The organism is Methylobacterium organophilum (genome assembly GCF_022533465.1).
GTDB classification, from domain to species: Bacteria; Pseudomonadota; Alphaproteobacteria; order Rhizobiales; family Beijerinckiaceae; genus Methylobacterium; species Methylobacterium organophilum.
This window is the reverse complement of sequence record NZ_CP092848.1, coordinates 1,343,356-1,398,614: the sequence shown is the minus strand read 5'-3', so window position 1 is coordinate 1,398,614 and position 55,259 is coordinate 1,343,356. Positions and strand designations below refer to the sequence as shown.

Here is a 55,259-nt window from a genome sequence, read left to right as displayed (position 1 = left end):
TCCTCTACACCCTGGCCCCCGGCAAGATGGCCGGGTGGGTCAGCGCCCCAAGTGCCGAGGCCATGCCCTTCCTGGCGGCCGGGACCCGCGCGCTTCCCGCCTTCGGGCGCCTGACCGGGCGCGGCGGCTCGGCCAATGTCGAGTCGGTGCTGGCGGCCAGGCCCGACCTGATCGTCGATGTCGGCAGCACGGGGCCGACCTATGCCTCCCTGGCCGACCGGGTGCAGGCGCAGACCGGCATCCCCTACATCCTGCTCGACGGCGCCTTCGCAAAAACGCCGGAGGTCTATCGCCGGCTCGGAGCCCTGCTGGGTGAGGAGCCACGCGGCGCGGAGCTGGCCGAAGCGGCCCAGGCGCTCATGGGCGAAGTCGCGGGCAAGGTGGGTCATCTGCCCGCCGAGTCTCGGCCCAGGGTCTACTATGCCCGGGGTCCGAAGGGGCTCGAGACCGGGCTCGCCGGCTCGATCAACGTCGAGATCCTCGGGCTGGCCGGTGCCCGCAACGTCGCGGACGCCGCGGGGCCCGGTGGGCTCGCCACGGTCTCTCCGGAGCAGGTGCTCGCCTGGAACCCGGACGTGATCCTGACCGTCGACGAGGCCGTCGCCAGGATGTTTCGCGAGGATCCGCTCTGGAGCGGCCTGGAAGCGGTGAAGGCGGGCCGGATCTACCGCGCGCCCGCGCTCCCCTTCGGCTGGTTCGACGCGCCGCCGGGCGTGAACCGCCTGATCGGCCTGCGCTGGCTCGCCGGGCGGCTCCATCCCGACCTGTTCCCGCAGCCTGTCGGCGAGGCGGTGCGCGACTTCTACCGCCGCTTCTACCATGTCGAGCTCGATCCGGCGGGGGTCGAGGCGCTGATGGCCGGCGCCGACGGACACCCGTGATGCGCGCCGCCGCCGTGACCCTGCGCCGGGCGGCCGGCATTCCCGCCGCGCTCCTGGCCCTCGCCGCGCTTCTCCTGCTGGCACTCGTCTCCCTCGCCATCGGCCGTTACGGGGTCGCGCTGCCGGACGTGGTGGCGGTGCTCGCCGGCGGACTGACCGGGCAGGACGCCACCGTCGACCCGACCGCCCGCACCGTGGTGCTGCAAGTGCGTCTGCCGCGGGTCGTGGGCGCCGTCGTCGTCGGGGCCGCGCTCTCGGCGGCGGGCGCCACCTATCAGGGCCTGTTCCGCAATCCCCTCGTCTCGCCGGACATCCTGGGCGTCTCGGCCGGGGCGAGCCTGGGAGCGGTGCTCGGCATCTTCCTCGGTCTGCCGGTCGTGGCGATCCAGGCCCTCGCCTTCGCCGGAGGCCTGATGGCGGTCGGGGCGGTCTACGCGGTCGGGGCCGCGGTGCGCCGGCACGATCCGGTCCTGACGCTGGTTCTGGCGGGCGTCGCGGTGGGCGCCTTGCTCGGGGCCGGCATCTCTCTCCTGAAGGTGCTCGCCGATCCCTACAACCAGCTGCCCGCCATCACCTACTGGCTGCTCGGCAGTCTCGCCTCGGTGACGCTGTCCGATCTCGGCGCCATCCTGCCGGCGATCGCCCTCGGCCTTGCGCCCCTCGTCCTGCTGCGCTGGCGGGTCAACCTGATGAGCCTGGGCGACGAGGAGGCCCGGGCCCTCGGCGTCGAGACGCGCTGGCTGCGTCCCCTGCTCGTGGCCGGGGCGACTCTGGTGACCGCGGCGGCGGTCTCGGTGACGGGGGTGATCGGCTGGATCGGGCTGATCGTGCCCCATCTCGCCCGCCTGCTGGTCGGGCCGGATTTCCGCCGGCTGCTGCCGGCCTCCCTGCTGCTCGGAGCCGGCTATCTCACCGCGGTCGATCTCGTCGCCCGCAATGCGGCGCGGATCGAGGTGCCGCTCGGCATCCTCACCGCCCTGATCGGCGCGCCCTTCTTCCTCTGGCTCCTCGCCTCGGGCCGGAGGGGCTGGTCGTGAGGGCTGCCCCATGCTGAGCGTGGAGGGCCTGTCCTTCGGCTATCCCGGCCGCACGGTCGGGCGGGACGTGAGCTTCGCCCTGGACGCGGGAGAGGTGCTCTGCCTGCTCGGGCCGAACGGGGGCGGCAAGACCACTCTGTTCAAGACGGTGCTCGGGCTGCTTCCGGCCCAGGCGGGGCGCGTCAGCCTCGACGGGCAGGACATCGCCCGCTGGTCCCGGGCGCAGGTCGCCCGCGCCCTGGCCTACGTGCCCCAGGCCCATGCGGCCTTCTTTCCCTTCAGCGTCCGCGAGGTCGTGCTGATGGGCCGCGCCAGCCGTCTGGCACCTTTCGCGAGCCCCGGGCCGTCCGACCACGCGGCGGCGGAACAGGCGCTCACGAGCCTCGGCATCGGCCATCTCGCCGGCCGGATCTATACGGAGATCAGCGGGGGCGAGCGGCAGATGGCCCTCATCGCCCGGGCGCTCGCCGGAGAGCCGCGCATCCTAGTGATGGACGAGCCCACCGCGAGCCTCGATTTCGGGAATCAGGCCCGGGTGCTGTTGCAGGTGCGGCGGCTCGCGGCCCGGGGCATCGCGGTGATTCTCTCCACCCACGATCCCGGCCACGCCTTCCTCTGTGCCGACCGGGTTCTCGCCCTGCACGAGGGGCGCATCGCTGCCGCCGGGCCGCCCACGGAGACGGTCACCCCGGAAATCCTGCGCCGGCTCTACGGAGTGGAGGTGACGGTGGCACCGCTCCCGGGGGGCCTGGCCGCCTGCGCGCCGGTCCTGTCCTAGAGACGCACGAGCCGGGGAAGCGCCCCTCCGCGAGGAAGGGCACCGGTGTTCTGTTTTAGTCGACGGCGATCATCACGTCAGAGGCCTTGACCACGGCATAGGCCTCGCCGCCGACGGTGAGCTTGAGGCTGTCCACCGCCTCGTTGGTGATGGCGGAGGTGACGACCTGGCCCGGGCCGACCTCGATCTTCACATGGGCGGTGGTCGCGCCCTTCTCGACCGAGACGATCTTGCCCTTGAGCACGTTGCGCGCGCTGATCTTCACGGATGTTCCTCCTGTGATTGAGCCCCGCGCGGCCCATAGACCGGGGCTCCGCGCGGTGCCAGGAAAACGCCGTTGCTTGAGCATCGCAGCAATCCATCGACCGCACTAGCCAGGCCCGCGCGAGGCCGCTATAAGCCGCGCCTCGAATCTCCGTTTGCAGCACGGTGCCGATGGTGATCCCGCAGGATGCGGGAGCCGCCCAGGCGCCTTTTTTGCCGTAGGATCCTTCCCGTGGCCGTTCCGAAGCGAAAGACCTCCCCCTCCCGCCGCGGCATGCGCCGCTCCGCCGACGCCCTCAAGGCCCCGACCTATGTCGAGGACAAGGACTCGGGCGAGCTGCGCCGTCCGCACCACATCGACCTGAAGACCGGCATGTACCGTGGCCGTCAGGTCCTGAAGGTGAAGTCGGCCGAGGCCTGATTCCGCGCTTCCGGCGCGCTCGTCACGGGCGCGCCGCGCCGGTCTCTTCTATCGACCCGATCGTCCGCCGGCCGCCCGCGCGTAATGCGTGGCTGCGGCCTTCTGGCGTTCCAGGCGCGATGGAAACGGGGCCGGCTCGCTGTTGACGAGGAGCTGGGCCAGGAAGCTCGCCCGCGGCCGTGGACCGACGAGGCGTACACCGCCCTGGTCCGGGCCTGCTTGGCCGGACACGAGGGCGCGGCCTTGGCCGGTCACCCGATCGTCGTCGTCGTTCCCGCCACGCAAAGCCGGCCACTCCTTCGGCGCCCGCCCTCATGAAATGAGCAAGACACCGCTAGCGGCAACGGTTTTTTAACGCCTCCGTTCCGGCAGCCCGGGGGCACACCCCGCGCGCATATCCATCCAAGCCCTTGATCGGTCTCGTGTTCCGACCCGAATCGATGGGCGGTCCGGCGAGAGGCGATCGCGCAACCGGGTAGTCTTTACGGAGTGGTCGCCGATCCGCGCCGACCCGTTATTTCTTGGCGAGGGCCTCAAGACGGGCCTGCATCTCGGCCATCTGCCGCTTCAGGTCGTCCAGATCGCCACCGGGTGCCGGCGCCTGCGCCGCGGGGGCGTTGGGGGCGGGGGCCTGGCCGAAGCCGCCCGTGAACATCTTCATCGCATCGCCGAAGAAGCTCATATTGGCCCGGACCTGCTCCTGCAGCGCCTGCTGGAAGGCCGCGGGCCCGAAGCTCTGCGCCATCTTCTCGCGCAGCCCGTCCTGGTCCTTGGCGAAATTCGCCATGGAGAATTCGAGGAAGCTCGGCACCATGGTGCGCATGCTGTCGCCGTAGAAGCGGATCAGCTGCCGCAGGAAGGCGACGGGCAGCAGGTTGTCCTCGCCGGCCTTGTTCTCCTGCTCGAAGATGATCTGGGTGAGCACCGCGCGGGTGATGTCGTCCCCCGAGCGCGCATCGTACACGACGAAATCCTCGCCGCTCTGCACCATGCCGGCCAGATCCTCGAGCGTGACGTAGGTCGAGGTGCCCGTGTGATAGAGGCGACGGTTCGCGTATTTCTTGATGACGGTCTGATGCCCCTTGCCGTTCTCGGCCATCCCCGCGGCACCTCCCGCTCCGTTGACGATCGCGCGCAAAGCCTTCTCGCTCCGCTTCCGCCGTGGTCCCGCAACCGCGGAACCCTCCCGTGACGGCCGACCTTAAGGCACTCTCGCGGTGGCGAAAACAGCAATTTTCCAAGCGATCCGCAGAATAATGCAGTGCAGGCGGGTTCGGCTGCTTTGGATCGGCCCGCCTCCACCCTCGGCACGCTTGACTTCACAGGTCTCAGGGCTTTCTTCCGATGAACGGCAGGCCGCGCGCAACGACGATCCAACAAGGTCGCGCCGCCGGATGAGGAGAACGTCACGATGGCAGCCAGCGAAGATATCGTCATTGTCGGAGCCGCGCGCACGCCGGTGGGTTCGTTCGCAGGCGCCTTCGGCAGCGTGCCCGCCCACGAGCTCGGTGCGGTGGCGATCAAGGCGGCGCTGGAGCGCGCCGGCGTCTCCCCCGACGAGGTGGACGAGGTGATTTTCGGTCAGGTGCTCACCGCGGGCGCCGGCCAGAACCCGGCCCGCCAGGCGGCGATCAAGGCCGGCATCCCGGAGAAGGCCACCGCCTGGGGCCTCAACCAGGTCTGCGGCTCGGGCCTGCGCACCGTCGCCGTCGGCATGCAACAGATCGCCAACGGCGATGCGAACATCATCGTGGCCGGCGGCCAGGAATCGATGTCGCTCTCGCCCCACTGCCAGTATCTGCGCGGCGGCCAGAAGATGGGCGACATCAAGCTCATCGACACGATGATCAAGGACGGCCTCTGGGACGCCTTCAACGGCTACCACATGGGCCAGACCGCCGAGAACGTGGCCCAGGCCTTCCAGCTCACCCGCGAGCAGCAGGACGCCTTCGCGACCCGCTCGCAGAACAAGGCCGAGGCCGCCCGCAAGGAGGGCCGCTTCAAGGAGGAGATCGTCCCCGTCACCGTGCCGGGCAAGAAGGGCGACACCGTCGTCGACACCGACGAGTACATCCGCGACGGCGCCACGATCGAGGCGATGGCCAAGCTGAAGCCCGCCTTCGCCAAGGACGGCACGGTCACCGCCGCCAACGCCTCCGGCCTCAATGACGGCGCCGCCGCCATCGTGCTGATGTCGGCCTCCGAGGCCGAGAAGCGGGGCCTCAAGCCGCTCGCCCGGATCGTGTCCTGGGCGACCGCGGGCGTCGATCCGAAGGTGATGGGCACGGGCCCGATCCCGGCCTCGCGCAAGGCGCTGGACAAGGCCGGCTGGAAGCCCTCCGACCTCGACCTGATCGAGGCCAACGAGGCCTTCGCCGCCCAGGCCCTCGCCGTGAACAAGGACATGGGCTGGGACGACGAGAAGGTGAACGTCAATGGCGGCGCCATCGCCATCGGCCACCCGATCGGCGCGTCCGGCGCCCGCGTCCTCGTCACCCTGCTGCACGAGCTGAAGCGCCGCGACGCCAAGAAGGGCCTCGCCACGCTCTGCATCGGCGGCGGCATGGGCGTCGCGATGTGCGTCGAGCGCGTCTGAGGCGCGCCTCCGGGGAAGGGGCCGCCCTTCCCCGGCCGTTCCTCAAACGGTTTTTTGGCAAAAGCGCTTGAAGCTCCGCAAAATTTAAATGCGATGCGGAGCGCGGCGCCCCCGGCTAAACCGGTCGTCCACGGGGCGGCACGGCCGCCCGCCCGCGTCCGCCTTGCCCGAAAGACCGGTGACAGGACGGCTTTCCTGTGAGCCGCCCGCCTAGCCGGTGTTTCGGAAAGCACAGTAAAAACAAACTCTAACGAGAGCACGGAGGAAACCATGGCTCAGGAACGCGTCGCCCTCGTCACGGGCGGGACGCGCGGCATCGGCGCCGCGATCTCCAAGAGGCTGAAGGACAAGGGCTACAAGGTCGCCGCGAATTACGGCGGCAACGACGAGGCGGCCAACGCCTTCAAGGCCGAGACCGGCATCCCGGTCTTCAAGTTCGACGTGGGCGATCTCGCGAGCTGCGAGGCCGGCATCAAGGCCATCGAGGCCGAGCTCGGCCCGATCGACATCCTGGTCAACAACGCCGGCATCACCCGCGACGGCGCCTTCCACAAGATGAGCTTCGACAAGTGGCAGGCGGTCCTCAAGACCAACCTCGACTCGATGTTCACCTGCACCCGGCCGCTGATCGAGGGCATGCGCTCCCGCAATTTCGGCCGCATCATCATCATCTCGTCGATCAACGGCCAGAAGGGCCAAGCCGGCCAGACCAACTACTCGGCCGCCAAGGCAGGCGTGATCGGCTTCGCCAAGGCGCTGGCTCAGGAGAGCGCCGCGAAGGGCATCACCGTGAACGTGATCGCCCCCGGCTACATCGCCACCGACATGGTGATGGCGGTGCCGGAGGACATCCGCAACAAGATCATCGCGACGATTCCCACGGGCCGCCTCGGCGAGGCCAACGAGATCGCGCAGGCCGTGGAATACCTGGCGAGCGACGAGGCCGGCTTCGTCACCGGCTCGACGCTGACCATCAACGGCGGCCAGCACTTCGTCTGATCCGGCCGTTCGGCTGAGACGGGCCGGGGCGATCCTGTCGCCCCGGCCTTTCTGGTAGGTTGGGCCCTAGCCCCGCGGCGTCGGCCGCCAGTCCGGCGGCGCCATCTCGAAGCCGGCGAAGTCGAAGCCCGGCGACACCGTGCAGCCGACGAGCGTCCAGGCGCCGAGGCTGGTGGCCGTCTGCCAATGGCCGGCCGGCACCACGAGCTGGGGGCGCTGGCCCCGGGCGAGGTCCGGGCCGAGATGGTGGGCCGAGGCGTCGTGGCCGTTCGGGCTCAGGGTGATCACCATCGGCGCGCCGGCATACCAGTGCCAGATCTCCGCGGCGTCGACCCGGTGCCAGGCCGAGACCTCGCCGATCCCGAGCAGATAATAGATCGCCGTGCCGACGGAGCGGCCGTCGATCGCCCGCGGATCGCGGAAGGTCTCGCGGTAATGGCCGCCCTCGGGATGCGGCTGCAAACCGAGGCTGGCGATGATCTCCTCGGCGCTCGTCCCCGTCGCAGCCATCGCTCTCCTCCTCTCCACGGCGTCACGCAACGCCCTGACGCCACCGCGGCGCGGCAAGAATCCCGCGAGCGGCGCTCACGGCCTGGGCAGATTGATGTCCGGCAGGGCGCCCTGGGGCAGGGTGCCCTGGGGCAAGGCCCCCTGCGGCAGCTTGGGGCCGGGCCAGGCGGCGGGCTTGGCGGCGGGCTTGGCGGCCTTCGGCTTGGCCGCCGCCGCCTTGCCGGCGCCGGGATCGGCCGGGGCCCCGGCCTCCGCCATCGGGTCGGGCCGGCGCCTGGGCGGCGGCAGTGCCTTGGCGGCGGGCGCGTCCTCGCAGGCCTTGAAGGCGAGGCGGGCGATCGCGGCGCCGTCCTCGGCGACGAGGTTCAGGCTGTCGGGCAGGCTCACCAGAGTCTCGTCCCAGCGGACCGTGCCGCCGAGCACGCCTTCCAGCGTCGCCGGCGAGGCGCCCCGGCGCAAAGCCGTCAGGTCGGGGCCGTAGAGGGTGGCGATCTTCGCCCCGACCACGACCTGGAGCACCCGCGTCTGGTCCGGCGTCAGGGGGCGCAGGGGATTGTCGACGCTGATCAGGCCGCTGCGGCTCACCCAGAGATCGAGATTCCTGGCCCCCTCGTAATGCACGGCCTTGCCCGGGTCGCAGGCGACGGGCGGCGCGGCGAAGGGAGTCGCGGAGGGCGGCGGCGCCTCCGCCTTCGCCGCGGCGGGGGAGGCCGCGTTCTCGGGCTTCGCCTCCGTCCGGCCCTGCGCTTCCGCAGCGGGCGCGGGCGTGTCCACGGGCTTCTTTTCCGCAGGCCTGGGCTTGGGTTTCGGCTTGGGCCGGGGCGGTTTGGCGGCGGGGGCGGCCTGTTCGGCGGGCGGGGGCGGCATCTCCGCATCCTGCGCCGCGGCGTCGAGGCTCAAGGCCGCAAGCCCCGCGAGACCCGCCAGAGCGGGGAAGGTCGCTCTCATCGGTTTCGTCGGTCCTCTCGTTCCGTCCGCTCCCCCTCCGCGCGATGATCCTCCAGCGCCCGCCGGACCGGCTCCGGATCGATGATCTCCAGATCGAGAATCTCCGCCTGCCGGTCGATCGGGCTCTCCCGCGCCGGCCGGATCGCGTCGATCGCCGCGTCCTCGTCCCGGGCGTCGAGGGCGAGTCGCTCCTCCTGCGGCAGGCGCAGGGGTTCGCGCTTGGCCCGGCCGTTCATCACGGCGAAGGCCGCGCAGGCGGCCACAAGGGCCGCGCCGGCGAGCAGGAACAGGAGCGTGTCCATCGTCGCCCCGAGCGTTAATGCGATTTCGGGCGCAGGGGAAACGATCCGCGCCAACATTTCTGCCGTAGCCGCCGCTCTCCGCCGAGGCCGCGCAACGGGCGGGACACCGAGGAACGGTCCTTGCGTCGGAGGCGCAAGGGTGAAAACACCGCTGCTGCGGCGCAGCACCGGCCGCCGAAGGTGTGAGGAATCGCGATGCCCCTGGAGGACCGCCCCGAGACGCACCGGATCGCCGATGAGGGTGCCGGCGGGTCCACCGTCCCCGATTCGCCCGACGCGCTGGAGAAGGCGCTGCTCGACCTCATCGCCCAGTCGCGCGGCCAGGCGGCGGAGGATCCGTTCCGCAACCCGGTCCTGGCGGTGACGCTCGCCATCACCCGGCGCCTCGACCGGGACGAGATCGGGGAAGAGGATCTCGATACCCTGTTCGTGAGCCTGCGCCGCCACGCCCTCACGGAGCGGGCCGCCCGCCTGCGCGGCTATGTCGGGCTCGACGGGGACACCGCGGAGACGATCGCCGACCTCGCCGAGCGCCTCGTCGCGGCGATCCCGAAGCGCTCGGGCGATTTCGAGACGTTCCGCGACCTCGTCGGGCGCACGGCCTTCGCCGTGGTCTTCACCGCGCATCCCACCTTCGGCATGCCCAAGGCCGTGGCCGAGCTGATCGCCGCAGCGGCCTCGGAGCGGGACGAGGCGGCCCGTGTGCCCCTGATCGAGAAGGCGGCCCAGCGCTCGACCCGGCCCGATGCCCGCATCAGCCTGGACGACGAGTTCGCGCAGGCCTGCCTCGCCGCCAATAACGGCCGCCTCGCCCTGGACGCCTTCAACGGCGCCCTGATCGATGCGGCCCAGAGGCGCTGGCCCGACCGCTGGACCGAGCTGGTGCCCCGGCCCTTCGCCATCGCGAGCTGGGTCGGCTGCGACACCGACGGGCGCACCGATATCGGCTGGTGGGACACCCTGCGCTACCGCCTGATCTCCAAGCGCATGCAGCTGGAGCGCCTGCAGCGCGACCTGCCCGACGTGCCCGCGACCCGCGTGGTGCGCGAGCTGGCCGCCGGGGCGCTGGCCGCGGTCAACCGCCAGCTCGCCGGGGCGCCCCTGCTCGGCACCAAGCCGTCTCTGGAGAACGTCCACCGCTTCGCCCTCGCCCTCATCATCGAGCGCGAGCGCGCCCAGCTCGATGCGGGGCCGATCCTCGCCGGGCTCGCGGCCGCCCTCGGCGCCGCCGAGACCGATGCCGACCGGCGCGCCATCGCGGTGCTGCGCTCGGGCGTGGCCGCCCACGGCCTCTCCAACGCCCTGCCGCATTTCCGGCTGAACGCCAGCCAGATCCACAACGCCGTGCGCCGGGTGATCGACCTCGAGGGCGAGCCGACGGACGCCGCCCAGCGCCGCACCCATCTCTCGGCGATCCACACGCTGCTCAACGACGTGAAGCCCGTGGCGGTGGATTTCGGGGCGCTCGCCGCCGAGCGCGCCTCCGCGGCGCGCCTGATGATGACGATCGCGCAGATCCTCAAGCACGTCGACGGCTCGCACCCGGTCCGCTTCCTGATCGCGGAGACGGAGACCGGCTACACCCTGCTCGCCGCCCTCTGGCTCGCCCGCCACTACGGCATCGCCGACAAGCTCGAGATCACCCCCCTGTTCGAGACGGCGAGCGCCCTGGAGCAGGGCATCCGCGTGCTCGACGACGCCCTGCGCAACCCGCATTGGCGCACGCATCTGAAGCGCCTCGGCCGGCTCTCCGTGCAGTTCGGCTACTCGGATTCCGGTCGCTATGTCGGCCAGCTCGCCGCCACCTTCTGGATCGAGCGCCTGCGCCTGCGCATCACCGAGATGATGGCGCAGAACGACCTGAAGGACGTCGAGCTCGTCATCTTCGACACCCACGGCGAGTCGATCGGCCGGGGCGCCCACCCGACCTCCCTGCGCGACCGCCTCGCCTATCTCGCCCCGGAGGATGCGCGCCGCCGCAACCGGGCGGCGGGGCTGCGGACGCGGCTCGAATCGAGCTTCCAGGGCTCGGACGGCTACCTGATGTTCGGCACCCCGGCGCTGGCCGCGGCCTCCGTCTCGCGCATCGCCGAGCACGTCTTCGCCGACGACCTGCGCGAGGACGACGCCTTCTCCGACTACGTCCTGACGGAGGCGGGCACGAAGGCGGGCAGCGACGAGGATCCGATCTACGCCGAGCCCGACTTCGCCGCCGAGTTCTTCCGCTCCGCCCGGCAGGACATGGAGGCCCTGGTCGAGGATCCGGGCTACGCGGCCCTGCTCGGCACCTTCGGCCCGAGCCTGATCGACCGGACCGGCTCGCGCCCCGTCGCCCGCCAGTCCGATTCCGGCGGGCCGGCCATGATCACCCATCCCCGCCAGATGCGGGCGATCCCCAACAACGCCATCCTGCAGCAGTTGGGCTTCCTCGCGAATTCCCTGCACGGCATGGGCCGGGCCGCGCATCGCGCCCCGGAGACCTTCCGGCACATGCGAGAGGAATCCGTGCGCTTCTCCCGGGCCTTCCGGCTGGTGCAGCACGCCGCGAGCGTCGGCGATCTCGACGTGCTGCGCGCCTATATCGACACGCTCGATCCCGCCGTGTGGCTGGAGCGGGCGCGCCGGACGCAACGCGAGGGACGGCGCGAGGAACTGCTCACCGTGGCGGGCGCCCTCGACCGGCTGAACCTCGCTCCGGATCTGCGCCGCCTGTTCGGGCGGCTGACCCGCGACTGGCTCTACCTGCAGGCGGCCGCGCCCGATCTCGCGACCATGTCGCCGCGCCTGACCCTACTCCACGCGATCCGCCTCGCCCTGATCCACCGGATCTGGTTCCTGGCGGTGCATATCCCGAGCTTCCGGCCCCAGGCCGGCATTACCCGCGAGATGCTGCTGGAGCGCTTCCTGCGGCTCGACATCGACGGCTGCCTGCAGCTTCTCGGCGAGATCTACCCGATCACCCCGGACCCGACCCTGGGCCTGAATTTCGGCGAGCCCCCCGGCCCGCGGGATGTCGGCACCTACGAGGCCGAGCATGCCACCCTGTTCCAGCCGATCCGGGGGATGTTCGAGCGGGTGCGGGAGCTCTCCGGCATCATCCAGCACGAGGTCGGCGCCTTCGGCTGAGGCGCGCGGAGCGGGCGCGGCAGGTGTGGTAAGGCGCCTCGACGCTCCGCCCGCCTGCCCCGGGATTCGACGCCGCGATGAAGCCCCTTCCCCTCCGTCCCGCCCGGGCTCTGGTGCATGCGCCCGCCCGGCTGCGGGCGCTGGTGCGGGGCAACGAGGTCGGGCTCGTCCTGCTCGCCGCCGTGACCGGCTGCCTCGCCGGGCTCGCCGTCGCCGGCATGAGCGCGGCGACGCAGGGCCTGCGCGAAATCCTCTACCGCCTGCCCCACGGCACCCGGCTCAGCGCGGTGAGCGAATTGCCGCTCTGGCTCCATGGCGCGCCCGCCCTCGGCGGGCTGATGCTCGGGCTCCTGGTGATCCTCGCCGGACGGGTGCGCCGGGGCCGGCGCCGGGCGGTGGTCGATCCGATCGAGGCCAATGCCCTGCATGGCGGACGGATGTCGCTGCGCGATTCCGCCTATGTCGCCCTGCAGAACGTCCTCTCCAACGGGTGCGGCGCCTCGGTGGGGCTGGAGGCCGGCTACACCCAGATCGCCGGCGGGATCGCCTCGCGGCTCGGCATCGCCTTCGAATTGCGGCGCTCGGACCTGCGGACGCTGGTCGGCTGCGGCTCGGCCGCGGCGATCGCGGCGGCCTTCGGCTCGCCGCTCACCGGCGCCTTCTACGCCTTCGAGCTGATCATCGGCACCTACACCATCGCGACCCTGACGCCGGTCGTGGTCGCGGCCCTGTGCGGCAGCCTCGTCGCCCGGGCGCTGGTGACGCAAGCCGCCTTCGTGGACGTGAGCGGGCTCGCCGCCACCGCGACCGGGCGCATCACCGCCGCCGACACCCTGCCCTGCCTGGTGCTCGGCCTCGTCTGCGCCCTGCTCGGGATCCTCCTCATGCGCGGGGTCACCCTGGTGGAGCGCGCCTTCGATGCCACCCGCCTGCCCGGGGCGCTGCGGCCGATGCTCGGGGGCGCCTGCGTCGGGGCGCTCGCCTTCGCCACGACGCCGCAGGTGCTCTCCGGCGGGCACGGCGCCCTGCATCTCCACCTGGAGCACGCCGCCGCGCTCTCGGGCGCCGGGGGCCTCGCCGGGCTGCTCGTCGCCAAGGCGGCGGCCTCGGCGATCTCGATCGGCTCCGGCTTCCGCGGCGGGCTGTTCTTCGCCTCGCTGTTCCTGGGGGCGCTCGCCGGCAAGCTCTTCGCGGTTCTCGCCCCGCTGGCATGGCCGGGCTTCGAAGCCTTCGCGTTGACGCCCGTCGCCTATGCCGTTGTCGGCATGAGCGCGCTCGCCGTCGCCATCATCGGCGGCCCGCTCACCATGACCTTCCTCGCCCTCGAAATGACCGGAAGCTTTCCCGTGGCCGGCCTTGTGCTTGCCGCCGTGATCGCATCCTCGCTGACCGTGCGGAAGACCTTCGGGTATTCTTTCGCCACCTGGCGGTTCCACTTGCGCGGCGAGAGCATCCGCTCGGCCCACGATGTCGGCTGGATCCGCAACCTCAGCGTCGGGCGCCTGATGCGCAAGGACATCCGGCCCGTCCCCCTCGATACCCCCCTCTCCGTCTTCCTGCGGGAGCATCCCCTCGGCTCGCCCTCCCGCGTCGTGGTGGTGGACGGGAAGGGGCGCTATGCCGGCATCGTCCTGGTCCCGGAGGCGCATGCCCTCGTCGGCAGCGGGGAGGAGGCGCCGGCCCTGAGCGACGTGGTGCGCTACGCCGACACCTTCCTTGAGCCGCAGATGAACGCCAAGCAGGCCGCGGCCGCCTTCGACCACGCCGAGAGCGAGGCGCTGGCCGTGGTCGAGAGCCGGGACAGCCGCAAGGTCATCGGCCTGCTGACGGAGAGCCACACCCTGAAACGCTACAGCGAGGAACTCGACCGCCAGCGCCGGGCCATGGTCGGGGAGACGGTATAGACATGGGTGGTTGACGCCGGGCTCGGTCCGCGTCACGCGGTGCCGCAAAAATGAGCGGCCCAAGGGAGGTTTCATGTCCGGATCGAACCGCAATTACCGCATCGCGGTGATCCCCGGCGACGGCATCGGCAAGGAGGTCGTACCCGAGGGCGTGCGGGTGCTGGAACAGGCGGCCAAGCGCCACGGCTTCACCCTGAGCCAGGACTGGTTCGATTTCGCCTCCTGCGACTATTACGAGCGGCACGGGCGGATGATGCCCGAGGACTGGAAGGCGCGGATCGGCGGCCATGACGCCATCTTCTTCGGCGCCGTCGGCATGCCGGACCGCGTGCCCGACCACATCTCGCTCTGGGGGTCCCTGATCCAGTTCCGGCGGGAATTCGACCAGTACGTGAACCTGCGCCCCGTGCGCCTGATGCCGGGCGTGCCCTGCCCGCTGGCGGGCCGCAAACCCGGCGACATCGACTTCTGGGTCGTCCGGGAGAACACGGAGGGCGAGTACTCGAATGCCGGCGGCCGGATGTTCGCCGGCACCGAGCGGGAATTCGCCGTGCAGGAGAGCGTCTTCACCCGTCACGGCGTCGACCGGGTGCTGCGCTTCGCCTTCGATCTCGCCCGCTCGCGGCCGAAGAAGCACCTGACCTCGGCCACGAAGTCGAACGGCATCTCGATCACCATGCCGTACTGGGACGAGCGGGTGCGCGAGATCTCGGAAGCCTATCCGGACGTGCAGTGGGACCAGTACCACATCGACATCCTGACCGCGCATTTCGTGCTCAACCCGGACCGGTTCGACGTGGTGGTGGCCTCGAACCTCTTCGGCGACATCCTGTCCGATCTCGGCCCCGCCTGCGCCGGCACGATCGGCATCGCGCCCTCGGGCAACATCAATCCGGAGCGGAAGCACCCCTCCGTGTTCGAGCCGGTGCACGGCTCGGCCCCGGACATCGCGGGCGCCGGGATCGCCAATCCGATCGGGCAGATCTGGTCGGGGGCGATGATGCTGGAGCATCTGGGCGAGCGTGACGCCGCGGCCGAGATCGTCGCCGGCATCGAGCGGGTGCTGGCCGAGGGGACCCTGCGCACCCGCGACCTCGGCGGCAGCGCGGATACCGAAGCCTGCGGAAAGGCGGTCGCGGAGGCGCTGGGCTGAGGCCGAAGACGGGAGGGATCCGCGATGGCGTCGACACCGCCGCCCCTCGGAGGCGTGCTCGAGACCGCCCTCTACGTGGACGACATGGAGCGCGCCCGCGCCTTCTACGAGGACGTGCTCGGGTTGAGACCCATGGTCGCCGACCATCGGCTCGTGGCCTATCCCGTGGGCGCGGCCTGCGTGCTCCTGCTGTTCCGGCGCGGCAGCACGCTCAGTCCGGTGACCCTGCCCGGCGGCGTGCTGCCGCCCCATGACGGGTCCGGACCGCTCCATTTCGCGCTCCGCATCGCCCGCGCCGACCTCGACGCCTGGATCGCGCATCTGACGGCGAGCGGCGTACCGATCGAGAGCCGGATCGATTGGCCGAAGGGCGGTGCGTCCCTCTATCTCCGCGATCCCGACGGGCACCTTGCCGAGCTCGCCACGCCGGGCCTCTGGGCGAATTACTGACGCCGGAGGCCCGTGCCGCGGCGCGGGCCGAAGCCAGGCTCCCAGTATAGCCGGGACAAATATCAATACAGGATAAGAAACCCCCAACAAAACACAATCCCTGGATGCAATCTGGAACGCTTTTCTCCGCTTGATCGTTGCGAGCCCGGTTTCGGCGCCCGTCACGGCGTTCGACGCAATCGCAGTAGGGAGAAACGAACCATGACGAAGCTCCTTCGGGGTACAGCCACGGCGGCCATTCTGGTGCTCGGCGTCGCCACCGCCCTGGCACAGGGTGGCGGTGCGGGGGGCGCGGGTGGCGGGGCCGGTGGTGCCGCTGGCGGTGGGGCCGGCGTGGGCGCCGGTGGCGGAGCCGGTGGGGGCGCAGGCGGTGCGGGCGGTGGCGCCCGCGGTGGCGGCGGCGAGATGGGCGGCGGGGCGGCGGGAGGCGCCGCGGGTGGCGCGGCCGGCGGCGGAGCAGCCGGTCCTCGGGGCGGTGCCGGCGAGGCCGGCCAGCGCGGCGGCGCGGCCGGGCGCGAGGAGGGTGCGGCCGGCCAGCCGGGGGAACGCGGCGGCCGCGAGGGCGCCGACAAGGCAGGCCAGGGCGAGCGCGGACAGCCGAACCGGACCGAGCCGGGTCAGCGCAACGGGCGCGATGCGGCGGGCGAGCGTGGTGGCCGGGAGGGCGCCGGAGAACGGGGCGGCAGGGCCGATGGCAAGACCGAGGGTCGGGGCGAGCGGGGCGCGGCCGGCGAGCGCGGCGGCGGAGCCCGGTCCACGGAGGCGCGCGGCGCTTCCCGGAGCCTGAACACGACGCAGCGCACGGAATTCCGCCAGTCGATCACCCGCACCAACGTGCAGCGGCTCAGCAACGTGAACTTCTCGGTGAATGTCGGCACGGCCATCCCGCGCTCCGTCCACCTGCATCCGCTCCCGCCGGCGATCCTGACCCTGGTGCCGGCCTATCGCGGCTTCCAGTTCATCCTGGTCGGGGACGACATCGTCATCATCGATCCCGATACCTACGAGGTCGTGGACGTGATCCCGGCCTGATCGGCAGGGCTTGCGTCACGGCGGCCGCGGAGCGATCCGCGGCCGTTTCGCGTTCAGCGCCCGCGGTCGAGCAGGCCCGAGACGACGCGGGCGGTGTAGTCCACCATCGGCACGATCCGGGCATAGTTGAGCCGGGTCGGTCCGATCACCCCGACGACGCCCACGATCTTCTGGTCGCCGTCCCGGAAAGGCGCGGCGATCAGCGAGGAGCCGGAGAGCGAGAACAGCTTGTTCTCCGAGCCGATGAAGATGCGCACGCCGTCCCCCTCCTCGGCGCGGGAGAGGAGCTCGATCACGTCCTTCTGCGTCTCGAGATCGTTGAACAGCAGGCGGATGCGTTCGAGATCCTCGACCGCCCGCAGATCTTCCAGGAGGTTGGCCTGGCCGCGGACGATGAGCTGGCGCGCCTCGGAGGGTCCCACCGTGGTGGCGAGCCCGGCATCGACCAGGCGCTCGGTGATCGCGTCGAGCTCGCGCTTCATTGCCTGGCGGCCCGCCTCGATCTCCGCCCGCAACAGGTCGAGGCTGCGCCCGTTCAGGCGGGCGTTGAGGTAGTTCGAGGCCTCCTGCAGCGCGCTGGCCGGCAGACCCGGCGGCAGGTCGAGCAGGCGGTTCTCGACCGAGCCGTCGACCGAGACCAGCACCACCAGGGCCCGGTGAGGATCGAGCCGCACGAACTCGATATGCTTGAGGCCCGCATTCGCCTTCGTGGTCAGCACCACGCCGGCCCCGCGGGAGATCCCCGAGAGCAGGCTGGAGGCCTCGGTCAGGGCGCTGTCGAAGGTGTGGCGCGAGGCTGCCGCCCGCATCTGCGCCTCGATGCGCCCCTTCTCCTCCTGGCCGACATCGCCGAGCTCCATGATCGCGTCGACGAAGAAGCGCAGGCCGTGCTCCGTGGGCAGCCGGCCGGCGGAGGTGTGGGGCGCGAAGATGAGCCCGGACTGCTCCAGATCCGACATCACGTTGCGGATCGAGGCGGGCGACAGCCCCATCGGCAGGATGCGCGCGAGGTTGCGCGAGCCCACCGGCTCACCCGTGGTGAGGTAGCTCTCGACGATCTGGCGAAAGATCTCCCGCGCCCGGTCGTTCATCTGCGCGAGCGCGTGGCTCTGGAGCGGGGGGAAAGGGGAGGGGAAGGAATCGGACAAGGTGGGAAACGGACAGGCTCTTCAGGGCGGCGGCCGATTGTGTCCGCTCACCGCCCCGCGATCAATCCGGACGCTGCGCCGCTGCGGCAGCGGGGATGATCCGCGTCGCTCGCGCGTCTCACAGAGGTGAGGAACGCCCGGACAGATCCCGCCCGGACCGATCCCGAAGACCGGTCATCGACAGGAGGAAGACCCACCGTGACAGCGACCTTCAGGAAGCTCGCCCCCCGGCTCGTGGCGATCGCGATCGGCCTCGGCGGCATCGGGCTCGCCGCCGCGCCGCGGCCGGCGGCGGCCGCCCCGATCGCCGTGCCCGCCGACGCGCTGGCGCAGGAAGGCCCCGCCCTCGAGATCCAGCACCGGCGCTGGCACCGGCATCATCGCCGTCACCGTCATCTCTGGCACCGCCATCCCCGGCATCATTGGCACCGCCATCGCCATCATCGCCACGGGCAGCGTCCGGTCCACCGCAAGCACTGGCGCTGACGCGACCGCTCCGCCCGACCGGGAGCCGCCATCCGCGAAGGATGGCGGCTCTTTCCGTTTCCGAAGGCCGGGTTGCCGCCCGGGGCGGCAGCGCCTATGAGCCCGGGCTTCGGATTTTGGGACGGAGAACTTCAGGATGCGGCCTTCCAAGCGCGCGCCCGACGAGCTGCGCAAGGTCAGCCTGGAGCGGGCTGTGGCCCGCTACGCGGAGGGGTCCTGCCTCGTCACCTTCGGCGAGACCAAGGTGCTCTGCACCGCCTCCCTGGAGGAGCGCGGGCCGCCGTGGCTGCGCGGCTCCGGCAAGGGCTGGGTGACGGCCGAGTACTCGATGCTGCCCCGCGCCACCCACGAGCGCACCCGCCGCGAGGTGAATTCCGGCAAGCCCTCCGGCCGCACCCAGGAGATTCAGCGCCTGATCGGCCGTTCGCTCCGCGCCGTCACCAATCTGCCGGCGCTCGGCGAGCGCCAGATCACGGTCGATTGCGACGTGATCCAGGCCGATGGCGGCACCCGCACCGCCGCGATCACCGGCGCCTGGGTGGCCCTGCACGATTGCTTCTCCTGGATGCGCACGCGTTCGATCATCTCGGTCGATCCCCTGCGCGACCATGTCGCCGCCGTGTCCTGCGGCATCTACAAGGGCAACCCGGTCCTCGATCTCGAATATGCCGAGGATTCCGCGGCCGAGACCGACGCCAATTTCGTGATGACCGGCAAGGGCGGCATCGTCGAGGTGCAGGGCACGGCCGAGATGGAGCCGTTCTCGGAGGAGCAGTTCCTGGAGCTGCTCCGCCTCGCCCGCGGCGGCATCGAGCAGCTCGTCGCCCTGCAGAAGCAGGCCCTCGCGTGAGCGGCCACCGCCTCCTGTCCGGCAAGGTCGTCATCGCGACCCACAATGCCGGCAAGCTCGTGGAGATGCGCGAATTGCTCGCGCCCTTCGGCGTCGAGGCGGTCTCGGCCGGCGAGCTCGGCCTGCCCGAGCCCGACGAGACCGGCACGATGTTCTCCGAGAACGCGGCGATCAAGGCCCTCGCCGCGGCGGAGGCCTCCGGCCTGCCGGCCTTCGCCGACGATTCCGGCCTCTGCGTCGATGCCCTCGACGGCGCGCCGGGCCTGTTCTCGGCCCGCTGGGCCGGCCCGTCCAAGGACTTTTCCGGCGCGATGGCCCGGATCGAGGCGGAGCTCGTCAAGCGCGGGGCCGAGAGCCGGCGGGCGCATTTCGTCTCCGCCCTCGTGCTCGCCTGGCCCGACGGCCACACCGAGTTGTTCGAGGGCCGGGTCTTCGGCGATCTCGTCCCGCCCCGCGGCAGCCTCGGCTTCGGCTACGACCCGATGTTCAAGCCGGACGGCCTCGACCGGACCTTCGGCGAGATCTCGTCCGAGGAGAAGCACGGGGTCGACTGGCAGAGCGGGGCCGCCCTCTCGCACCGGGCGCGCGCCTTCGTGGCGCTCGCCGCCGCCTGCCTGCGGCGGCCGGGCTGACGCCGGACGCCGGGCATGGTTCAGGAGGCTCCGGATCATCCCACCCGCGATGTCGGGTTCGGGGTCTACCTGCACTGGCCGTTCTGCGCCTCCAAATGCCCCTATTGCGACTTCAACAGCCATGTCCGGCACGCGCCCGTCGATGAGGCGCGCTTCCTCGCCGCCTTCCGGCGCGAGATCGCCCATGTCGCCGGCCTGACGCCGGGGCGGCGGGTCTCCAGCATCTTCCTCGGCGGGGGTACGCCCTCCCTGATGCGCCCGGAGACGGTCGCGGGGCTCCTCGAAGCCGTCTCCGAAGCCTGGGGGTTCGCGCCTGGTATCGAAGTCACGCTGGAGGCCAATCCGACCAGCGTCGAGGCGGGGCGTTTCCGCGGCTACCGCTCCGCAGGCGTCAACCGGGTGTCGCTCGGCGTGCAGGCCCTGAACGACGCCGACCTGAAGGCCCTCGGGCGCCTTCACAGCGTCGCCGAGGCGCTCGAGGCCGTCGAAACGGCCGCAGCACATTTCGAGCGCTTCTCCTTCGATCTCATCTATGCCCGGCCCGGCCAGACGCCGCAGGCCTGGGAGAAGGAACTGCGCGAGGCCATCGCCCGCGCCGCAGAGCATCTCTCCCTCTACCAGCTCACCATCGAGCCGGGCACGCCCTTCTTCGGCCTCGCCAAGGCCGGCAAGCTGGTGCCACCGGACGACGAGGTGGCGCGAGCCCTCTACGACGTCACGCAGGAGGTCTGCGAGGCGGCGGGCCTGCCGGCCTACGAGATTTCGAACCATGCCCGGACCGGCGCCCAGTCGCGCCACAACCTGCTCTACTGGCGCTACGGCGAATATGCCGGCATCGGTCCGGGCGCCCATGGACGCCTCGTCCTGCCGGGAGGCCGCACCGGCACGGTGACGGAGCGGGCGCCGGAAGCCTGGCTGGAGCGGGTCGAGCGCGAGGGCCACGGCATCCGCGAATGGGAGCCGCTTTCCCTGCCCGATCAGGCCGACGAGTTCCTGATGATGGGCCTGCGCCTCGCCGAGGGCATCGACCCCGCCCGCTACGCCGTGCTCAAGGGCAGTCCCCTCGACGAGGGCCGCCTTGCGGATCTTGCGGCGGAGGGGCTGATCGCCCGGCGCGAAGGCGGGCGCATCGCCGCCACGCCCCGGGGGGCACCGGTGTTGAACGCGCTCGTGGCAGCGCTCGCCGCCTGAGGCGCCTTATGGATCCGGCGACTCTCGGCCTCGTCCTCCTCGCCGCCTTCCTTCACGCCGCCTGGAACACGCTTCTGCGCGGGGGGGCCGACCGGCTCTGGTCGATGGCCGTGATGAACCTCGTCATGGGACTGGCCGGGCTGGCCGGACTTCTTGCCTACGGCCTGCCGGCCCCCGCGAGTTGGCCCTGCGCCGTGGCTTCCGGCGCCCTCCACCTCGCCTACAACCTTCTCTTGGTCGCAACCTACCGCACCGGCGATCTCGGGCAGACCTATCCGATCGCCCGCGGATCCTCGCCCGCCATGGTGACGCTGGGCGCCGGCTTCGCCGCGGGGGAGCATCCCGGCCTGCTCGCCACCTGCGGTATCGTGCTCGTCAGCGGCGGCATCCTTTCTCTGGCTCGGGAGCGCGGCGGCCTCGGCCGTGCGACCCTCATGCCGGCGCTGGCGACCGGCGTCGCCATCGGCGGCTACACCCTGGTCGACGGAATCGGCGTACGGCAGGGAGGCGACTGGCGCGCCTATGCCGCGGCGATGTTCGTGTTCCACCTCATCCTGCCATCCTGGCTCGCATTGCGGCGCGGAACGGCCGTGCTGCGCGTGCCTGCCCCCGAGATGATGAAGGCGGCCGGAGGCGGCGTGATCTCTTTCGCCGCCTACGCCGCCGTGGTCTGGGCGATGCAGCGCGGCGCCATGGGTGCCGTCTCGGCCCTGCGGGAGACCAGCGTCGTCTTCGCGGCCCTGCTCGGCCGCATCGTCCTCGGCGAGCGCCTGACGCCCCACCGGATCGCGGCCTGCCTCGTCATCGCGCTCGGAGCAGCGGCAATCGGAAGCGCCTGAAGGCAAAGCCCGAATTCGGGAGAGCGACCCGTCAGCGCTCTGAGCGCGCTCATGCTTTTCAGAGCATGCCAGCCATGTAATCGCCTGATTGTCCCGCGGCGATCATTGCTGTAGCGGAGCGCCGGATAAATAATTTTTGCACGAATCGAAAAATAAAATGATGCCGGAAGAGAAAGTGCACGATCAGGGCGGGCGCATGCAGCATAATTCCCTGCCGATGAACCGGCGGCAGATCATCGGAGGCGCCCTGGCCGGGCTTGCAGCCTCGACCCTGCCGAGTGCTCCGCTCCTCGCTGCCGGCGAGACCACGAAGGTCGATGTCCTCCTGATCGGCGGCGGCATCATGAGCGCCACGCTGGGTGTGTGGCTGCGCGAGCTCGAGCCGGATTGGTCGCTCGCCATGATCGAGCGGCTGGACGGGGTGGCGCTCGAGAGCTCCAACGGCTGGAACAACGCCGGCACGGGCCATTCGGCGCTGGCCGAGCTGAACTACACGCCGGTGGATTCCAAGGGGAAGGTCCGGATCGAGCAGGCGATCAAGATCAACGAGGCCTTCCAGGTCACCCGTCAGTTCCTGGCCTGGCAGGTCCAGCGTGGGGTGCTGAAGAATCCCCACTCCTTCATCAATTCCACGCCCCATATGAGCTTCGTCTGGGGCGACGAGAACATCGCGTATCTGAAGAAGCGTCACGAGGCGCTGCTGGCGAGCCCGCTTTTCGCGAGCATGCAGTACTCGGAGGATCCCGAGCAGCTCAAGAAATGGGTCCCCTTGATGATGGAGGGGCGCGATCCCAAGCAGCGGATCGCCGCGACCTGGACGCCCGTAGGCACCGACTGTGAATGGGGCGAAGTCACCCGTCAGTACGTCAGCGCCCTGCAGAGCCAGCCGAAGTTCGACCTGCGTCTCTCGACCGAGGTCGAGACCATCGAGCGCAATTCCGATGGCACCTGGCGCGTGACCTCCAAGAACCTGAAGGATGGCAGCCGGAAATCGCTGGACGCCAAGTTCGTGTTCATCGGCGCGGGCGGCGGCGCTCTGCACCTGCTGCAGAAGTCGGGCATCCCGGAAGCCGACGACTATGCGGGCTTCCCCGTGGGCGGCTCGTTCCTCGTCACCGAGAACCAGGATGTGGCGCTGCGTCATCTCGCCAAGGCCTATGGCAAGGCCTCGGTCGGCTCGCCCCCGATGTCCGTGCCGCATCTCGACACCCGTGTGATCGGCGGCAAGCGGATGATCCTGTTCGGACCCTTCGCCACCTTCTCGACCAAGTTCCTGAAGGAGGGCTCCTATTTCGACCTGCTCTCCTCCACCACCACCAGCAACGTTTGGCCGATGATGCGCGTGGGCTGGGACGAGTACCCGCTGGTCGAGTATCTCGCCGGGCAGCTGATGCTCTCCGACGAGGATCGCTACCAGGCCCTGCGCGAGTACTTCCCCAACGCGAAAAAGGACGATTGGCGGCTGGTCCAGGCTGGACAGCGCGTCCAGATCATCAAGCGCGATCCGGAGAAGGGAGGGGTGCTCAAGCTCGGCACCGAGGTGGTGAGCGCCAAGGACGGCAGCATCGCCGCCCTGCTCGGGGCCTCGCCGGGGGCCTCGACCGCCGCGCCGATCATGCTGAACGTGCTGGAGAAGGTCTTCGCGCAGAAGGTGGCCAGCCCCGAGTGGCAGGCCAAGATCCGCCAGATCGTGCCGAGCTACGGCACGAAGCTGAACGACGATCCGCAGAAGGCCTACCAAGAGCTCGCCTACACGGCCGAGCACCTGCAGCTGACCCCGCCGCCCCCGCTCGCCGCCGCGCCGGCGCAGCCCGTGGCGAACGGCACCGCCACCAATGCCGAGCCGGGCATCATCAAGCCGGTCCCCGACATGGCGCCCTGACACCGGGTCTCCCGCCGAAGCGATCACCCTTCGGCGGGAGACACCGAGCGATCAGGACCGAAGCCGCGCGCGGATGCGCGCCTCCGGGCAGAGGGAGGCTGACGTGCGGGTCAAGAGTCAGATCGAGGGCGGCCTTGTCTCGCGTTACAGCGGCCGCAGGAACGCCCCTCTCGACGCGGCCATGCCTTCCGGCCTCTCCGCTTTTCCGGAGCGGGGCGAGCGTCCTTAGTGCGCCTCACGCATCAGGCGCTCGGCCACCCGCTTCACCGGGGGCCGGCCGCGCCCGAGCAGCACGGCGAAATGCGAATCCTCCGGATCGCTCTCGAAACGGGTGCGCAGCCAGGCCGCCAGGAACTTCACGTATTCGCCGACGAGCAGCCGGGCCGTCGCCGGTTCGGCCCACCAGCGCCCGACATCGATCCCGTCCGTGACCACGGGGTAGGGGACGAGGGATTCGGTCTCGTCCAGGGCATTGCCGAGCTCCACCAGGGTGCGGGGCATGTGGTAGTTCGAGGTGACGACGGCGATCGTCCCGAAATGATGGCGGCGCATCCAGCGCCGTGTCTCGATGGCGTTGCCGATGGTGTTGCGCGCCCGGTAATCGAGGTCGATGCAGCAGGCGATCAGGTGGCGCTGGCTCGGGTTGAGCCGGGCGATCTCCTCGCGGCTGGTGCGCTCGTTGACGCCGGAGATCAGCAGCCTCCGGCCATGGCCGGAGGCGAGCAGCTCGATCGCATCGCCGATGCGCTGCGCCCCACCGGTCAGGGCGACGATGCCGTCGACGCTCGCATCCTGCGGACGCTCCGCCCGCTCGATCGTTCCGACAAACGCGAGGAAGCCGCCGGCGAACAGGGCCGTCGACAGCGCGGCGGCGGCGGCGAGGACGCGGACCGGGAAACGGGAACGTCCGCTCTTCGGGATGGGCAAGGACAGCCGCAAGGATCCCCGCTTGAGTGCTCCGCCCTGCCGCATCGGCCCGGCGCCAGCCGAACCCTCCTGCCAGGCCCAGCCGAACGCCTCGAAAGGCGTCGGTGCGGCCGGCTTTGCCAGGTTCCGGAACATGGGCCTAAACCTTAGCCTCGATTGCGGTTTTGCCGTGACGAAGCATTTCCTCCCTGAAACGTTGACGAATGGTTAACGGGCTGTGCCCACACCCGCAAGCCGGCTGGCGGGCCAGTGCTTTCAGCTCAGGAACCGGCGCACAGTGACGCGGGAGACGATCCCGGTCACGACCGAGGCGATCACCCCGATCAGGGCGATGACCAGGTAGCCGCGCCAGCCGATCTGGAAGCTGCCGAACAGTGCCTCGATCTCGTCGCCCGCGGCACCCGAGCGCCAGAACCGGGAAAGAAGGCTCGCCAGGAAGAAGGCGAGAAAAGCGAGCCCCGCACCGATGGCGCCCCCGCGCAGGCCGAGCCGGAAGAAGCGGCTCTGGAAGGCCCGGGCAATGTAGTCGTCTCCGGCCCCGACGAAATGCAGCACCTCGACGACCTCGCGGTTGCCGGCCATGGCGCCGCGGGTGGCGAAGATCACCGCAAGGCCGGTCGCCACCAGCACCAGCCCGACGATGCCGACGCCGATGCCGACGAAGGTATGCGCCATGGTCGAGAGGCGCTGCAGCCAGAGGGCATGGTCGTCGAGGCTGGCGACGCCGGGCAGCGCCTCGGTGAGGTTCGCCCGCAGGGCCTTCAGGTCGGGGGAGGGGCTGTCCGACAGCTTCAGGGTGATGAGCCGGGGCACCGGCAGGTCCGACAGGTCGAGGCCGCTGCCGAGCCAGGGCTCGAGCAGGTGCTCGGATTCGGCCTTCGAGAAGACCCGCGTCCCGGCGATTCCGGGGGCGGCCTTCACGATTCCGTCCGCCTTGGCGATGTCGGCCTCGATGTCACGGCCTGGACCCGGGCGCACCTGCACGGTGACCTCCTGGGCCACCGTGCCCTGCCACTGCGCGGCGCTGGAGGCGACGATCTCCGCCGCCCCGGCGCAGAGGGCCGCGAGGAAGGTCAGGATCGCGATGACAGCGGCCAGCGCCCGGCTCGCTGCGGAATCGGTGGGGACCAGGGGCGCATTGCGCCGCAGGGTCGGCGGCAGCGGGCTCTCGGCCGCATCCGACAGGGCGGTCGCGCGGGGCGGATCGGGGATCTGGTTCATACGCCCTCGACCCGCAGACGCCCCTCGCCCAGCACCAGCCGGGGTGCCTCGACGAGATCCATCAGACCGAAATCATGCGTGGCGATCACCACCGAGGTGCCGAGGCGGTTCAGTTCCAGGAAGAGTCGCAGCAGCCGCCGGGCAAGGCTCGGATCGACATTGCCGGTCGGCTCGTCGGCGAGCAACAGCTCGGGCCGGGCGATCAGGGCACGGGCGATGGCCGCGCGCTGCTTCTCGCCGCCCGAGAGCAGGGGCGGCAGCACATGCATGCGCTCGCCGAGCCCGACCCAGCGCAGAAGCTCGACCACCTCCGCCCGATAGCTCGTCTCCGCTCGCCCCTGCACGCGCAGGGGCAGGGCGACGTTCTCGTAGGTGGTGAGATGGTCGAGCAGCCGGAAATCCTGAAAGACCACGCCCATGCGTCGGCGCAGGCCGGTGAGGGCCGCCCCCGAGATGCCGCTCACCTCCGAGCCGAACACGGAGACGAGGCCGCGGGTCGGGCGCACCGAGAGCAGGATCAGGCGCAGGAGCGTGGTCTTGCCCGCCCCCGACGGTCCCGTGAGGAACTGGAAGGAGTGGGGCGCGATCGAGAAGCTCACATCGCTCAGCACCTCGGGCCCGAGCCCGTAGCGCATGCCGACATTCTCGAATCGCACCACCGGCTCCTCCGCCCCGGTGAGCAGGCTGCCCATCTTCGCCCCGCCGGCCAAATCTCCGTGCTCCACCTCAGATTCCGCCGCCTCACGCCCGGTCCGCGACCGGGGATTTCACGCCGGATTAACCGCGATCCGCGAAAAGCGGTGTGAGTTTTTTTCCGGCCCACGGCAACCCGCCGTCAGGCCCCGAGCGGGTCGCCATGCTGATCGTCTGCCCGAGTTGCGCCAGCGAATACCGGATTGACACGGATCGCGTCGGCCCGGCCGGCCGCTCCGTGCGCTGCGCCGCCTGCCGCGAGACCTGGTTCATCGGACCCGACGACGTCGCCGCGGCCCGGGCCGCGGAGATCGCGGAGGAATTCGGCCTCAGTCCCTCCGCAGAGGCTGCGTCGCCGGTCCCCACGGCGCCGGCCGGCTTCGAGGCTCTGCCATCCGAGGACGTCCCGAACGCTCCCGCCGAGGACGCGACCGTCATCGAACAGCCGACGCCGCCCCGGCGTGGACCCCGCAAGCCGGCGGGCCGGACCAAATCATTCCGCAGTCGGAAAGGGAGCACCGCGCTCCTTCCCCGACGGCTCTCGCCGGGCCTCGCCACGGCGCTAGCGATCTGCGCCCTGATGCCGCTCGCAATCCTCGGCCGCAGCACGGTGGTCCGCGCCATGCCGCAAAGTGCGGCGGTGTTCGCGAGGATCGGCCTGCCGGTGAACCTGCGCGGCATCGAGATCCGTGACGTCCACGCCTTCCAGACGCCCGCGCAAGGGGGCGCCCCGGCTCAGCTCGTGATCGAGGGCGACCTCGTCGGCATCGCCCGGCAGCGTGTCGACGTGCCGCCGATCGAGATCGAGATCCACGATGCGAGCGGCGCGCCGCTGCATCGCTGGACCGTCGCGCCGCCCCGTGCGGGGCTGGAGCCGCAGGATTTCGCCCGGTTCCGCGCGACCTTGTCCGACCCGCCCGCCCAGGGTCGCCGGATCGAGGTGCGCTTCGCCGCCGCGGGCGCTTCCGCCGAGCCGGCCGAGACCGCGACCCGAACGTCAGCCCAGCCCCCGGCGCATCACTGATCCCCGTCCTGAACGGCGCTGGCAGAGGCCGGCCCGCATGCTATGAGAGAGCCATGACGACTGCATCCCGCCGTGTCCGTGTGCTCTTCGACGAAGCTGCGATCGCCCGCCGCAACGAGGAGATCGCCGCCGAGATCGTGAAGGCCGCCCCCGAGAACCTACTCGTCGTGGCGGTGCTGAAGGGCAGCTTCATGTTCGCCGCCGATCTGCTGCGCTCGCTCCACCATGCCGGCCTCTCGCCGCAAGTCGAGTTCGTGCACCTGTCGAGCTATCGAACCTCCACCGTATCCTCGGGACAGGTCGAGATCCTGCGCGACGTCCAGAGCGAGGTGCGCGGGCGCGACGTACTGCTCATCGACGACATTCTCGAATCCGGCCGCACCCTGGTCTTCGCGAAGGACCTGCTGATGGCCCGCGGCGCCAAGCGCGTGCTGACCGCAGTGCTCCTGGAGAAGCCGGGCAAGCGTGCCGTGACCATCGACGCGGATTTCGTCGGCTTCGTCTGCCCTGATGTCTTCGTGGTCGGCTACGGCATGGACGCGGCGCACGCGTTCCGCCAGCTGCCCTTCGTCGGACTCGTCGATTACGAGAGCACCGATCCCGATCTGTTCGGCGGCACCTGACCCAGTTGACCCGCAGAGCACGTGGTCCGTTCAAGATCCGGACATATTTCGCGTTTTTCAGAACCCTGCGGCACGATGGAACTTGACACCGCGGCATCGCGCTTGCGTCAGTGAGTCATTGGGCAGAGCAGAGGAGCCGAAGTCCGTTCAGATGGCGCGCATTCTGCTCGTCGACGACGAAGAAACGGTCCGTGGCTTCCTGAAGAGAGGCCTCGAGCTCGACGGTCACGACGTGACGATCGCGGTCGACGGCAGCGATGGCCTCGACCGTCTGATGGAGTCGGAGGGTCGCTTCGACCTGATGCTGACCGATATCCGCATGCCGCTGATGGACGGCATCGCCCTCGCCCTCGCGGCCAAACGCGACTATCCCGATCTCACCATCCTGCTGATGACCGGCTTCGCCGACCAGCGCGAACGCGCCCGCGGTCTCGACGCCATCGTGACCGACGTGCTGACGAAGCCTTTCTCCCTGTCGGACCTGCGCAACACGGTGACCCGGGCGCTGGCGGCCTGACGCCCCTCCTGCGCACACGAACGAGGCCGCCAGCAGTCCTGCCGGCGGCCTCGTTCATGTTCGGATCCTGGCAAGCCGTTAATCGAACAGGGCGTCGATCGCGTCCTGGGCCGTGGCCGGTCCCCCGAGCTGCGGCCCGTTGAGGAGGAGGCTTTCCTGGCGCTCGCGGCGCTGTGCCTCCTCCGGCTCGATATCGTGCGCGTCGCGCGTCCGGACCACCGCAGCGAAGCGTGCCAAGCGGCCTTCGAGAAGGCTCATCGACTCGGCGACCTTGGCGATGCGCTGACCGGTAATGTCCTGGAAGGTGCAGGCTTCGAAGATCGTGAAGATCCGCGCCTCCACCTCGGCGCGGTAATCCTCGCTTTCGGGCAAGGCGAGGATCGCCTCGGCGGCTTCCATGATCGTGTTGGTCGCCCCAGCCGTCGCCGCCACCACCTCCCCGAGTTCGCCATGCACCATCGGCAGGCGGTCCCGGGTCAGTTCGTTCGTCTTCAGCAGCGCGATCGCTTCCCGGAGACTGGCAATGTAGTCGGCAATCTCGATCAGCTCCCGCACGATCGGGGCAGTGCCCTTATCGGGTCCCCGACGCGTCGATGCTTCCGCCGTCATGCCCATCGCCCGGTCTCCCGGCCCTCGATCGTCCCGCTTCTCAGGCGCCGCAGACCGCCTCGATCTTGCTCTTCAGCGTGGCGGCGTTGAACGGCTTGACGATGTAGTTGTTCACGCCGGCCTTCTTGGCAGCGATGACGTTCTCGGTCTTCGACTCGGCGGTCACCATGATGAAGGGGGTGGTGCGCAGGCCCTCGTCGGCGCGGACATGGCGGAGGAGCTCGTAGCCCGTCATGGGCTCCATGTTCCAATCCGAGATCACGAGACCGTACTTGCGATTCTTGAGACGGGCGAGGGCGGCCGTGCCGTCGGAGGCGTCATCGACGTCTTCGAAGCCAAGCTGCTTGAGGAGGTTGCGGATGATGCGAACCATCGTCTGATAATCGTCGACGACGAGGATCGGCATGCCGAGGTCGAGGGCCATGGACGTGCTGCTCCGATAAGAGCCGAGGGTGGCGGCTTCCTTTCGAGCCCCAAAATACGCAGATGCGGATTGCGAAGGGGTTAACTGCGCAGAGGCCCGAGTCGTGCCTCGCTCGCTTGACCGCCGGAACCGATTTCGACAGGGTCCGCCGGCATCCGAACCCTCGAGGGAGCCGAGACGTCCGGCGACGTGCAAGCCGCGCGGGCTCACCGCGCGCGGGTGGATCCCAGAGCGGCCTCGGTGAGGCCGCCCCAGCGGAGACGGGATATTTCGTGAATCGGTTCGCGATCTGTCGTGAGGACGAGGCTGTTCCCACCACGCTCCGGGGTGCCATTGCAGCCATCGGCAATTTCGATGGTGTGCATCTCGGGCACCGGGCCCTGATCGAGGCGGTGCGCGCGGAGGCGGGGGCGCGCCCGGCCGTGGCCCTCACCTTCGAGCCGCATCCCCGCGCCTTCTTCGCTCCCGACCAGCCGATGTTCCGGCTCACCGGACCAGCCGCCAAGGAGATCGTGTTCGCCCGCCTCGGCCTCGACGGGCTGATCGTGCGCCGGTTCGACGCCACCCTCGCCGGCACGGGCGCCCGCGCCTTCGTCGAGGGGCTGCTGAAGGCGGATCTGGGGCTCGCGGGCGTCGTGATCGGGCACGACTTCCATTTCGGGAAAGGACGTGAGGGCACCCCCGAGATGCTGGCGCGGCTCTGCGCGGAATCCGGCCTCGCCTGCCGCATCATCCCGCCCATCGCGCCCGCCCCGGGGCAGCCGCCGGTCTCCTCCAGCGCCATCCGCGCGGCGCTCGGGGCCGGGGACATCGACCGGGCCAACGCCCTGCTCGGCTACCGCTGGTTCGTGCTGGGTGAGGTCCGCCACGGCGACAAGCGCGGGCGCGTGCTGGGCTTCCCGACGGCCAACATCGCCCTCGAATCCTGCGGCCTCGCCCACGGCATCTACGCGGTACGGGCCAGGCTGGCGGATGGGAGCCTGAAAGACGGGGTCGCGAGCTATGGCCGGCGCCCGACCTTCGACGACGGCGCGCCGCTTCTCGAAGTGAACCTGTTCGCGTTCGCGGGCGACCTCTACGGCCAGCGCCTCGGCATCGAGTTCCTGGGCTTCATCCGGGGCGAGGCCCGGTTCGAGAGCGCCCAGGCCCTGATCGACCGCATGCATGTCGACGCGGCCGAGGCCCGGGCGATCATCGCCGGCGACCGATCCCTCTCGATGCTGGAAGCCTAACGGCGGTCGCCTCCGAGGCAGGCCCCGAGGCTCGATCCGTGCGGCTTCCCAAGCGGACGCGGCGGATCAATGACCCGCCGGATGGACCGCGGTCATGGCGAGCTTGCCGGCCGCTTGGCCCAGCCCGTCGCCCAGGGCGCCGCTGAGAGCGTACGACGTGCGCCCGCTGCGCCAGTAGGCAGTGGCACCGTCGCCGGGGCGCGCCACCCCATCGGAGGGCGCGGCGTCCCGGCCGCTCGGCATGGCGAACAGGGCGAGGTCGCCGAGCTGCCCGGCATGGATCGATACTTCCACGCCGGTACCGTGACGCCCGGGAAAGACCTGCACGTCCTGCACCGTCCAGTCGGCGGGCAGCTCCGGCAGATCGAGGCCCGTCGCCGCCTGGAGATCGGCCCGATCGTAGACGCCGGGACGCAGGGCCTGGGAGCGGGCCCGCACCGCGGCGGCCTCGCGCGCCTGCTGCGCCTCCTCGACGAGCACGGGATCGACCGGCGAGGCGAAGGTGTCCGGCACGCCGAAGGTGCCGATCTCGGAATGGGCAAGCCAGCCCGCGCCCACGAGGACGGCGATCGCCGCCGCACGGCGCAGCCGCGCACTGACCCGCTGCCAAGCCAGGGCCCGGTCCATGCGGCGCGCGCCCGACCGCAGCCGGTCCGGGCTCAGGCCGACGGTCGGCGTGAAAGCCTCGCGCAACGCGTCGCGATCCCGCAGATCGGCCATGACCTTGGCCGCGTCCTGGGGATGGCACGCCAGATGCGCCTCCACTTCGAGGCGCCGCATCGCGTCGAGCTCTCCATCGACATAGGCGATGAGATCGGTTTCCGTGACCGGGTCGACCATAAGTCCACTCCGAAGTCCGTCCTTCCCGGATATTTCCGTGTCGCGTCTCAAGGAGTTCGCCTCGGCTCAGTTTCCGACAGCGCGGGCGAGGCCGGCCGTGTCCGCTTCATCCGGGCGCCCGTCCCGCGCGACGAGGCGCAGCTTCGGACGCCCGCTCTCAGGGGGGGCCGCAGGACGCCGCGCACGACCCGCCTCACCCTCCTCGAAGGCGCGCAACGCCGCCCGGCCGCGGCCGAGGCGGGACATCAGCGTGCCGATCGGGATGCCGAGTACAGCCGCCGCATCCGCATAGGCCATGCCTTCGATCGTGACGAGGTGAAGCGCGGCGCGCTGCTCTTCGGGCAATCTCTCGAAGGCCTCCCTGACCTGGGCGAGGCGCACCTGCCCTTCCTGAGCCGGCAGGGCGACCTCGTCGTGCATCTGGACGAGGGCGTCGGCGTGGCGCGCCTCGACGCGCCGGCGGCGCTGCTCGTCAATGAAGACGTTGTGCAGCACCGTCATCATCCAGGTGCGCAGGTTGGTATTGGGCCGCAGGTTGCTGCGGGATTCGAGGGCGCGGACCAACGTGTCGTGCACGAGATCGTCGGCTTTCAACGAGTCGCGTGTCAGGGAGCGCGCATAGCGCCGCAATGGCACGAGCAGGTCGACGATGTCGGGGCTTTTGCTGCGCATCTTTCCACTCATTGATAGGGAAGACGGGCGAGGGCGGCGGAATAATCCCGGCCATCCCCGCGGCCTCGCCACGCACGTGCGCCACCGCACATGGCTGAGGATGCCGCCGGGGAGAAACAACTATTGATACGTAGATTGCAGGTCCAGAGTACACCTGTGGTTGATGTTTTCGTAGCGTTCGGCGAGCCAGGCCTGGGCTGCGGAGCGGCCCTTGTCGCGCAGGCGCTTGAACACCTTCCACCGCGCATCCAGCCTCGAAGACGCCTTGTAATCCTCCAGAGCGTCCGTGCCGTCGATCCGGTGGACCAGAACCGGCCGGTAGCCGCGATTGCCGAGCACCCCCTCCTCGATCAGCCCGTCGAGGAAGTCGATCGCCCGCAATTCGCGCATCAGGTTGGCGTTGAAGGTGATCTCGTTGAGCCGGTCCTGGATCTCCTCCCGCGTCCGCGGGGTCTCGCGGCGCTCCACGGGATTGATCTGCACGAGCAGCACGTCCCGCGTCCGGGCGGCATGCAGCGGGTAGAGCGCCGGATTGCCGAGATAGCCCCCGTCCCAATAGGGCACGCCGTCGATCTCCACCGCCTGGAACACCGTCGGCAGGCAGGCCGAGGCCAGCAGGTGGTCGACGGTCAGGCGCTCCCGCTCGAACACGGCGAGCTTGCCGGTCCAGACATTGGTGGCCGAGACGTAGACATTGGCGGTGTCGGCTTGGCGCAGGCGCTCGAAATCGACGCTCGCGACGAGCGCCTTCCGGAGCGGATTGATGTTGAGCGGATTGGCCACGTAGGGGCTGAAGGAGAAGGCCTTGAGCCAGAACTCGGCCACCGGGTTGCCGTGCCAGAACTTGTAGAGCCCGTTGAACACGCTGCGCTGGGCCGGCCAGAGATCGGCGTCGAGGCTGGCCCGGCGCCAGAAGGCCTCGAGGGCGGCGCGCGCCCCGTCCGGCCCGCCCTCGAGCCAGCCGTCGACCAGCACGACGGCGTTCATGGCCCCGGCGCTCGCGCCGGTCACCGCCTCGAAGGCGAGGCGCCCATCCTCGATCAGGGCGTCGAGCACACCCCAGGTGAAGGCGCCATGCGCCCCGCCGCCCTGCAGGGCCAGGGAGACCGCCTTCTCGGCCCGTGGCCCGGCGAGCCCCGTGAAGCCGTCCCGCGACTCCGTGAAATCCGTGGCCGTGGACGGCACGGCGGTGGCGGGGTTGTGGAGGTCGGGAGCCGATCCTGACTGATCCATGGGTTCGCTCACCCTCGATGTTGCGATGCACTCGTCGTGTTGCCGCGCGGTAACGCCTGGCCGCAGCCGGCGTTTCGGCGCTTCCCGCACGCATATGGGATGCCGCGGACCGGCACCCAGGCTCGACATTCACCGCGAAGTGCGGAAAGGAACGCCGCAAAATCGCCGCCGCGGCGCGCGTTCGGTGCAGACCTGCGCTGCCCGCCGCCCGGCGGACCTCCCCGCCCGGCCGGCAGGGGCCATATGCGAAACGGTCGCGCGCGCAGCGATTATCGGGTATGTCCCGGATCCGCGGACGCTGCCGCCCGACCGGCACCGCGACCGCAAGGCCCTCGAAACCCGGGCCCTCGAAGCCAAGGTTGACCATGGACGCTCCCGACGCCCTCGCGAACCCGATCGCCGGAACCGGCCCCGAGATCGCAGGCCCCGCACCGCGCCACCGCACGGTGGGCGTGCGCGTCGGCGAAGGCGAGGGGGCCGTCACCGTCGGCGGGGGCGCCCCCGTCGTCGTCCAGTCGATGACCAACACCGACACGGCCGATATCGACGCCACGGTCGCCCAGGTCGCCCAGCTCGCCCGCGTCGGCTCGGAGCTGGTGCGCATCACCGTCGACCGCGACGAGGCGGCCGCCGCCGTGCCGAAGATCCGCGAGCGGCTCGACCGCATCGGCGTGCACGTGCCGCTGGTCGGCGACTTCCACTATATCGGCCACAAGCTCCTGTCCGACCATCCGGCCTGCGCCGAGGCACTGGCCAAGTACCGGATCAACCCGGGCAATGTCGGCTTCAAGGAGAAGAAGGACGTCCAGTTCTCGACCATCGTCGAGCAGGCGATCAAGTACGGCAAGACGGTTCGCATCGGCGCGAACTGGGGCTCCCTCGACGGCGAGCTGCTGACGCATCTGATGGACGAGAACGCCAAGTCCCCGCGCCCGATCGATGCCCGCGCGGTGATGCGCGAGGCCATGGTGCAGTCGGCCCTCACCTCCGCCGACCGCGCCGTTGCCCTGGGCCTGCCCAAGGACCGCATCATCCTCTCCGCCAAGGTCTCGGCGGTGCAGGACCTGATCGCCGTCTACCGCGAGGTCGCCCGCCGCTCCGACTACGCCATCCATCTCGGCCTGACCGAGGCCGGCATGGGCTCGAAGGGCATCGTCGCGGCCTCCGCCGCCATCGGCGTGCTGCTGCAGGAAGGCATCGGCGACACGATCCGCTACTCGCTCACCCCCGAGCCCGGCGGCGACCGCACGCTGGAGGTCAAGGCCGCGCAGGAGCTCCTGCAGACCATGGGCTTCCGCACCTTCGTCCCGCTGGTGGCGGCCTGCCCGGGCTGCGGCCGCACCACCTCGACCACCTTCCAGGAGCTGGCCCGCGACATCCAGAATTGGATCACCACCTCCATGCCGGAATGGAAGAAGACCTATCCGGGCGTCGAGGGGCTCAACGTCGCGGTGATGGGCTGCATCGTGAACGGCCCGGGCGAATCGAAGCATGCCGATATCGGCATCTCGCTCCCCGGCACCGGCGAGAGCCCGAGCGCCCCGGTCTTCATCGACGGCAAGAAGGCGATGACCCTGCGCGGCGCCACCCTCGCCAAGGATTTCGAGACCATCGTCATCGACTATATCGAGCGGCGGTTCGGCCAGGGCGCCCGCAACGCCGCGGAGTGACGGGCGGGCCGGGGCTCCCCACGCGTCCCTCGAAAAATCGCGGGACGCCGCCGGGACCGGCCCACGGCCTCTCGACTCCGATCCGGGGATACGGAATCACGAAAGACGCGGGCCGCGCACGAGTCGGAGCGACCGCCCGCCGCCGGCACCGGGATGAGCCGCGAGGCTCCGATCCGATGCCGCCGCCTCAACATCCTCTCGACCTGCGCGGGCGGCCGCCCGCGCGCCCTCGCCCGAGCGCGACATCGACCCCATGACCGAACCCGTCACGCCGAGCCTCCCGGCCGATCAGGCCGCCGCGGCCGAACGCCCGGCACCGGCCCCGTCCTCGGACAATCCCGCCGCCAAGCCCGCCCCCGAGGCGGCCGAGGACGACCACGGCCATGCCAAGGTCGGCCTCTGGTCGCTGGCGCTCGGCTCGGTCGGGGTCGTCTACGGCGATATCGGCACGAGCCCGCTCTACGCCTTCCGCGAGGCCCTGGTCCCCGCGCGCAGCGACGGCATCCTCCTGCCGGAGGAGGTGATCGGCACCGCCTCCCTCATCATCTGGGCGCTGCTCCTGATCGTCACGGTCAAGTACGTCGCCGTCCTCCTGCGCATGGACAACAACGGCGAGGGCGGCATCCTCTCGCTGATGGCGCTCGCCCGGCAGGCGCTGGGCGGCTCGCGCCTCGTCTTCCTGCTCGGCCTGCTCGGCGCCTCGCTGTTCTACGGCGATTCCGTCATCACCCCGGCGATCTCGGTGCTCTCGGCGGTGGAGGGCCTGAAGCTCGTCACCCCCGCCTTCGACGATTACGTGCTGCCGATCACCGTCGCGATCATCGTGGGCCTGTTCCTGGTCCAGAGCCGCGGCACCGCCCGGGTCGCGACCTTCTTCGGGCCGATCATGGCGGTCTGGTTCGTGGCCCTGGCCCTGGCGGCGCTGCCGCATATCCTGGCCAACCCGGCGGTGCTCTGGGCCTTCAATCCCTGGTACGCGGTGCATTACCTCCTCGGCCACGGCACCGGCGCCCTGGTGGCCCTCGGCGCGGTGTTCCTGGCGGTGACGGGGGCGGAGGCGCTCTTCGCCGATCTCGGCCATTTCGGGCGCAAGCCGATCCAGCTCGCCTGGCTCGGCCTCGTCGCGCCGAGCCTGGTGATGAACTATCTCGGCCAGACCGCCCTGGTGCTCGCCAAGCCCGACACCACCGACCCGTTCTACCAGCTGGTGCCGGAATGGGGCCTGCTGCCGATGGTGCTGCTCGCCACCATCGCCACGGTGACCGCCAGCCAGGCGGTGATCACCGGCGCCTTCTCCCTGTCGCGGCAGGCGATCCAGCTCGGCATGCTGCCGCGCATGGAGATCCGCCACACCTCCGCCTCGCATTCGGGCCAGATCTACCTGCCGCGCATCAACATGCTGCTGGCGCTCGGCGTCGTGATCCTGGCCATCACCTTCCGCTCCTCCTCCGCCCTCGCCTCGGCCTACGGCATCGCGGTGACGGGCACGATGCTGCTCACCGCGAGCATGGCCTATGTGGTGCTCTGGCGGGTGTGGAAGCTCTCGCCGCTGGTGGCCGCCGCGGCGCTGATGCCCTTCATCGTGATCGAGTTCCTGTTCCTGCTCTCGAACATGCTGAAGGTGCACGAGGGCGGCTACGTGCCGCTCATGCTCGCCGCCGGCCTGATGCTGATGATGTGGACCTGGGTGCGGGGCGTGGGCATCCTCACCCACAAGGCCCGCAAGACCGACGTGCCCCTGACCGAGCTCGTCGGCATGCTGGAGAAGAGCACCTCCTACCAGCACGTGAAGGGCACCGCCGTCTTCCTGACGAGCGACCCCGACATCGCCCCGGCCGCGCTCCTGCACAACATGAAGCACAACAAGGTGGTGCACGAGAAGAACGTCGTGCTCACCGTCGAGACCGTGGACCGGCCCCGGGCGCCGGAGAGCGAGCGCGTGCGCATCGAGCCGGTCGGCCCGCATTTCTACCGGGTCACGATGAAGTTCGGCTACATGGAGACGCCGAACATCCCGCGCACCCTCACCCTGCTCAAGCGCGAGGGCTTCAAGTTCGACATCATGTCGACCTCGTTCTTCCTGTCGCGCCGCTCGATCCGCCCGGCCGCCCATTCCGGCATGCCGCTCTGGCAGGACCGGATCTTCATCACGCTGGCCAAGAACGCCAACGACGCCACGGACTTCTTCCAGATCCCGACCGGGCGCGTCGTGGAGGTGGGCACGCAGGTGACGGTGTAAGACTCAGCCGGTGGCGCGCGTCACACAGGCATGGCTGAAGGCAAGCCGTCCCCGGGTCGATCGCGCCGGGATCGAGGCGACGCCGGAAGCCGACATCCGTCGTCATGCCATCGAGGACGGGCAGGCCCCGGATGCGGATCGCATCCGCCGTCGCCGGGTACCGGCGCCCCGGCAAGGTCCAACCGCGCAAGCCCGGAGAGCCGGAACCGCCTCGCAGAGGCGCCTCAGTGGCGGCGCGGCTCGCTCGACGGGTTGAGACGCTCGGCGTTGCGCCGCGTCACGAGGAGGGCGCGCGCGACGCCATTGAGCAGCGTCGCCGTGAGCTTGGCGCGCTCAGTGTGGATCAGCTTCTCGCGCTCGGGAGGAACTGATCCGGCATTTGCCCCTATCGCTCCTTGTCGTAGCGGAAGGCGTGGGCCACGCGGGGCATGCCGATGCCGTCGTAGTAGCGCTCGACGCCCGGGGCGGCGGTGAGCAGCAGGCTCGCCTCGGGGCCGGCGGCCCGGCGCGTCGCCGCGATCAGGCCCTGGCCGATGCCGCGGCCCTGCATGTCCCGGGACACGGCGAGATCGGAGAGATAGGCGCAGAAGGCGAAATCCGTGAGCGTGCGGGCCACGCCGACGAGCCGCCCGTCGAGCCGGGCGGTGACGATCAGGTCGGCCTGGGCCAGCATCCGTCCGAGCCGCTCCAGATCGTTGGCGGGGCGGCGGGGGGCGAGGCCGGATTCGACGAGGACCGCCTGGAAGGCGGCCGCGCCGAGATCCGGCTCGACGGCGTAGACGACGTCCATCGCCTCAGGCCTCGGCGGCGAAGCGGCCGTGGCAGTGCTTGTACTTCTTGCCCGAGCCGCAGGGGCAGGGCTCGTTGCGGCCGACCTTGCCCCAGGTGGTCTCGTCGTCGGGCTTGCGCTCCAGCACCGCCGTGTCGGCGGAGAGCTCGCGCGCCGCATAGCCATAGGCGGGGCCGGCCCCGCCATCGCTGCCCGTGCCGGCGAAGTCCATCTCGTTGCGGCCGGTGGCCGGGTCGCGATGCTCCTCGAACATCTGCGGGGCCGGCCCGCCAAGCTCCACCGGCTGGAAGCCGCCCTGGGCCGCCTCCGGCTCCTGGTACATGATCTCGATGCGCGAGAGCTGGCCGGTCACCTGCTCGCGCAGGGCCGCCACCAGGCCGTTGAAGAGGTCGAAGGCCTCGGACTTGTACTCGTTGAGCGGGTCCCGCTGGGCGAAGCCGCGCCAGCCGATCACCTGGCGCAGGTGGTCGAGGGTGACGAGGTGCTCGCGCCAGAGATGGTCGAGGGTCTGCAGCAGCACCTGCTTCTCGACATAGGTCATCACCTCGGGCGTGTTCTTCTCGACGCGCTCCGCATAGGCCGCGTCGGCGGCCTTGCGCAGGCGCTCGCGCATCTCCTCGTCGGCGATGCCCTCTTCCTTGGCCCATTCGTCGACCGGCAGGTCGAGATTCAGCACCTCGGCGATGCGGGCTTTCAGGCCCTCGGTGTCCCACTGCTCGGCATAGGCGTTCTCGGGGATGTGCAGGGTGACGAGGTCGTCGACCACGCCCTCGCGCATCTCGTCCACGGTCTCGCGGACGCTCTCCTGGGCCATGAAGTCGCGGCGCTGCTCGAACACGACCTTGCGCTGGTCGTTCATGACGTTGTCGTACTTGAGCACGTTCTTGCGCATGTCGAAGTTGCGCGCCTCGACCTTCTGCTGCGCCTTCTCGATGGCCTTGTTGATCCAGGGATGGATGATCGCCTCGCCCTGCTCCAGGCCGAGGCGCTGCAGCATCCCGTCCATGCGGTCGGACCCGAAGATGCGCATCAGGTCGTCCTTGAGGGACAGGTAGAACTTCGAGCGGCCGGGATCGCCCTGGCGGCCGGAGCGGCCGCGCAGCTGGTTGTCGATGCGCCGCGATTCGTGGCGCTCGGTGCCGATGATGTAGAGGCCGCCGGGCAGGTCCTTCTTGCGGCCGGCCTCGGGATCGGCCTTCTCGCCGGAGGCGAGCACCTTGGCCCGGTTCTCGGCGATCTCGGCCTTCAGCGCCTCGATCGCCGCCGCGCGCTCGGGACCCTCGGGGAGATGGCCGAGCTCCTTCTCGATGCGCATCTCCAGGTTGCCGCCGAGCTTGATGTCGGTGCCGCGGCCGGCCATGTTGGTGGCGATGGTGATGGCGCCCGGCACGCCGGCCTCGGCCACGATATAGGCCTCCTGCTCGTGGAAGCGGGCGTTGAGCACGGCGAAGCGCTTGGTCACCCGGTTCTCGCGGGCGGCCTTGTAGACGTCGGTCAGCGCGTTCGGGTCGGAATAGTCGAGCGCGGTGTAGCCGGCCTTGCGCAGGAGGTCGGCGAGCAATTCCGACTTCTCGATCGAGCCGGTGCCGACCAGGATCGGCTGAAGGCGGCGATGCGCCTTGTCGATCTCCTTGATGATCGCCTCGTACTTCTCCTCGACCGTCCGGTAGACCTCGTCGTCCTCGTCGACGCGCTCGACCTCCTTGTTGGTCGGGATCTCGACCACCTCGAGCTTGTAGATCTCGGCGAACTCGTCGGCCTCCGTCGAGGCGGTGCCGGTCATGCCGGCGAGCTTCTTGTAGAGGCGGAAGTAGTTCTGGAAGGTGATCGAGGCGAGCGTCTGGTTCTCGGGCTGGATCGTGACCCGCTCCTTGGCCTCCAGGGCCTGGTGCAGGCCCTCCGAGTAGCGCCGGCCCTGCATCATGCGGCCGGTGAACTCGTCGATGATCACCACCTCGTCGTTCTTGACGATGTAGTCCTTGTCGAGCGTGAACAGGGTGTGGGCGCGCAAAGCCTGGTTCACGTGGTGGACGAGGCTGACGTTGTGGGCGTCGTAGAGGTCGCCCTCCTTGAGGAGGCCGGCCTCGCGCAGGGCCTCCTCGATGAACTCGTTGCCGGCCTCGGTGAGCGAGACCGTGCGCTGCTTCTCGTCGAGGTCGTAATGCTCGCGGGCGAGCCGCGGCATGATCGCGTCGACGGCGACGTAGAGCTCGGAGCGGTCGTCGACGGGGCCGGAGATGATGAGCGGCGTGCGCGCCTCGTCGATCAGGATCGAGTCGACCTCGTCCACGATCGCGAAATTGTGCCCGCGCTGCGCCATCTGCGACAGCTCGTACTTCATGTTGTCGCGCAGGTAGTCGAAGCCGAACTCGTTGTTGGTGCCGTAGGTGATGTCGCAGGCATAGGCCTCGCGGCGCTGGTCGTCGTCGAGCCCGTGCACGATGGTGCCGACGGTGAGCCCCAGGAAGCGGTAGACCCGGCCCATCCACTCGGCGTCGCGGGAGGCGAGGTAGTCGTTGACGGTGACGACGTGGACGCCCTTGCCCTCCAGAGCGTTGAGATAGACCGGCAGCGTCGCGACCAGGGTCTTGCCCTCGCCGGTCTTCATCTCGGAGATGCCGCTCTCGTGCAGCACCATGCCGCCGATCAGCTGCACGTCGAAATGCCGCTGGCCGAGCACGCGCTTGGCTGCCTCGCGCACGGTGGCGAAGGCCGGCACCAGGATGTCGTCGAGGCTCTTGCCGGCGGCGAGCTCGGCCTTCAGCATCGCGGTGCGGGCGCGCAGGGCCTCGTCGGAGAGCGCCTCGATCTCGGGTTCGAGGGCGTTGATCGCGGCGACCCGCGGACGGTAGCCCTTGACCCGACGGTCGTTGGACGAGCCGAAAATCTTCTTGGCGAGGGCACCGAGCATCGTGAACCTGCGGTCGTGAAAGTCGTCGCGCGGCGGCACGGGAGAGCCGCCAGCCTGCATTGAGCCGGGCTTATAGAGGTAAAGTGCGGGGGGTGCATCCGAAAGAGCCGGCCCTTGCACGAAGGTTGGGCACGCCGGACACGCCCCCGGGACCACCGCGGCGGCTCTGAACATCTCACGGCCGAGGAAGGGGTCCGGCGCCGGGCCGCGGTTCGGCCGCGCATAGCCGGGGCAGGCTGCCAAGCCACTGTCCCGAAGGCGCTTTCCCGCCGAGGCGGCGCCGGCCGCCGGTCAGTTGACGAGGCAGAAGCCCGTGCCCGACCCGGCGAGGCGCCCGGCCGCACACCACGACCCGCTATTTTTCGTCACGCGCGGCGACGGCGCGGGGGCCGGGGGAGAGGCGGGGACAACCGCGGAATCCGACAGGCTCCCGCGCAGGCTGTCCCCCGCCTCGGCCCCGGCGGTCCAGACCCGTCTCGATCCGCCCTCGGCCCGGACGGCCTCGCCCCGGGGCGTGCCGGCCCAGCTCCGTCCGATCCCGAGGCCGAAGCGGCGGCCGCGCGCTTCGGCCTCGCCGACCGTTCCGATGAGGACGAGCGCCGCCGCAGCGGCTGCCAGAGCGCTCCGCATGGTCGATTCCCTCTCTTGCCTCCGCGATGCGGCGACCATGCCGGCGGGTCGTTAAGGAGGTGTCGAAACGATCGCTCGGATTGCCCCGCGCGGCGCGATCTCCGCGAGGCCGCGCTCCGCCCTCAGGCGATCGTGTGGACGGCCGCGCGCTCCGAGGCTTGCCTTTGCCACGCGCCCACGCCACCTGTGGCCCGCACTGCGCGGCTTTCGAGCCGCTTCCCGAACGGCCGAGCCGGACGAAGACGCCGGATGCGTGCCGACGATCCCGAGGACGCCCGATGACGATGCACTTCCTTCCCCGGCAGGCCGGCGCGCTCGCCCTGGCTCTTGCCGTCGCCGCGACGGGCCAAGTGATGACGGGGCAGGGCGCGCGGGCGGAGACGCCGGCCGCCTCCGACACGGTGGTGGCGACCGTGAACGGCAAGCCGATCACGCAGGGCGACCTCGCCATCGCCGGGGAAGACCCGGCCCTGTCGCTGCCGGGGGTCGACGAGGCCGGCAAGAAGAACCTGCTGGTGGATTACCTGGTCGACCTCAAGGTCGGCGCGCAGGCGGCGGACGCCGCCAAGGTCGGCGACACGCCGGAATTCAAGCGCAAGCTCGCCTATTTCCGCGACAAGCTGCTGCTCGACGAATATCTGGAGCGGGAATCCAAGAAGGCGGTGACGCCCGAGGCGGCCAAGGCCCTCTACGACCAGACGGTCAAGGCGATGAAGCCGGAAGAGGAGGCCCATGCCCGCCACATCCTCGTCGACAACGAGGAGGAGGCCAAGAAGATCGCCGCGCGCATCAAGGGCGGCGAGGATTTCGCCAAGGTCGCCGGCGAGGTCTCGAAGGATCCGGGCTCCAAGACCGAGGGCGGCGATCTCGGCTGGTTCACCAAGGACCGCATGGTCGCCCCCTTCGCCGAGGCCGCCTTCAAGCTCTCTCCCGGCCAGGTCTCGGACCCGGTGAAGACCCAGTTCGGCTGGCATGTGATCAAGCTCGAGGAGAAGCGCACCAAGCCGGTGCCGAGCTTCGACGAGATGAAGGAGCAGATCGACCAGTACCTCGCCCGCAAGGCCCAGCAGGACATGATCCTGAAGCTGCGGGAGCAGGCCAAGATCGAGCGCAAGGACGGCGGCGGCGCCACCGCGCCCAAGACGGACGACAAGGTGCCGGCCGCCGGGGACAAGAAATAGGCCGAGGCGCCCGCACCCCGACCGCCCGGACTTCCATCGGATCGCTTCGGTCCTGGCGCATCCCCTCGCCCCGCGCGTCGGGAGGGGGGCGGCCGACCGAAGCGGTCTTCGCGAAAGCCGCGGCAGATCCGCAAGCTCTCGGGATCTATCGAACGTTACAAAAACATGCCGCCGAGCCGCCTGCCAGGCACCTTGCTGTTCGTGACGGACATTCACGGCGAGCCTTCGGAATGCGGCTTTCCGCCGGATGACAGCATCGATCGCTGCATTTTTCTGCGCCTGGCCGATCTGTGCGGCCGTCCGACGCTGAGCGGCGAGGCGCTGCACGCGCATCTCGTCCAGGAAAACGGCCTCGGCGCCGCGATCGACACCCTATGCGGGTTTGGTGGGGATCGGCTCTACGGCCTGGGATTCAGCGCCGGGGGCACGGTCCTCTGGCGCGCGGTCGCGAAGGGCCTGAGGCTCCATGCCCTCGTCTGCGTCTCGTCCACGCGCCTGCGCTACGAAACCTCGCCTCTGCCCATCCCGACCCAGATGTTCTGGGGCAGCCACGACCCGCATCGACCGGACGAAGCGTGGAACGCGGCCGTTCCCACGCGGTCCAGGACCTATCCCGGCCGGGACCACGCCTTCTACCGGGAGGATTGGCCGGATGCGGATTCGGCCCTGCGCAGGGATGTCGCGGAAGCCTTTGCGTCAGGCCCGCACGGCCTCGCGGGGACGGCGTGAGAGCCGCGACCGGGTGCGGGATCACCCCTCGGCCGCTTCCCCCAGCGTGTCCTCGATATAGAGCCGCTCCAGCAGCACCTTGATCACCGCCAGCATCGGCAGCGCCAGGGCGATGCCCCAGAGGCCGAACAGCACGCCGAGCAGGAGCTGGCCGGCGAAGATGGTGGCCGGGGGGATGTCGAGCGCCCGCTTCTGGATGAAGGGGGTGAGCACGTAGCTCTCGAGCGTCTGCACGGCGAGGTAGACGCCGAGCGCCCCCAGCGTCGCCGTGAAGCCCGAGGCGAGGCTCGCCAGGATGATGACGACGCCGGCCACCAGCGGGCCGACGGTCGGCACGAAGGCGAGCAGGCCCGCCTGCAGCCCGAGAATGAGCGCGCCGCCAACGCCGAGGAAGGCGAGGCCCGCCCAGGTGCAGAGGAAGATCACCGTCATGGTGACGAGCTGGCCGAACAGCCAGTGCCGCAGGGTCTCCCCGGCCGCGTCGAGCACCTCGCCGCCGCGCTTGCGCCGGTCCGGCGGCAGGAAATGCAGGGCGCCGTCGCGGTAGCTGGCGGGGTCCGCCGCCACCGCCGCGCCGAGGAAGGCGATCACCAGGAGGTTGCCCAGGGCGTTGAACAGCCCGAGCACCACCGCCGCGGCCGGGCCGAGGACGTTGCCCGCATCCGACAGGAAGGAGCCCGGGCTCTTGAGCACGCCGGAGGCGAGGCCGGCGAGGCCGCCCTGCTGCGGGCCGCCCTTGCCGTCGTCCCCGCGGGTGCGCCCGCTGCCCTCGCCCTCGGGCGCCTGGAGCAGCTCGATGTCGATGCCGCGGTCCTTCAGCCAGTCGCGCACCGTGGTGGATTGCTGCTGGATCGTGGTGCCGAGCTCCCGCGCCTGCTGGGCCACCGTGGCCCCGCCATAGGCGGAGAGCCCGGCGAGGAAGAGGACGAGGCCGAGGCTCGCCAGCGCCAGCCGCACCGCCCGGGGCAGGGGGAGCAGCCGGCCGAGCCCGCGGGTCAGCCCATCGAGGAAGACCCCGAGCAGGATGCCGGCGAAGATCAGGAGCAGCGTCGCCGAGGCCATCCAGGCGAGGGCCAGCAGCGCGGTGAAGGCGACGACGGCGATGCCGGAAACCGTGAGCGAGCGCCGGCGCGGTTCCCCGCCCGGAGCCTGGCCTGCCGCCGGCCCGCTCACGCGGGGTCTCCCGACCAGGCCTGCGCCGCCGCGTCGTCGGCCTGGGTCGCCTCGACCCAGCCGCCGGTGCTCCCGTCGACGAGATGCTCGCGCTTCCAGAACGGCGCGCGGGTCTTAAGGTAGTCCATCAGGAAGCTCGCTCCTTCGAACGCGGCGCGGCGATGGGCGGAGGCGGTGAGCACGAGCACGATGCCCTCGCCGGGGCGGACGAGGCCGTGCCGGTGGATGACCCGCGCCGCCTGCAGCGGCCAGCGCGCGACCGCCTCATCGACGACCCGGCCGATCTCGGCCTCGGCCATGCCCGGGTAATGCTCGAGCTCGAGGGCGGCGAGCCGCCCCTCCTCGTCCCGGCACAGGCCGGTGAAGGTCACCACCGCCCCGGCGCGGCCGGACAGGGCCCGTTCCAGGGCGGCGATCTCGGCGGCAACGTCGAAGGGTTCGGCGCGGATGGCGGTGCTGACCAAAGACTCGCGGCTCGACATGACGGGACCTCGGGACTCGGCTTAGACTCGGCGCGCCTGTGCCTATATGCGTTCCCGACGCGACGGCGCTACCCGGCGCCCTCGAGAGGTTTTCGCCCCGTGACGCCCGACCTGATCCTGCCCCATGAGGGGGTGAGCCCCACTTTCGCCTCCCGGCCCGTCTGGTGCGGGCGGGGCAGCACCGTGATCGGCGCCGCGACGCTCGGGATCCAGGCCTGGCTCGGCGACGACAGCGTGATCCGCGCGGACGGGGAGGCGGTGACGATCGGCGACCGCTTCTGGCTCGGCAACCGTTCCACCGTGCACATCGCCACGGACACCCACGGCACCGTGGTCGGCGACCGCGTCACGGTCGGCCGCAACGCCGTGGTCCATGCCTGCACCGTCGGTTCCGACGTGGTGATCGAGGACGACGTGGTCATCCTCGACGGCTCCACCGTCGCGGACGGCGTCCTGATCGAGGCAGGCGCCACCGTGTTTCCCCGCTCCGCCCTGGAGGCGGGCTTCGTCTATGCCGGCAGCCCGGCCAAGCGGCAGCGGCCGATTTCGGCCGAGGACCTTGCCGAGCGGGCCGAGCGCCTGCGCGAGGCCACCGCCTCGGCGCCGAGCGCGGCGGAGGGGCTGGAGGTCGAGGTCGAGGAATCGGTCTTCGTCGCCCGCACCGCGCGGCTGCGCGGGCGCATCGCCCTCGGCGCCGGCTCGACCATCCTGTTCTCCTGCGAACTCAGCGCCGAGGTCGGGCCGATCGTGATCGGCGCGGACACCAACGTGCAGGACAACACCGTCATCCGCACCCGCGGCGAGGGCGTGGTGATCGGGCGCGACACCACGATCGGGCACAACGTGCGCATGGCCGATTGCCGGATCGGCTCGCGCAGCCTGATCGGCATCGGCTGCGTGCTCGCCCCCGGCACGGTGGTGGCCGACGACACCATGCTCGCGGGCGGCGCCACCACCGATCCCGGCCAAGTGCTGGAGAGCGGCCATCTCTGGGGCGGCCGCCCGGCGCGCATCCTCGCCCCCCTCGACGAGGGCAAGCGCACGATGATCGCCCGGATCGTCGAGGGCTACTGCGCCCATGGGCGGGAATACCGCAAGGCGCAGGAAGACCTGGCCTGACCGCGGGGCGCGGCGTCAGGCGCCCGGCTCCTTCTCCGGCAGGCCGGTGGGCAGCCCGTCCATGCTGCGCCGGTTCTTCTCCCGGCGATAGGCCGCGAGGCCCTCCTCGCCCTGGCTGCGCGCCCAGTTCGTCAGGCCCGGCCGCTCCCCGGCGAAGTCGAACCGCGGCACGCCGTAGCCGCAGGAGGTCTGCACGAGGTCGACGGCGAGGCGCACTATCTGCCGGGCGCCCGGCGGCTCCTGCCCGGCGAAGGCCCCGGCGAGCAGGTCGCGATAGGCGCCACTGCCCCGGGCCAGCACCTCGCCCCGCCCGTAGAGACGCAGGATCATCGGCGCGCCCTCGAAGGCGCAGAACATCAGGGTCAGCCGCCCATCCGCCAGCAGATGGGCCGCGGTCTCGTTGCCGCTGCCGGTCAGGTCGAGATAGGCCACCGCGTTCGGCCCCAGCACCCGGAACGCCTCGGTGCCCCGCGGCGACAGGTTCACCCGCGCCCCCGCCGCCGCGGAGGCGGCGAAGAAGACGTGCTGGCGCGCGATGAAGTCGGTCAGGCGCGCATCGAGGGCGGGGAACTGCTTGGCCATGGGTGTTTCCGGCGTCGCCTCCCGGAAGCTTAGGCGCCCCGGGCCCGGCACGCTAATCGGCGGCGATGTCCGGCTCCTCCGGCCCGAGGAAGCGCCCCACGAGCAGGCGGGCGAGGTCGCGGGGAGGCTCGGGGGCGAGCAGGCGGAGCTTGTTCGAGGTCGAGAGGGAGGCGAGCCCGTGCAGGCCGGCCCAGAGGGTCGCCACCGCCCGGCGGCGCTCGACCGCGTCGTGGACCAGGGGCGCCAGCGCCTGGTCGACGAGGCCCACCGTGTCGGCGAGGGCCTGCGCGTACCAGTCGGGGAAGGGCTGGTCCGGGGCGGCGATGTGCTCGAACAAGAGGCTCCAGACGCGGGGATCGTCGGCCACGAAGACGAGATAGGCGTCGGCCAGAGCCAGGGCGTTCGCCCGGGCCGGCCGGGCCGGATCGCGCGCGGCTTCGAGGGCGCCGCGCAGGCGGGCCAGGGTGCGGGCATTGACCCGCAGCACCACCTGATCGAGGTCGCCCACCGCGTTGTAGATCGAGTTCGGCGCGTAGCCGATCGCCGCGGCGAGCCGGCGCATGCCGAGCGCCCGGAAGCCCTCGTGGCGCACCAGGCTTTCGGCGGCCTGGGCGACGACCGCGATGAAACCCTCCCGGTCGTACTCGTTGCGGGGCCCCGCGCCCCGCCGCGCCGGTGCCGCGCGCTTCGCCATGCTCATCCACTCCCGTGCGCCGCCGCACGCGCCCACGGCGTAGATTGCACGCCGTGCAAAATCAAGCTTGCGCAGAGGAAGGGCGCGGCTAATTTGAACGTCGTGCAAATATCCGGGAGGGAACCTTGGCCGTGCCCAAGGCGCTTCCGGATTTGACGCTAAACCGATCGGCGGGCAGTCATGCCCCAGCCGGGAGTGTCTGCCATGTTCCGAACGCTCATGACCACGCGCCGCTTCGCGCCGCTGTTCTGGTGCCAGTTCTTCTCGGCCTTCAACGACAACTTCCTCAAGAACGCCCTCGCGCTCCTGATCCTGTTCCGGGTCGGGCAGGGCGGCGAGCCCGGCCAAGGCGGCATCCTGGTGACGCTGGCAAGCGCGGTCTTCGTCGGCCCGTTCTTCATCCTGTCGGGGCTCGGGGGCGAGCTCGCCGACCGCTACGACAAGGCGGTCCTGGCCAAGCGCCTGAAATTCGCGGAGATCTTCGCGGCCCTGCTCTCGGTGCTGGGCTTCTGGCTGCAATCCGTGCCGCTGCTCTTCGCGGCTTTGGGCCTGTTCGGAATCATCGCGGCACTGTTCGGCCCGATCAAATACGGCATCCTGCCCGACCACCTGAAGCGCGAGGAGCTGACCGCGGGCAACGCCCTGGTCGAGGCCGCGACCTTCCTGGCGATCCTGCTCGGCACCATCACCGCCGGCCTCGCCATGGCGGCGGGCGGGCATGCCCTCGGCCTCGGGGCCGGCCTGATGGGCATGGCGGTCCTGTGCTGGCTCGCCGCCCGGGCCATCCCGAAGACGGGGGAGGGCGCGCCCGACCTCAAGGTCGATCCCAACATCGCCCGCTCGACCGTCGCCCTGCTGCGCGACCTCCGGGCCGATACGCGGCTCTGGCGCGGCTCGGTGATCGTGAGCTGGTTCTGGCTCGTCGGCATCGTGGTGCTGTCGCTGCTGCCGGTGCTGGTGCGCTCCGCGCTGAACGGCAGCGAGATCGTCGCCACCACCCTGCTCGCGGTGTTCTCGGTCGGCATCGCCGTCGGCTCGGGGCTCGCCTCCTGGCTCGCGAGCGGGCGCATCGTGCTGCTGCCGACGCCGGTCGGCGCGGTGCTGATGGGCCTGTTCGGCCTCGACCTCGCCTGGACCATCGCCCATCTGCCCCCGCCCGCCGGCACGCCCATCGGCGCCTGGGACTTCCTCGGCAGCGCCACGGGCCTGCGCATCGCCCTCGACTTCGCGGGCCTCGCCATTTCCGGCGGCCTCTACGTGGTGCCCTCCTTCGCCGCGGTGCAGGCCTGGACGCCGAAGGAGAAGCGCGCCCGCGTCATCGGCGCGGTCAACGTGATGACGGCGGCCTTCATGGTCGGCGGCACCCTGGCGCTGGCCGTCCTGCAGGCCCTCGGCCTCACCATGGCGCAGCTGCTCGCCCTGGTCGCCGTGCTCAACCTCGTGACCGGCGCGATCATCCTGAAGACGCTGCCGACGAGCCCCTTCCGCGACTTCCTCTCGATCCTGTTCCGCGCCTTCTACCGCCTGGAGGTGAAGGGCCTGGAGAACGTCGACAAGGCCGGCCCCAACGCCATCGTCGCCCTCAACCACGTCTCCTTCCTCGATGCGCCCCTGGCCCTCTCGCTCCTCGACAAGGAGCCGGTCTTCGCCATCGATCACGGCATCGCCCAGCGCTGGTGGGTGAAGCCCTTCCTGCGCGTCACCAAGGCGATGCCGCTCGACCCGACGCGGCCGCTCGCCACCCGCACCCTCATCAACGCGGTCAAGAGCGGCGAGACGCTGATCATCTTCCCCGAGGGGCGCCTCACCGTCACCGGCAGCCTGATGAAGGTCTATGACGGGGCCGGGCTCATCGCCGACAAGTCCGGCGCCATGGTGGTGCCGGTGAAGATCGACGGGCTGGAAAAGACCGCCTTCTCGCGCCTGTCCCGCGCCCAGGTCCGCCGGCGCTGGTGGCCGAAGGTGACGGTGACCGTGCTGCCGCCGGTGGCCCTCTCGGTCGATCCGGCCCTGAAGGGCAAGACCCGCCGCCGGGCGGCCGGCGCCGCCCTCTACGACGTGATGTCGGATCTCGTCTTCCACACCGCCGCGATCGACCGCAGCGTCTTCTCCGCGCTGATCGGGGCCGGGGCGGATCACGGCTGGCGCCGCAACGCCCTGGAGGATCCGGTCACGGGCAAGCTCAGCTATGCCCGGCTGGTGATGGGCGCCAACATCCTCGGCCGCAAGCTGATGCCGCTCGCCCCCGTGGGGCGGCCGGTGGGACTGATGCTGCCCAACGCCAACGGCGCGGCGGTCGCCTTCTTCGCGCTCTCCAGCGCGGGCCGGGTGCCAGCGATGATCAACTTCTCCGCCGGCCCCGCCAACGTGCTCTCCGCCTGCAGGGCGGCAGAGGTCGACACCGTGATCACCTCCCGCGCCTTCATCGAGAAGGGCCGCCTCGGGCCGCTCGTCGAGGCGATCGGCACGGCGGTGAAGCTCGTCTATCTGGAGGACGTGCGCGCCACCGTCGGCACCGGCGACAAGATCCGCGGGCTCCTGAGCCCGCGCCGGCCCCTGGTGAAGCGGACAGGCGAGGATCCGGCGGCGATCCTGTTCACCTCCGGCTCCGAGGGGACGCCCAAGGGCGTGGTGCTCGCCCACCGCAGCATGCTCGCCAACGTCGCCCAGGTCGCCGCCCGCATCGATTTCGGGACGACCGACAAGGTCTTCAACGTGCTGCCGGTCTTCCACGCCTTCGGGCTCACGGCGGGCCTGGTGCTGCCGCTGGTCTCCGGCGTGCCGGTCTATCTCTATCCCTCGCCGCTGCATTACCGGATCGTGCCGGAGCTGGTTTACGGCTCGAACGCCACCGTCCTGTTCGGCACCGACACCTTCCTCACCGGCTATGCCCGGATGGCCCATGCCTACGACCTGCGCTCCCTGCGCTACGTCGTGGCCGGCGCCGAGGCGGTGAAGGCCGCCACCCGCAAGACCTGGGCGGAAAAGTTCGGCCTGCGCATCCTGGAAGGCTACGGCGTGACCGAGTGCGGGCCGGTGGTGGCCCTCAACACGCCGATGTTCAACCGCTTCGGCACGGTCGGCCGGCTGCTGCCGGGCATGGAGCATCGCCTGGAGCCGGTCCCGGGCATCGAAGAGGGCGGCCGCCTCGCGGTGAAGGGGCCGAACGTGATGCTCGGCTACCTGCGGGCGGAGAATCCCGGCCTGCTGGAGCCGCCCAAGGACGGCTGGCACGACACCGGCGACATCGTCGCGATCGACGCAGAGGGCTTCGTGACGATCAAGGGCCGGGCCAAGCGCTTCGCCAAGATCGCGGGCGAGATGGTGTCGCTGGCCGGCGTCGAGGCGCTCGCCGCGGAGCTCTGGCCCGACGCCCCAAGCGCGGTCGCCGCCGTGCCCGATGCCCGCAAGGGCGAGCGGCTGATCCTGTTCACGGAGGCCAAGGGCGCGACCCGGGCCGGCTACCAGAGCTTCGCCAAGGGCCGCGGCGCCACCGAGATCGCGATTCCGGCGGAAGTGGTGGTGCTCGACAAGCTGCCGATGCTCGGCACCGGCAAGGTCGACCAGGTCAGCGTGACCAAGCTCGCCAAGGAACGCGCCGCGACGGCGGAGGCGGCCTGAGGCAGCACGGCGTCCGGGCGGTCCCGCCCGGACGCCGTGCTGAAGCGGCGCTATGCGCGATCGAGATCGGTCTGCGTGAAATCATCGCCGACAGAGAGGAGGGGGCAGCCCTTCTCCCTGGCCAGGGCGTAGGCGAAGCAGTCGCCGAAGTTCAGCGCAGCCGGATGGACGCCCTTGCCCCAGCGTTCATAGGCTTGGCCCACGCCCACCGCGGTCGCGGCGGTCACACTGACGATCTCGAAGCCGAGGCCGTCGATCAGTCGCTTCATCTCGTCGCCGAGGTTTCGCCGCGCAGCCACGATCAGGGCTTCAGCCATCGTTCCGGACGAGAGGAAGACCCGATCCTCCGCTTCCAGAACGGCAGCGCATCGATCCGCCTCCGCGTCGCCGAGGAGGATCGCCATCAAGGCCGACGTGTCGACCACGATCATGTCGGCAGGCCGTCATCGCCGTAAAGGAAGTCCTGGCTGCGGTCCGCGCTCGGTCCGTCCAGCGCCTTCCCGGCGGCGCTCTGCCTGACGGCGCTGAGAAGGGCCCGGCGCGCGTGGCGATCCGGCAGGGGGATGACCGGAGTCAGACGGACGGCAGGATGCCCATGCCGCGTCAAAATGATCTCCTCACCCGCTTCGGCGCGCCGAACGAGATCGGTCAGTTGTCCTTTCGCATCCGTCACGGAGACCTGCATCGTCCGACCCTGTGCTCCACCCCAAAGGCAGATTTGGACCATTGAATGGTCCGCCGCAAGCGCCTCACGGGAGCGGCCCTGGAAGTCGAACTTAAACCATTCTTGTCCCTATCCTCGGCCCCGCTTCCTCGTCTTGCCGGTCCGTTGCCGATGTCCCTCGACCGCCGCCGCTTCCTCGCCGCCTCCCTCGCGCTCGCCGCCGCCGGTCCGGCCGCCGCGCAGAGCTACGGCCAGTCTTTCAAGGTCGAGAACGACGAGGGCCGGCCGGTCGCCAACATGCGGCTGCCCGGGGAGATCACCGGGCAGATCGAGGAGCTGCGCGGCGTGACCTTCATCGGTCCCCGCGACGCCGAGGTCACCCTCTACGAGTTCTTCGACTACAACTGCCCCTATTGCCGGAAGGCGGCGGCCGATATCGGCGCGCTGGTCGAGAGCGACCCGGCCCTGCGCATCGGCCTCGTCAACAACCCGATCCTGTCGCCGATGTCGGCCCAGGCCGCCAAGGTGGCGCTCGCCGTGCAGAAGAAGCTCGGCTCGGCCGCCGCCTTCAAGGTCTATGCGGAGCTGCTCGGCACGCCGGGCAAGATCGACGGCCTGAAGGCCCTCGAGGTGGCCGCGAAATCCGGCGTGTCGCGGGCCGAGCTCGAGACGATCGGCGACAGCCCGGAGGTCGGCACGGCCCTGCGGGCGCAGATGCATGTCGCGGCCAATCTCGGGCTCTCGGCAACGCCCTCCTACGTGCTCGGCAATGTCGGCATCCTCGGCCATCCGGGCGCGAAGTCGCTGGCCCGGATGATCGCCGCCATGCGCCGCTGCGACCAGATCGCCTGCGGCTGATTTCGGGCTAAGCCCGCGCCAGAGCGTCCTCGATCATCCGCGCGACGGCGAGCGCCCGCCCGTCGTCGCCGAAGCGGGCGATCACCTGCACACCGAGCGGCAGGCCTTCGCCGGGGACGGGGACGTTGACGCAGGGCACGCCCATCAGGGTCCAGAGCCGGTTGAAGCGCGGATCGCCGGTCGTCGCGATGGCGGGCGCCCGCCCGACCGTCGCATAGGTCAGGATGGCGTCATAGGCGCCGAACAGCTCCTTGAGGGCGCGGCGGGCATGGTGGGCGGTGCGCCGTCCCTCGTCGTATTCCGCCGCGGTCAGAGCCTGCGCCCGGTCGAGCACGCCCCGCACTACCGGGGGCAGGGCGTCGCGATGGGTCGCGTATTCCCAGGCCAGCGCCTGGCGCGCCTCGTAATCCTGAACGACTGGGTGCTTGGCCCAGGCGGCGGCGAAAGGCTCCGGCAGGACGAGGTCGGTGACGGTCGCGCCGGCCCGCTCGGCCGCTCGGGCCGCCTGGGCGAGGGCGGCCTCGGCGTCGGGATCGGCCTCGCCCGCGAAATCCTGGCGGCACAGGCCGATCCGCATTGCGCCGGGCGCGCCCGCGCCGAGATCGATCCCCGGCCGGTCGGCGATGAGGGCGAGGGCCCGGGCGATGTCGGCGATGCCGGCGCCGAACAGGCCGACCGTGTCGAGCGCCCAGGAGAAGGTCTTGACGCCCACCGTCGGCAGCAACCGGAAGGAGGGCTTGATCGCCGCGACCCCGCAGAAGCCGGCCGGGCGGATCACCGAGCCGCCGGTCTGGGTGCCCAGCGCCAGGGGCAGCAGGCCCGCGGCCACCGCCGCCGCCGAACCGGAGGAGGAGCCGCCCGGCGTCCGCGCCGCGTCGTGCGGATTCACCGTAGCGCAGGGGTCGAGCCCGGCGAAGGCCGTGGTCGCGGTCTTGGCCAGGGGCACGGCGCCGAGCGTCTTGAGCCGGCTCACGATCGCAGCATCCGCCTTCGGGCGCCAGCCCGCATAGATCGAGGAGCCCATCTCGGTCGCCATGGAGGCGGTGTCGATGATGTCCTTCACGCCGACCGCGATGCCGGCGAGCGGCCCCGTCGACGGGATCACGGGATCGGGGTCGACCCGTAGGATCGCGCGGAGCGCCGGGTCCCGCTCGGCGATCCGCGCCCGGGCCGCAGCGATGGCCGCCTGCGGGGTCAGGGATCCATCGGCGATGCCGCGCTGCAGCTCGATCAGAGAAACCATGAATTTTTCCTATGAGGAAAAAGATGAGGGGTCCAGCGGGGTCGGCCGGCGCGGACCGGGGCCGGGAGAAAGTTTCGCTTTCCTCTTCGCGCCCATCCGAACCGTTCCCCACCCTGTGGACAAGAGGCCGGCGCCCCCGACAGCGTTAGCGGGGTGTTTACGCAACCCCGCGCATCGTCGCGACCATGTTGCGTCGCGTCCTCGTGTTCCTCGGCCTCGCGCTCTTCGGCGCCGGCCTCACCGGCTGCGCCATCAACCGGTTCGAGCAGCGCGAGCCCTGGCGCGATCAGGCCGAGCAGATGTGCCTGTCGCGCAAGCTCGTGCAGCCCACGGCCTATGTCGCCCCCGGCAAGGAGATCGACGGACCCGGCCCCTGCGGCATGCTGCAGCCCTTCCGCATCACCCGGCTCGGCGACGGCACCGTGGCGCTCAAGCAGCGCATGACCCTGGGCTGCCCCGCCGTGGCCGAGACGGAGGCCTGGCTCGCGGACACGATCCAGCCCGCCGCCAACCTCTATTTCGGCCAGCCCGTGGTCGAGATGAATGCCGGCACCTATGCCTGCCGCGGCCGCAACAACCAGGTCGGCGCCAAGCTCTCGGAGCATTCCTTCGGCAACGCCGTCGACGTGATGTCCTTCACCCTGGCCGACGGCCACGTCATCACCGTCAAGGGCGGCTGGCGCGGCACGGAGGCCGAGCAGGCCTTCCTGCGCGAGGTCTTCGTGGGCGCCTGCGCCCGCTTCTCCACGGTGCTCGGGCCGGGCTCGAACGTGTTCCACTACGACCACATCCACGTGGACCTCGCCCGACACGATCCCCGCGGCACCCGCCGGATCTGCAAGCCGCTCCTGAAATTCGAGCCCCAGGTCGGCCCCGATGCCGTCGCCCGCATGCCGGCCACGCCGCGGCCGATGCCCCGCGAGGCCGCCCCGCCCCAGGCCCCGGTCGACGTGGAGGAGGACGATCCCTACGGCCTCCACCCGACCTCCGCCCGCGAGAGCGGCAGCCGCATCGCCCGTGCCCCGGCGGCGCCCTCCGCCTACACCGCCGCGCCGGCGATGCGCCCGGCCCGCCCCCCGGCCCCCCGAATGGCCGCGGCCCCCTACGACGCGGCGCCGGGCTATGCCGAGCCCCTGCCGCTCTCGGCCCCGCTGCCCGCCACCGATCCGATCTACTGACCTCGCGCCTGTGCCCGCCACGCCCCGCTCGCCCGCAAAAGCGAGGGCGGG

At 70.5% G+C, this 55,259-nt stretch carries 53 protein-coding genes (1 of these 53 running past the window's edge); 29 read left to right on the top strand and 24 right to left on the bottom strand.

The genetic code is table 11. The features are described from left to right. The 3 genes in view from MMB17_RS06460 to MMB17_RS06450 are tightly spaced (at most 10 nt apart) and all read left to right on the top strand, a layout consistent with a single transcriptional unit that may run on beyond the window. On the top strand, positions 1 to 881 hold the 3' portion of the coding sequence (locus tag MMB17_RS06460; protein WP_241101488.1) for an iron ABC transporter substrate-binding protein. Its footprint begins 130 nt before the window's first position; only the last 881 of its 1,011 coding nucleotides appear in the window; its start codon lies off the left edge, out of view; the stop codon is at positions 879 to 881. After that, positions 881 to 1,918 (top strand): FecCD family ABC transporter permease, encoded by a 1,038-nt coding sequence (locus MMB17_RS06455; RefSeq protein WP_241101487.1) that lies wholly within the window; start codon positions 881 to 883, stop codon positions 1,916 to 1,918. The genes MMB17_RS06460 and MMB17_RS06455 overlap by 1 nt, the downstream gene beginning before the upstream one ends. A 10-nt stretch (positions 1,919 to 1,928) precedes the next feature. Beyond that, a complete protein-coding gene (locus tag MMB17_RS06450) occupies positions 1,929 to 2,696 on the top strand; it encodes an ABC transporter ATP-binding protein (protein ID WP_241101486.1) in 768 nt (255 codons plus the stop codon). Positions 2,697 to 2,751: 55 nt separating this feature from the next. Here MMB17_RS06450 and MMB17_RS06445 read toward each other — a convergent pair whose 3' ends face one another. Then, positions 2,752 to 2,961: a TOBE domain-containing protein gene (locus MMB17_RS06445; RefSeq protein WP_238309474.1), complete on the bottom strand. Its 210-nt coding sequence runs from the start codon at positions 2,959 to 2,961 to the stop codon at positions 2,752 to 2,754. Positions 2,962 to 3,192: 231 nt separating this feature from the next. Between MMB17_RS06445 and rpmF the strand changes: the two genes are divergently transcribed. Further along, a complete protein-coding gene (gene rpmF / locus MMB17_RS06440) occupies positions 3,193 to 3,381 on the top strand; it encodes a 50S ribosomal protein L32 (protein ID WP_003601373.1) in 189 nt (62 codons plus the stop codon). A gap of 514 nt (positions 3,382 to 3,895) precedes the next feature. Here rpmF and phaR read toward each other — a convergent pair. Continuing rightward, a complete protein-coding gene (phaR, locus tag MMB17_RS06435) occupies positions 3,896 to 4,480 on the bottom strand; it encodes a polyhydroxyalkanoate synthesis repressor PhaR (RefSeq protein WP_238309475.1) in 585 nt (194 codons plus the stop codon). A 312-nt stretch (positions 4,481 to 4,792) separates the two neighbouring features. Between phaR and MMB17_RS06430 the strand changes: the two genes are divergently transcribed. Beyond that, positions 4,793 to 5,977 carry an acetyl-CoA C-acetyltransferase gene (locus MMB17_RS06430; RefSeq protein ID WP_238309476.1) on the top strand — a complete coding sequence of 395 codons (1,185 nt, stop codon included), beginning with the start codon at positions 4,793 to 4,795 and terminating at the stop codon, positions 5,975 to 5,977. Positions 5,978 to 6,247: 270 nt separating this feature from the next. Continuing rightward, a complete protein-coding gene (gene phbB / locus MMB17_RS06425) occupies positions 6,248 to 6,976 on the top strand; it encodes an acetoacetyl-CoA reductase (RefSeq protein WP_238309477.1) in 729 nt (242 codons plus the stop codon). Between the two features lie 66 nt (positions 6,977 to 7,042). On the opposite strand, the gene MMB17_RS06420 is transcribed toward phbB, so the two are convergent. The 3 genes from MMB17_RS06420 to MMB17_RS06410 all read right to left on the bottom strand — a co-directional run bounded on the left by MMB17_RS06420 (position 7,043) and on the right by MMB17_RS06410 (position 8,736). Continuing rightward, positions 7,043 to 7,486: a cupin domain-containing protein gene (locus MMB17_RS06420; protein ID WP_238309478.1), complete on the bottom strand. Its 444-nt coding sequence runs from the start codon at positions 7,484 to 7,486 to the stop codon at positions 7,043 to 7,045. Between the two features lie 75 nt (positions 7,487 to 7,561). Beyond that, on the bottom strand, positions 7,562 to 8,434 hold the full coding sequence (locus MMB17_RS06415; RefSeq protein ID WP_241101485.1) for a hypothetical protein: 873 nt from the start codon (positions 8,432 to 8,434) through the stop codon (positions 7,562 to 7,564). Continuing rightward, entirely contained in the window at positions 8,431 to 8,736 is a 306-nt protein-coding gene (locus MMB17_RS06410) for a hypothetical protein (RefSeq protein WP_241101484.1), read from the bottom strand. Before MMB17_RS06410 ends, MMB17_RS06415 begins: the two co-directional genes overlap by 4 nt. 195 nt (positions 8,737 to 8,931) lie before the next feature. On the opposite strand from MMB17_RS06410, the gene MMB17_RS06405 reads away from it, so the two are divergent. The 5 genes from MMB17_RS06405 to MMB17_RS06385 all read left to right on the top strand — a co-directional run bounded on the left by MMB17_RS06405 (position 8,932) and on the right by MMB17_RS06385 (position 16,401). Further along, complete coding sequence (locus MMB17_RS06405; RefSeq protein WP_241101483.1) at positions 8,932 to 11,862, top strand: phosphoenolpyruvate carboxylase; 2,931 nt, start codon at positions 8,932 to 8,934, stop codon at positions 11,860 to 11,862. 77 nt (positions 11,863 to 11,939) lie between these two features. Continuing rightward, entirely contained in the window at positions 11,940 to 13,766 is a 1,827-nt protein-coding gene (locus MMB17_RS06400) for a chloride channel protein (protein WP_241101482.1), read from the top strand. A 73-nt stretch (positions 13,767 to 13,839) separates the two neighbouring features. After that, positions 13,840 to 14,919 carry a tartrate dehydrogenase gene (locus MMB17_RS06395; protein WP_241101481.1) on the top strand — a complete coding sequence of 360 codons (1,080 nt, stop codon included), beginning with the start codon at positions 13,840 to 13,842 and terminating at the stop codon, positions 14,917 to 14,919. A gap of 24 nt (positions 14,920 to 14,943) precedes the next feature. After that, positions 14,944 to 15,369 carry a VOC family protein gene (locus MMB17_RS06390; protein WP_241101480.1) on the top strand — a complete coding sequence of 142 codons (426 nt, stop codon included), beginning with the start codon at positions 14,944 to 14,946 and terminating at the stop codon, positions 15,367 to 15,369. A gap of 201 nt (positions 15,370 to 15,570) precedes the next feature. Then, positions 15,571 to 16,401, top strand: coding sequence for a DUF1236 domain-containing protein (locus MMB17_RS06385; protein ID WP_241101479.1), 831 nt, complete (start codon positions 15,571 to 15,573; stop codon positions 16,399 to 16,401). Between the two features lie 53 nt (positions 16,402 to 16,454). Here the strand turns inward: MMB17_RS06385 and hrcA are convergent, their stop codons facing one another. Then, on the bottom strand, positions 16,455 to 17,492 hold the full coding sequence (hrcA, locus tag MMB17_RS06380; RefSeq protein WP_241102136.1) for a heat-inducible transcriptional repressor HrcA: 1,038 nt from the start codon (positions 17,490 to 17,492) through the stop codon (positions 16,455 to 16,457). A 255-nt stretch (positions 17,493 to 17,747) separates the two neighbouring features. Here hrcA and MMB17_RS06375 point away from each other — a divergent pair, with 255 nt between their 5' ends. The 6 genes from MMB17_RS06375 (at position 17,748) to mqo (ending at position 23,429) form a co-directional block, all read left to right on the top strand. Beyond that, a complete protein-coding gene (locus MMB17_RS06375) occupies positions 17,748 to 18,035 on the top strand; it encodes a hypothetical protein (RefSeq protein ID WP_241101478.1) in 288 nt (95 codons plus the stop codon). A 136-nt stretch (positions 18,036 to 18,171) separates the two neighbouring features. Beyond that, positions 18,172 to 18,885 carry a ribonuclease PH gene (rph, locus tag MMB17_RS06370; RefSeq protein WP_238309487.1) on the top strand — a complete coding sequence of 238 codons (714 nt, stop codon included), beginning with the start codon at positions 18,172 to 18,174 and terminating at the stop codon, positions 18,883 to 18,885. Continuing rightward, entirely contained in the window at positions 18,882 to 19,517 is a 636-nt protein-coding gene (rdgB, locus tag MMB17_RS06365; RefSeq protein ID WP_238309488.1) for an RdgB/HAM1 family non-canonical purine NTP pyrophosphatase, read from the top strand. Before rph ends, rdgB begins: the two co-directional genes overlap by 4 nt. Positions 19,518 to 19,532: 15 nt before the next feature. Further along, entirely contained in the window at positions 19,533 to 20,708 is a 1,176-nt protein-coding gene (hemW, locus tag MMB17_RS06360) for a radical SAM family heme chaperone HemW (protein WP_241101477.1), read from the top strand. 8 nt (positions 20,709 to 20,716) lie between these two features. After that, positions 20,717 to 21,547 carry a DMT family transporter gene (locus tag MMB17_RS06355; RefSeq protein WP_241101476.1) on the top strand — a complete coding sequence of 277 codons (831 nt, stop codon included), beginning with the start codon at positions 20,717 to 20,719 and terminating at the stop codon, positions 21,545 to 21,547. Between the two features lie 196 nt (positions 21,548 to 21,743). Then, positions 21,744 to 23,429, top strand: a complete 1,686-nt coding sequence (gene mqo / locus MMB17_RS06350) for a malate dehydrogenase (quinone) (protein ID WP_420847342.1) — start codon at positions 21,744 to 21,746, stop codon at positions 23,427 to 23,429. 225 nt (positions 23,430 to 23,654) lie between these two features. Here mqo and MMB17_RS06345 read toward each other — a convergent pair whose 3' ends face one another. The 3 genes from MMB17_RS06345 to ftsE form a co-directional block, all read right to left on the bottom strand. Further along, positions 23,655 to 24,356, bottom strand: coding sequence for a YdcF family protein (locus MMB17_RS06345; protein ID WP_241101474.1), 702 nt, complete (start codon positions 24,354 to 24,356; stop codon positions 23,655 to 23,657). Positions 24,357 to 24,611: 255 nt separating this feature from the next. After that, a complete protein-coding gene (locus MMB17_RS06340; RefSeq protein WP_241101473.1) occupies positions 24,612 to 25,577 on the bottom strand; it encodes a cell division protein FtsX in 966 nt (321 codons plus the stop codon). Further along, positions 25,574 to 26,269, bottom strand: a complete 696-nt coding sequence (ftsE, locus tag MMB17_RS06335) for a cell division ATP-binding protein FtsE (RefSeq protein ID WP_238309646.1) — start codon at positions 26,267 to 26,269, stop codon at positions 25,574 to 25,576. Before ftsE ends, MMB17_RS06340 begins: the two co-directional genes overlap by 4 nt. Positions 26,270 to 26,433: 164 nt before the next feature. Here ftsE and MMB17_RS06330 point away from each other — a divergent pair, with 164 nt between their 5' ends. The 3 genes from MMB17_RS06330 to MMB17_RS06320 all read left to right on the top strand — a co-directional run bounded on the left by MMB17_RS06330 (position 26,434) and on the right by MMB17_RS06320 (position 28,434). Then, on the top strand, positions 26,434 to 27,294 hold the full coding sequence (locus MMB17_RS06330; protein ID WP_241102135.1) for a zinc-ribbon domain-containing protein: 861 nt from the start codon (positions 26,434 to 26,436) through the stop codon (positions 27,292 to 27,294). A gap of 53 nt (positions 27,295 to 27,347) precedes the next feature. After that, positions 27,348 to 27,917, top strand: a complete 570-nt coding sequence (hpt, locus tag MMB17_RS06325; protein WP_238309494.1) for a hypoxanthine phosphoribosyltransferase — start codon at positions 27,348 to 27,350, stop codon at positions 27,915 to 27,917. A gap of 151 nt (positions 27,918 to 28,068) precedes the next feature. Then, positions 28,069 to 28,434: a response regulator gene (locus tag MMB17_RS06320; protein ID WP_238309495.1), complete on the top strand. Its 366-nt coding sequence runs from the start codon at positions 28,069 to 28,071 to the stop codon at positions 28,432 to 28,434. Between the two features lie 78 nt (positions 28,435 to 28,512). Here the strand turns inward: MMB17_RS06320 and MMB17_RS06315 are convergent, their stop codons facing one another. Both MMB17_RS06315 and MMB17_RS06310 read right to left on the bottom strand, forming a co-directional pair. After that, complete coding sequence (locus MMB17_RS06315; RefSeq protein WP_241101472.1) at positions 28,513 to 29,049, bottom strand: chemotaxis protein; 537 nt, start codon at positions 29,047 to 29,049, stop codon at positions 28,513 to 28,515. A gap of 34 nt (positions 29,050 to 29,083) precedes the next feature. Beyond that, the gene (locus MMB17_RS06310) at positions 29,084 to 29,467 is read right to left on the bottom strand and encodes a response regulator (RefSeq protein ID WP_238309497.1); all 384 of its coding nucleotides are present in this window, start codon (positions 29,465 to 29,467) and stop codon (positions 29,084 to 29,086) included. Between the two features lie 272 nt (positions 29,468 to 29,739). Here MMB17_RS06310 and MMB17_RS06305 point away from each other — a divergent pair, with 272 nt between their 5' ends. Beyond that, the gene (locus tag MMB17_RS06305; protein WP_241101471.1) at positions 29,740 to 30,699 is read left to right on the top strand and encodes a bifunctional riboflavin kinase/FAD synthetase; all 960 of its coding nucleotides are present in this window, start codon (positions 29,740 to 29,742) and stop codon (positions 30,697 to 30,699) included. Positions 30,700 to 30,765: 66 nt separating this feature from the next. Here the strand turns inward: MMB17_RS06305 and MMB17_RS06300 are convergent, their stop codons facing one another. From MMB17_RS06300 to MMB17_RS06290, 3 genes are all read right to left on the bottom strand, one after another. Then, positions 30,766 to 31,539 carry an anti-sigma factor family protein gene (locus MMB17_RS06300; RefSeq protein WP_241101470.1) on the bottom strand — a complete coding sequence of 258 codons (774 nt, stop codon included), beginning with the start codon at positions 31,537 to 31,539 and terminating at the stop codon, positions 30,766 to 30,768. Positions 31,540 to 31,605: 66 nt separating this feature from the next. Beyond that, entirely contained in the window at positions 31,606 to 32,211 is a 606-nt protein-coding gene (locus tag MMB17_RS06295) for a sigma-70 family RNA polymerase sigma factor (RefSeq protein WP_238309500.1), read from the bottom strand. A gap of 120 nt (positions 32,212 to 32,331) precedes the next feature. Continuing rightward, positions 32,332 to 33,444, bottom strand: a complete 1,113-nt coding sequence (locus tag MMB17_RS06290; RefSeq protein ID WP_238309501.1) for a patatin-like phospholipase family protein — start codon at positions 33,442 to 33,444, stop codon at positions 32,332 to 32,334. Between the two features lie 365 nt (positions 33,445 to 33,809). On the opposite strand from MMB17_RS06290, the gene ispG reads away from it, so the two are divergent. Together ispG and MMB17_RS06280 are read left to right on the top strand one after the other, a co-directional pair. After that, positions 33,810 to 35,114, top strand: a complete 1,305-nt coding sequence (ispG, locus tag MMB17_RS06285) for a flavodoxin-dependent (E)-4-hydroxy-3-methylbut-2-enyl-diphosphate synthase (protein ID WP_241101469.1) — start codon at positions 33,810 to 33,812, stop codon at positions 35,112 to 35,114. 253 nt (positions 35,115 to 35,367) lie between these two features. Next, positions 35,368 to 37,353 carry a potassium transporter Kup gene (locus tag MMB17_RS06280; RefSeq protein WP_238309503.1) on the top strand — a complete coding sequence of 662 codons (1,986 nt, stop codon included), beginning with the start codon at positions 35,368 to 35,370 and terminating at the stop codon, positions 37,351 to 37,353. A gap of 385 nt (positions 37,354 to 37,738) precedes the next feature. Here MMB17_RS06280 and MMB17_RS06275 read toward each other — a convergent pair whose 3' ends face one another. The 3 genes from MMB17_RS06275 to MMB17_RS06265 form a co-directional block, all read right to left on the bottom strand. After that, positions 37,739 to 38,143, bottom strand: coding sequence for a GNAT family N-acetyltransferase (locus MMB17_RS06275; RefSeq protein ID WP_241101468.1), 405 nt, complete (start codon positions 38,141 to 38,143; stop codon positions 37,739 to 37,741). A 4-nt stretch (positions 38,144 to 38,147) separates the two neighbouring features. After that, positions 38,148 to 41,054, bottom strand: coding sequence for a preprotein translocase subunit SecA (gene secA, locus MMB17_RS06270; RefSeq protein WP_241101467.1), 2,907 nt, complete (start codon positions 41,052 to 41,054; stop codon positions 38,148 to 38,150). A gap of 291 nt (positions 41,055 to 41,345) precedes the next feature. Continuing rightward, on the bottom strand, positions 41,346 to 41,684 hold the full coding sequence (locus tag MMB17_RS06265) for a hypothetical protein (RefSeq protein WP_241101466.1): 339 nt from the start codon (positions 41,682 to 41,684) through the stop codon (positions 41,346 to 41,348). Between the two features lie 278 nt (positions 41,685 to 41,962). Here MMB17_RS06265 and MMB17_RS06260 point away from each other — a divergent pair, with 278 nt between their 5' ends. Both MMB17_RS06260 and MMB17_RS06255 read left to right on the top strand, forming a co-directional pair. Further along, entirely contained in the window at positions 41,963 to 42,865 is a 903-nt protein-coding gene (locus MMB17_RS06260; protein ID WP_241101465.1) for a peptidylprolyl isomerase, read from the top strand. A 165-nt stretch (positions 42,866 to 43,030) separates the two neighbouring features. Next, positions 43,031 to 43,594 (top strand): dienelactone hydrolase family protein, encoded by a 564-nt coding sequence (locus MMB17_RS06255; RefSeq protein ID WP_241101464.1) that lies wholly within the window; start codon positions 43,031 to 43,033, stop codon positions 43,592 to 43,594. Between the two features lie 21 nt (positions 43,595 to 43,615). Here the strand turns inward: MMB17_RS06255 and MMB17_RS06250 are convergent, their stop codons facing one another. Further along, positions 43,616 to 44,767 (bottom strand): AI-2E family transporter, encoded by a 1,152-nt coding sequence (locus MMB17_RS06250; RefSeq protein WP_420847341.1) that lies wholly within the window; start codon positions 44,765 to 44,767, stop codon positions 43,616 to 43,618. After that, positions 44,764 to 45,249, bottom strand: a complete 486-nt coding sequence (locus MMB17_RS06245) for a molybdenum cofactor biosynthesis protein MoaE (protein ID WP_238309509.1) — start codon at positions 45,247 to 45,249, stop codon at positions 44,764 to 44,766. Before MMB17_RS06245 ends, MMB17_RS06250 begins: the two co-directional genes overlap by 4 nt. A 99-nt stretch (positions 45,250 to 45,348) precedes the next feature. Between MMB17_RS06245 and MMB17_RS06240 the strand changes: the two genes are divergently transcribed. Then, entirely contained in the window at positions 45,349 to 46,368 is a 1,020-nt protein-coding gene (locus MMB17_RS06240; protein WP_241101463.1) for a gamma carbonic anhydrase family protein, read from the top strand. 15 nt (positions 46,369 to 46,383) lie between these two features. On the opposite strand, the gene MMB17_RS06235 is transcribed toward MMB17_RS06240, so the two are convergent. Further along, the gene (locus MMB17_RS06235) at positions 46,384 to 46,950 is read right to left on the bottom strand and encodes a pyridoxamine 5'-phosphate oxidase family protein (protein ID WP_241101462.1); all 567 of its coding nucleotides are present in this window, start codon (positions 46,948 to 46,950) and stop codon (positions 46,384 to 46,386) included. Between the two features lie 52 nt (positions 46,951 to 47,002). After that, complete coding sequence (locus tag MMB17_RS06230; protein ID WP_241101461.1) at positions 47,003 to 47,644, bottom strand: TetR/AcrR family transcriptional regulator; 642 nt, start codon at positions 47,642 to 47,644, stop codon at positions 47,003 to 47,005. Positions 47,645 to 47,848: 204 nt separating this feature from the next. Here MMB17_RS06230 and MMB17_RS06225 point away from each other — a divergent pair, with 204 nt between their 5' ends. Then, on the top strand, positions 47,849 to 51,265 hold the full coding sequence (locus tag MMB17_RS06225; RefSeq protein ID WP_241101460.1) for an acyl-[ACP]--phospholipid O-acyltransferase: 3,417 nt from the start codon (positions 47,849 to 47,851) through the stop codon (positions 51,263 to 51,265). A 50-nt stretch (positions 51,266 to 51,315) separates the two neighbouring features. On the opposite strand, the gene MMB17_RS06220 is transcribed toward MMB17_RS06225, so the two are convergent. Further along, on the bottom strand, positions 51,316 to 51,696 hold the full coding sequence (locus tag MMB17_RS06220; RefSeq protein ID WP_241101459.1) for a type II toxin-antitoxin system VapC family toxin: 381 nt from the start codon (positions 51,694 to 51,696) through the stop codon (positions 51,316 to 51,318). After that, complete coding sequence (locus tag MMB17_RS06215) at positions 51,693 to 51,950, bottom strand: type II toxin-antitoxin system Phd/YefM family antitoxin (protein ID WP_238309515.1); 258 nt, start codon at positions 51,948 to 51,950, stop codon at positions 51,693 to 51,695. Before MMB17_RS06215 ends, MMB17_RS06220 begins: the two co-directional genes overlap by 4 nt. 150 nt (positions 51,951 to 52,100) lie before the next feature. Between MMB17_RS06215 and MMB17_RS06210 the strand changes: the two genes are divergently transcribed. Next, positions 52,101 to 52,787 carry a DsbA family protein gene (locus MMB17_RS06210; RefSeq protein WP_238309516.1) on the top strand — a complete coding sequence of 229 codons (687 nt, stop codon included), beginning with the start codon at positions 52,101 to 52,103 and terminating at the stop codon, positions 52,785 to 52,787. Between the two features lie 7 nt (positions 52,788 to 52,794). On the opposite strand, the gene MMB17_RS06205 is transcribed toward MMB17_RS06210, so the two are convergent. Then, on the bottom strand, positions 52,795 to 54,030 hold the full coding sequence (locus tag MMB17_RS06205) for an amidase (RefSeq protein ID WP_241101458.1): 1,236 nt from the start codon (positions 54,028 to 54,030) through the stop codon (positions 52,795 to 52,797). Positions 54,031 to 54,215: 185 nt separating this feature from the next. Between MMB17_RS06205 and MMB17_RS06200 the strand changes: the two genes are divergently transcribed. Beyond that, a complete protein-coding gene (locus tag MMB17_RS06200; RefSeq protein ID WP_241101457.1) occupies positions 54,216 to 55,208 on the top strand; it encodes an extensin-like domain-containing protein in 993 nt (330 codons plus the stop codon). The last annotated feature ends 51 nt before the right edge of the window (positions 55,209 to 55,259 follow it).

Coding starts and splice junctions, on each gene's coding strand:
- MMB17_RS06455 (WP_241101487.1), top strand. CDS start 881: ATGCGCGCCGCCGCCGTGACCCTGCGCCGGGCGGCCGGCATTCCCGCC.
- MMB17_RS06450 (WP_241101486.1), top strand. CDS start 1,929: ATGCTGAGCGTGGAGGGCCTGTCCTTCGGCTATCCCGGCCGCACGGTC.
- phaR (WP_238309475.1), bottom strand. CDS start 4,480: ATGGCCGAGAACGGCAAGGGGCATCAGACCGTCATCAAGAAATACGCG.
- MMB17_RS06430 (WP_238309476.1), top strand. CDS start 4,793: ATGGCAGCCAGCGAAGATATCGTCATTGTCGGAGCCGCGCGCACGCCG.
- phbB (WP_238309477.1), top strand. CDS start 6,248: ATGGCTCAGGAACGCGTCGCCCTCGTCACGGGCGGGACGCGCGGCATC.
- MMB17_RS06420 (WP_238309478.1), bottom strand. CDS start 7,486: ATGGCTGCGACGGGGACGAGCGCCGAGGAGATCATCGCCAGCCTCGGT.
- MMB17_RS06415 (WP_241101485.1), bottom strand. CDS start 8,434: ATGAGAGCGACCTTCCCCGCTCTGGCGGGTCTCGCGGGGCTTGCGGCC.
- MMB17_RS06410 (WP_241101484.1), bottom strand. CDS start 8,736: ATGGACACGCTCCTGTTCCTGCTCGCCGGCGCGGCCCTTGTGGCCGCC.
- MMB17_RS06405 (WP_241101483.1), top strand. CDS start 8,932: ATGCCCCTGGAGGACCGCCCCGAGACGCACCGGATCGCCGATGAGGGT.
- MMB17_RS06400 (WP_241101482.1), top strand. CDS start 11,940: ATGAAGCCCCTTCCCCTCCGTCCCGCCCGGGCTCTGGTGCATGCGCCC.
- MMB17_RS06395 (WP_241101481.1), top strand. CDS start 13,840: ATGTCCGGATCGAACCGCAATTACCGCATCGCGGTGATCCCCGGCGAC.
- MMB17_RS06390 (WP_241101480.1), top strand. CDS start 14,944: ATGGCGTCGACACCGCCGCCCCTCGGAGGCGTGCTCGAGACCGCCCTC.
- MMB17_RS06385 (WP_241101479.1), top strand. CDS start 15,571: ATGACGAAGCTCCTTCGGGGTACAGCCACGGCGGCCATTCTGGTGCTC.
- hrcA (WP_241102136.1), bottom strand. CDS start 17,492: ATGAACGACCGGGCGCGGGAGATCTTTCGCCAGATCGTCGAGAGCTAC.
- rph (WP_238309487.1), top strand. CDS start 18,172: ATGCGGCCTTCCAAGCGCGCGCCCGACGAGCTGCGCAAGGTCAGCCTG.
- hemW (WP_241101477.1), top strand. CDS start 19,533: ATGGTTCAGGAGGCTCCGGATCATCCCACCCGCGATGTCGGGTTCGGG.
- MMB17_RS06355 (WP_241101476.1), top strand. CDS start 20,717: ATGGATCCGGCGACTCTCGGCCTCGTCCTCCTCGCCGCCTTCCTTCAC.
- mqo (WP_420847342.1), top strand. CDS start 21,744: ATGCAGCATAATTCCCTGCCGATGAACCGGCGGCAGATCATCGGAGGC.
- MMB17_RS06340 (WP_241101473.1), bottom strand. CDS start 25,577: ATGAACCAGATCCCCGATCCGCCCCGCGCGACCGCCCTGTCGGATGCG.
- ftsE (WP_238309646.1), bottom strand. CDS start 26,269: ATGGGCAGCCTGCTCACCGGGGCGGAGGAGCCGGTGGTGCGATTCGAG.
- MMB17_RS06330 (WP_241102135.1), top strand. CDS start 26,434: ATGCTGATCGTCTGCCCGAGTTGCGCCAGCGAATACCGGATTGACACG.
- hpt (WP_238309494.1), top strand. CDS start 27,348: ATGACGACTGCATCCCGCCGTGTCCGTGTGCTCTTCGACGAAGCTGCG.
- MMB17_RS06320 (WP_238309495.1), top strand. CDS start 28,069: ATGGCGCGCATTCTGCTCGTCGACGACGAAGAAACGGTCCGTGGCTTC.
- MMB17_RS06315 (WP_241101472.1), bottom strand. CDS start 29,049: ATGGGCATGACGGCGGAAGCATCGACGCGTCGGGGACCCGATAAGGGC.
- MMB17_RS06310 (WP_238309497.1), bottom strand. CDS start 29,467: ATGGCCCTCGACCTCGGCATGCCGATCCTCGTCGTCGACGATTATCAG.
- MMB17_RS06300 (WP_241101470.1), bottom strand. CDS start 31,539: ATGGTCGACCCGGTCACGGAAACCGATCTCATCGCCTATGTCGATGGA.
- MMB17_RS06295 (WP_238309500.1), bottom strand. CDS start 32,211: ATGCGCAGCAAAAGCCCCGACATCGTCGACCTGCTCGTGCCATTGCGG.
- MMB17_RS06290 (WP_238309501.1), bottom strand. CDS start 33,444: ATGGATCAGTCAGGATCGGCTCCCGACCTCCACAACCCCGCCACCGCC.
- ispG (WP_241101469.1), top strand. CDS start 33,810: ATGGACGCTCCCGACGCCCTCGCGAACCCGATCGCCGGAACCGGCCCC.
- MMB17_RS06280 (WP_238309503.1), top strand. CDS start 35,368: ATGACCGAACCCGTCACGCCGAGCCTCCCGGCCGATCAGGCCGCCGCG.
- MMB17_RS06275 (WP_241101468.1), bottom strand. CDS start 38,143: ATGGACGTCGTCTACGCCGTCGAGCCGGATCTCGGCGCGGCCGCCTTC.
- secA (WP_241101467.1), bottom strand. CDS start 41,054: ATGCTCGGTGCCCTCGCCAAGAAGATTTTCGGCTCGTCCAACGACCGT.
- MMB17_RS06265 (WP_241101466.1), bottom strand. CDS start 41,684: ATGCGGAGCGCTCTGGCAGCCGCTGCGGCGGCGCTCGTCCTCATCGGA.
- MMB17_RS06260 (WP_241101465.1), top strand. CDS start 41,963: ATGACGATGCACTTCCTTCCCCGGCAGGCCGGCGCGCTCGCCCTGGCT.
- MMB17_RS06255 (WP_241101464.1), top strand. CDS start 43,031: ATGCCGCCGAGCCGCCTGCCAGGCACCTTGCTGTTCGTGACGGACATT.
- MMB17_RS06245 (WP_238309509.1), bottom strand. CDS start 45,249: ATGTCGAGCCGCGAGTCTTTGGTCAGCACCGCCATCCGCGCCGAACCC.
- MMB17_RS06235 (WP_241101462.1), bottom strand. CDS start 46,950: ATGGCCAAGCAGTTCCCCGCCCTCGATGCGCGCCTGACCGACTTCATC.
- MMB17_RS06230 (WP_241101461.1), bottom strand. CDS start 47,644: ATGGCGAAGCGCGCGGCACCGGCGCGGCGGGGCGCGGGGCCCCGCAAC.
- MMB17_RS06225 (WP_241101460.1), top strand. CDS start 47,849: ATGTTCCGAACGCTCATGACCACGCGCCGCTTCGCGCCGCTGTTCTGG.
- MMB17_RS06220 (WP_241101459.1), bottom strand. CDS start 51,696: ATGATCGTGGTCGACACGTCGGCCTTGATGGCGATCCTCCTCGGCGAC.
- MMB17_RS06215 (WP_238309515.1), bottom strand. CDS start 51,950: ATGCAGGTCTCCGTGACGGATGCGAAAGGACAACTGACCGATCTCGTT.
- MMB17_RS06210 (WP_238309516.1), top strand. CDS start 52,101: ATGTCCCTCGACCGCCGCCGCTTCCTCGCCGCCTCCCTCGCGCTCGCC.
- MMB17_RS06205 (WP_241101458.1), bottom strand. CDS start 54,030: ATGGTTTCTCTGATCGAGCTGCAGCGCGGCATCGCCGATGGATCCCTG.
- MMB17_RS06200 (WP_241101457.1), top strand. CDS start 54,216: ATGTTGCGTCGCGTCCTCGTGTTCCTCGGCCTCGCGCTCTTCGGCGCC.